The 57671-nt window shown below is 72.2% G+C and carries 40 protein-coding genes, 3 tRNA genes and 2 pseudogenes (1 of these 45 running past the window's edge); 20 read left to right on the plus strand and 25 right to left on the minus strand.

Annotation, left to right across the window (positions count from 1 at the left end):
• The 6 genes from ACFVWW_RS27530 to ACFVWW_RS27555 form a co-directional block, all read right to left on the minus strand.
• Positions 1 to 714, minus strand: a 714-nt coding sequence (locus ACFVWW_RS27530; protein ID WP_389680172.1) for a vancomycin high temperature exclusion protein, incomplete at its 3' end; no start/stop codon positions are given.
• Between the two features lie 63 nt (positions 715 to 777).
• Positions 778 to 2538 carry a hypothetical protein gene (locus ACFVWW_RS27535; RefSeq protein ID WP_386877497.1) on the minus strand — a complete coding sequence of 587 codons (1761 nt, stop codon included), beginning with the start codon at positions 2536 to 2538 and terminating at the stop codon, positions 778 to 780.
• Positions 2535 to 6203, minus strand: coding sequence for a DUF5682 family protein (locus ACFVWW_RS27540; RefSeq protein ID WP_386877496.1), 3669 nt, complete (start codon positions 6201 to 6203; stop codon positions 2535 to 2537). Before ACFVWW_RS27540 ends, ACFVWW_RS27535 begins: the two co-directional genes overlap by 4 nt.
• Positions 6190 to 7332 carry an AAA family ATPase gene (locus ACFVWW_RS27545; RefSeq protein WP_386877721.1) on the minus strand — a complete coding sequence of 381 codons (1143 nt, stop codon included), beginning with the start codon at positions 7330 to 7332 and terminating at the stop codon, positions 6190 to 6192. The genes ACFVWW_RS27540 and ACFVWW_RS27545 overlap by 14 nt, the downstream gene beginning before the upstream one ends.
• Before the next feature lie 47 nt (positions 7333 to 7379).
• A complete protein-coding gene (locus ACFVWW_RS27550; RefSeq protein WP_386877495.1) occupies positions 7380 to 12437 on the minus strand; it encodes a hypothetical protein in 5058 nt (1685 codons plus the stop codon).
• Positions 12434 to 13357, minus strand: coding sequence for a DUF4132 domain-containing protein (locus ACFVWW_RS27555; RefSeq protein ID WP_384189277.1), 924 nt, complete (start codon positions 13355 to 13357; stop codon positions 12434 to 12436). Before ACFVWW_RS27555 ends, ACFVWW_RS27550 begins: the two co-directional genes overlap by 4 nt.
• Positions 13358 to 13535: 178 nt before the next feature.
• Between ACFVWW_RS27555 and ACFVWW_RS27560 the strand changes: the two genes are divergently transcribed.
• From ACFVWW_RS27560 to ACFVWW_RS27575, 4 genes and pseudogenes are all read left to right on the plus strand, one after another.
• Positions 13536 to 14945 carry a deoxyguanosinetriphosphate triphosphohydrolase gene (locus ACFVWW_RS27560; RefSeq protein WP_386877494.1) on the plus strand — a complete coding sequence of 470 codons (1410 nt, stop codon included), beginning with the start codon at positions 13536 to 13538 and terminating at the stop codon, positions 14943 to 14945.
• Between the two features lie 232 nt (positions 14946 to 15177).
• Positions 15178 to 16455 (plus strand): NAD(P)/FAD-dependent oxidoreductase, encoded by a 1278-nt coding sequence (locus tag ACFVWW_RS27565; protein ID WP_386877493.1) that lies wholly within the window; start codon positions 15178 to 15180, stop codon positions 16453 to 16455.
• Between the two features lie 78 nt (positions 16456 to 16533).
• Complete coding sequence (gene dnaG, locus ACFVWW_RS27570) at positions 16534 to 18435, plus strand: DNA primase (RefSeq protein ID WP_386877492.1); 1902 nt, start codon at positions 16534 to 16536, stop codon at positions 18433 to 18435.
• A 211-nt stretch (positions 18436 to 18646) separates the two neighbouring features.
• Positions 18647 to 19837: pseudogene (locus tag ACFVWW_RS27575) on the plus strand (RNA polymerase sigma factor).
• Positions 19838 to 19924: 87 nt separating this feature from the next.
• Here ACFVWW_RS27575 and ACFVWW_RS27580 read toward each other — a convergent pair.
• The 4 genes from ACFVWW_RS27580 to ACFVWW_RS27595 all read right to left on the minus strand — a co-directional run bounded on the left by ACFVWW_RS27580 (position 19925) and on the right by ACFVWW_RS27595 (position 25608).
• On the minus strand, positions 19925 to 21850 hold the full coding sequence (locus tag ACFVWW_RS27580; RefSeq protein WP_384189271.1) for an ABC transporter ATP-binding protein: 1926 nt from the start codon (positions 21848 to 21850) through the stop codon (positions 19925 to 19927).
• Positions 21850 to 23583, minus strand: coding sequence for an ABC transporter ATP-binding protein (locus ACFVWW_RS27585; protein WP_386877491.1), 1734 nt, complete (start codon positions 23581 to 23583; stop codon positions 21850 to 21852). The genes ACFVWW_RS27580 and ACFVWW_RS27585 overlap by 1 nt, the downstream gene beginning before the upstream one ends.
• A 194-nt stretch (positions 23584 to 23777) precedes the next feature.
• Positions 23778 to 25223 carry an FGGY family carbohydrate kinase gene (locus tag ACFVWW_RS27590; RefSeq protein WP_384331612.1) on the minus strand — a complete coding sequence of 482 codons (1446 nt, stop codon included), beginning with the start codon at positions 25221 to 25223 and terminating at the stop codon, positions 23778 to 23780.
• Positions 25224 to 25296: 73 nt separating this feature from the next.
• Entirely contained in the window at positions 25297 to 25608 is a 312-nt protein-coding gene (locus tag ACFVWW_RS27595; RefSeq protein WP_384189266.1) for a YtxH domain-containing protein, read from the minus strand.
• A 218-nt stretch (positions 25609 to 25826) separates the two neighbouring features.
• On the opposite strand from ACFVWW_RS27595, the gene ACFVWW_RS27600 reads away from it, so the two are divergent.
• From ACFVWW_RS27600 to ACFVWW_RS27625, 6 genes and pseudogenes are all read left to right on the plus strand, one after another.
• Positions 25827 to 25899 (plus strand) — tRNA-Asn (locus tag ACFVWW_RS27600).
• A gap of 5 nt (positions 25900 to 25904) precedes the next feature.
• Positions 25905 to 25977: transfer RNA gene (locus ACFVWW_RS27605), tRNA-Asn, on the plus strand.
• A 222-nt stretch (positions 25978 to 26199) separates the two neighbouring features.
• Positions 26200 to 26273, plus strand: a tRNA-Ile gene (locus tag ACFVWW_RS27610).
• Between the two features lie 241 nt (positions 26274 to 26514).
• The gene (locus tag ACFVWW_RS27615; protein ID WP_384189250.1) at positions 26515 to 27339 is read left to right on the plus strand and encodes a hypothetical protein; all 825 of its coding nucleotides are present in this window, start codon (positions 26515 to 26517) and stop codon (positions 27337 to 27339) included.
• A gap of 431 nt (positions 27340 to 27770) precedes the next feature.
• Positions 27771 to 30224, plus strand: a complete 2454-nt coding sequence (locus ACFVWW_RS27620; protein WP_384189248.1) for a carbohydrate-binding protein — start codon at positions 27771 to 27773, stop codon at positions 30222 to 30224.
• Positions 30221 to 31411 (plus strand): annotated as a pseudogene (locus tag ACFVWW_RS27625) (ThuA domain-containing protein); the annotation flags it as partial. The gene ACFVWW_RS27620 and the pseudogene ACFVWW_RS27625, both read left to right, overlap by 4 nt.
• A 61-nt stretch (positions 31412 to 31472) precedes the next feature.
• On the opposite strand, the gene ACFVWW_RS27630 reads toward ACFVWW_RS27625, so the two are convergent.
• From ACFVWW_RS27630 to ACFVWW_RS27640, 3 genes are all read right to left on the minus strand, one after another.
• Entirely contained in the window at positions 31473 to 33110 is a 1638-nt protein-coding gene (locus ACFVWW_RS27630) for a GAF domain-containing protein (RefSeq protein ID WP_386877490.1), read from the minus strand.
• A gap of 19 nt (positions 33111 to 33129) precedes the next feature.
• Positions 33130 to 34173 (minus strand): rod shape-determining protein, encoded by a 1044-nt coding sequence (locus ACFVWW_RS27635; RefSeq protein ID WP_384183923.1) that lies wholly within the window; start codon positions 34171 to 34173, stop codon positions 33130 to 33132.
• Between the two features lie 126 nt (positions 34174 to 34299).
• On the minus strand, positions 34300 to 34896 hold the full coding sequence (locus ACFVWW_RS27640) for a hypothetical protein (protein WP_386877489.1): 597 nt from the start codon (positions 34894 to 34896) through the stop codon (positions 34300 to 34302).
• A 121-nt stretch (positions 34897 to 35017) separates the two neighbouring features.
• On the opposite strand from ACFVWW_RS27640, the gene ACFVWW_RS27645 reads away from it, so the two are divergent.
• Positions 35018 to 35815, plus strand: coding sequence for a hypothetical protein (locus ACFVWW_RS27645; RefSeq protein ID WP_386877488.1), 798 nt, complete (start codon positions 35018 to 35020; stop codon positions 35813 to 35815).
• 42 nt (positions 35816 to 35857) lie between these two features.
• Here the strand turns inward: ACFVWW_RS27645 and ACFVWW_RS27650 are convergent, their stop codons facing one another.
• Complete coding sequence (locus ACFVWW_RS27650; protein ID WP_384183915.1) at positions 35858 to 36292, minus strand: MarR family winged helix-turn-helix transcriptional regulator; 435 nt, start codon at positions 36290 to 36292, stop codon at positions 35858 to 35860.
• 119 nt (positions 36293 to 36411) lie between these two features.
• Between ACFVWW_RS27650 and ACFVWW_RS27655 the strand changes: the two genes are divergently transcribed.
• Together ACFVWW_RS27655 and ACFVWW_RS27660 are read left to right on the plus strand one after the other, a co-directional pair.
• Positions 36412 to 37431: an NADP-dependent oxidoreductase gene (locus ACFVWW_RS27655; protein WP_386877487.1), complete on the plus strand. Its 1020-nt coding sequence runs from the start codon at positions 36412 to 36414 to the stop codon at positions 37429 to 37431.
• A gap of 130 nt (positions 37432 to 37561) precedes the next feature.
• Positions 37562 to 37990 carry an organic hydroperoxide resistance protein gene (locus tag ACFVWW_RS27660; protein ID WP_384183911.1) on the plus strand — a complete coding sequence of 143 codons (429 nt, stop codon included), beginning with the start codon at positions 37562 to 37564 and terminating at the stop codon, positions 37988 to 37990.
• 103 nt (positions 37991 to 38093) lie between these two features.
• On the opposite strand, the gene ACFVWW_RS27665 is transcribed toward ACFVWW_RS27660, so the two are convergent.
• Positions 38094 to 40661: a M14 family zinc carboxypeptidase gene (locus ACFVWW_RS27665; RefSeq protein ID WP_386877486.1), complete on the minus strand. Its 2568-nt coding sequence runs from the start codon at positions 40659 to 40661 to the stop codon at positions 38094 to 38096.
• 143 nt (positions 40662 to 40804) lie between these two features.
• On the opposite strand from ACFVWW_RS27665, the gene ACFVWW_RS27670 reads away from it, so the two are divergent.
• Complete coding sequence (locus tag ACFVWW_RS27670; RefSeq protein ID WP_384183906.1) at positions 40805 to 41617, plus strand: EI24 domain-containing protein; 813 nt, start codon at positions 40805 to 40807, stop codon at positions 41615 to 41617.
• Between the two features lie 58 nt (positions 41618 to 41675).
• On the opposite strand, the gene ACFVWW_RS27675 is transcribed toward ACFVWW_RS27670, so the two are convergent.
• The gene (locus ACFVWW_RS27675) at positions 41676 to 42959 is read right to left on the minus strand and encodes a pyroglutamyl peptidase (RefSeq protein WP_386877720.1); all 1284 of its coding nucleotides are present in this window, start codon (positions 42957 to 42959) and stop codon (positions 41676 to 41678) included.
• Between the two features lie 83 nt (positions 42960 to 43042).
• On the opposite strand from ACFVWW_RS27675, the gene ACFVWW_RS27680 reads away from it, so the two are divergent.
• Positions 43043 to 45565 (plus strand): glycoside hydrolase family 3 protein, encoded by a 2523-nt coding sequence (locus ACFVWW_RS27680; protein ID WP_386877485.1) that lies wholly within the window; start codon positions 43043 to 43045, stop codon positions 45563 to 45565.
• 68 nt (positions 45566 to 45633) lie between these two features.
• Here the strand turns inward: ACFVWW_RS27680 and ACFVWW_RS27685 are convergent, their stop codons facing one another.
• Both ACFVWW_RS27685 and ACFVWW_RS27690 read right to left on the minus strand, forming a co-directional pair.
• A complete protein-coding gene (locus ACFVWW_RS27685) occupies positions 45634 to 46620 on the minus strand; it encodes an aldose epimerase family protein (protein ID WP_386877719.1) in 987 nt (328 codons plus the stop codon).
• Positions 46621 to 46649: 29 nt separating this feature from the next.
• Entirely contained in the window at positions 46650 to 47588 is a 939-nt protein-coding gene (locus ACFVWW_RS27690; protein WP_384331642.1) for an SGNH/GDSL hydrolase family protein, read from the minus strand.
• Positions 47589 to 47877: 289 nt separating this feature from the next.
• Between ACFVWW_RS27690 and ACFVWW_RS27695 the strand changes: the two genes are divergently transcribed.
• Positions 47878 to 48372: a DUF3145 domain-containing protein gene (locus tag ACFVWW_RS27695; RefSeq protein ID WP_384183898.1), complete on the plus strand. Its 495-nt coding sequence runs from the start codon at positions 47878 to 47880 to the stop codon at positions 48370 to 48372.
• 33 nt (positions 48373 to 48405) lie between these two features.
• Positions 48406 to 49278 (plus strand): NAD(P)-dependent oxidoreductase, encoded by an 873-nt coding sequence (locus tag ACFVWW_RS27700; RefSeq protein WP_384183895.1) that lies wholly within the window; start codon positions 48406 to 48408, stop codon positions 49276 to 49278.
• Between the two features lie 186 nt (positions 49279 to 49464).
• Here ACFVWW_RS27700 and fabF read toward each other — a convergent pair whose 3' ends face one another.
• The 5 genes from fabF to ACFVWW_RS27725 form a co-directional block, all read right to left on the minus strand.
• Positions 49465 to 50727 carry a beta-ketoacyl-ACP synthase II gene (gene fabF, locus ACFVWW_RS27705; RefSeq protein ID WP_384183893.1) on the minus strand — a complete coding sequence of 421 codons (1263 nt, stop codon included), beginning with the start codon at positions 50725 to 50727 and terminating at the stop codon, positions 49465 to 49467.
• A 78-nt stretch (positions 50728 to 50805) separates the two neighbouring features.
• Positions 50806 to 51054: an acyl carrier protein gene (locus tag ACFVWW_RS27710; RefSeq protein WP_384183890.1), complete on the minus strand. Its 249-nt coding sequence runs from the start codon at positions 51052 to 51054 to the stop codon at positions 50806 to 50808.
• Positions 51055 to 51120: 66 nt separating this feature from the next.
• Positions 51121 to 52122 carry a ketoacyl-ACP synthase III gene (locus ACFVWW_RS27715; protein ID WP_384183888.1) on the minus strand — a complete coding sequence of 334 codons (1002 nt, stop codon included), beginning with the start codon at positions 52120 to 52122 and terminating at the stop codon, positions 51121 to 51123.
• Between the two features lie 12 nt (positions 52123 to 52134).
• Positions 52135 to 53082 (minus strand): ACP S-malonyltransferase, encoded by a 948-nt coding sequence (locus tag ACFVWW_RS27720; protein ID WP_386877718.1) that lies wholly within the window; start codon positions 53080 to 53082, stop codon positions 52135 to 52137.
• A gap of 89 nt (positions 53083 to 53171) precedes the next feature.
• Entirely contained in the window at positions 53172 to 54353 is a 1182-nt protein-coding gene (locus ACFVWW_RS27725) for a PucR family transcriptional regulator (protein ID WP_384183885.1), read from the minus strand.
• A gap of 58 nt (positions 54354 to 54411) precedes the next feature.
• Between ACFVWW_RS27725 and ACFVWW_RS27730 the strand changes: the two genes are divergently transcribed.
• Positions 54412 to 55068 (plus strand): pirin family protein, encoded by a 657-nt coding sequence (locus ACFVWW_RS27730; RefSeq protein ID WP_386877484.1) that lies wholly within the window; start codon positions 54412 to 54414, stop codon positions 55066 to 55068.
• Positions 55069 to 55116: 48 nt separating this feature from the next.
• On the opposite strand, the gene ACFVWW_RS27735 is transcribed toward ACFVWW_RS27730, so the two are convergent.
• Positions 55117 to 55935, minus strand: a complete 819-nt coding sequence (locus ACFVWW_RS27735; protein WP_386877483.1) for a serine hydrolase domain-containing protein — start codon at positions 55933 to 55935, stop codon at positions 55117 to 55119.
• Positions 55936 to 56084: 149 nt separating this feature from the next.
• Here ACFVWW_RS27735 and ACFVWW_RS27740 point away from each other — a divergent pair, with 149 nt between their 5' ends.
• Together ACFVWW_RS27740 and ACFVWW_RS27745 are read left to right on the plus strand one after the other, a co-directional pair.
• On the plus strand, positions 56085 to 56549 hold the full coding sequence (locus ACFVWW_RS27740; protein WP_384183877.1) for a MerR family transcriptional regulator: 465 nt from the start codon (positions 56085 to 56087) through the stop codon (positions 56547 to 56549).
• A 4-nt stretch (positions 56550 to 56553) separates the two neighbouring features.
• Positions 56554 to 57570, plus strand: coding sequence for an aldo/keto reductase (locus ACFVWW_RS27745; RefSeq protein WP_384183875.1), 1017 nt, complete (start codon positions 56554 to 56556; stop codon positions 57568 to 57570).
• 28 nt (positions 57571 to 57598) lie between these two features.
• On the opposite strand, the gene ACFVWW_RS27750 is transcribed toward ACFVWW_RS27745, so the two are convergent.
• Positions 57599 to 57671, minus strand: the 3' end of a protein-coding gene (locus ACFVWW_RS27750) for an acyltransferase (RefSeq protein WP_386877482.1). 1136 nt of this gene lie beyond the right edge of the window; the window shows 73 of its 1209 coding nt (coding positions 1137-1209); the start codon falls outside the window, past its right edge — the gene reads right to left on this strand; it ends in the stop codon at positions 57599 to 57601.

A 57671-nucleotide genomic window follows, 5' to 3' on the forward strand; every position in this document is an offset into this window, starting at 1 on the left:
TGCCTCGGTCACCCCCGTCTCCACCGGACCCAGAAATCTGGGATCGGGGCGCAGCACGGCGTCGAGCGTCCCCTTGCCGGCGGCGAACATCTCCCGGATCCCGCCGTAGTACCAGGTCACGTCGTGCGGCTCGGCGACCCCGACGCCGTACGACTCGACCCCCGCCGCCCGGCAGAGCGCCACCGCGCGCCGGACATGGAACCCCTGCGTCACCAGAACCGCACGCTCGACCCCGAATATCTTCCTGGCCCGTACGCAGGAGTCCCACGTGTCGAACCCGGCGTAGTCGCTGACGATCCGTCCGTCCGGCACGCCGCGTTCGACGAGATACGTCCGCATCGCGTCCGGCTCGTCGTACTCCACCCGGCTGTTGTCCCCGGTGACCAGGACGACCGTCACCTTGCCCGCGCGATACAGCTCGGCGGCCGCGTCGAGGCGGTGCGCGAGATACGGCGTCGGCCGTCCTGACCGCAGTCCCGCGCCGAAGACCACGGCGACGTCCCCGGCCGGGACGTCGGCGACCGTACGGATACGGCTGTCGGCGACCGCGTGCATCCAGGTCGCGGGCGTCAGCGCGAGCACGCACCCCAGCACGACGGCCTGTACGGCGCGGCGCTGCCCGCGCCGGGTGCGCGGCAGTCGTGGCAGACGCAGACGCAGGCGCAGACCCGGGCTTAGACGCGGGCGCGACAGCTTCAACTTCGGTAGCGGCATGGTCCCCCCTGGCGGGATCGTGGTTCCCCGTTCATCTCCCTGTACGACGATCGGCGGGGCCGATCAGTTCACGGATATGTCCGGCGAGGACCAGGCCGCCAGCAGCAGCGATTCGGCCGCCGCCGACGCGTAGACCGCCGCGGCCAGCCAGGCCAGCGCGAAGCCCTCGGGATCGGCGGGCAGCAGTCGGCCCAGGACATCGTGGCGGCGGTCCGCGGCGGCCTCCGCCAGTGCCTGGACCCGCTGTGCGCCGGTGGTGAGGCCCACGGCCCGCAGCCGGCGCGGGAGTTCGCCGTCCGCCGACGCCGCGGACACCGGGCGGCCTCCCGCGACGGCGCGATCCACCGTCCGGCGCAGAAGATCCAGCTCGATGGGGAGCGCGGGCGGCGCGGCGGCCACCGGCAGGGCCGGCGCCCCCGCCGGAACGGCCGGTATGTGCGCGCGGTTGAGCCGCCGCAGGCCCAGATCCGCGCGGACCGGCTCGCCGTCATGGCCCGTCCAGGACGCGGCGAGCGCCTGGACACGGTCGGGACGGTCGGGGACGACCCGCGCGATCAGCCGCAGCGCGAGCCCGGGGCGGCCGGCGAGCAGCTGGAGGTTCTCGCTGTAGGGGAGTTCGGGCCGTTCGTCCGGCGCCGACAGCCGCAGTGTGGGGCCCGCGGTGACGGCGAAGCCCGCGCCGGTGACCGTGCCGTCGAGGAAGAGCAGATCGCCACCCGCCGTACGGGCGTCGGCCGGCTCGGCCAACCAGCTGAGCGCCGAGGCCAGTTGGGCGGCGGGTGGCCGCTCCCAGAGGGCGGCGAGCGGCGGTTCGTGCCACCCCGCGCCCGTGGCCCGTACGGACCGGACCTGACCGCCGCCACCGATCCGGCCGTCCGGCGAGACGGTCGGCGCGGTGAGGACGACCCCGCCGCCGTCGCCCAACTCACGCAGCGGAAGGGCGCAGCCGCCCGGCACCGGGGTGCCCGAAGCCTGGAGCGCGCGGTCCGGTCCACCGGGAGCGACATCCGACAGCGTGCGGAGCGTGTGGTCGGGGGCGAGGGCGTACGCGGTGGCTCCCGCGTATCCGGACGCGGTCACCACCGGTTCGGTGAACAGGCCGTACAGCCGGAGCGGCCCTTCCGGCCGGTAGGCGCGGCGGGCGGGGGAGAGGGCCTCGGCCGGGCGCCGTACCAGATCGAGCAGCTCCGCCAGCCCGGCCGAGAGGTCGGACAGCCGGAACCCCGGGTCGTCGGAACGGGCCTCGCCCAGCTGCCGGGCGATCCGCACGGCGGTGGCGGCGGGGCGGTGCAGCCCGGCCAGCCGCGCGGAGTGCGCGGCATGGAGCAGCTCCGCCCGGTGGACGGCCCCGGAACCGGAGACACCCGCTACCAGGACGGCCGTCACGGCGTCCCGCAGGGCGCCGAGGGCGAGGGACTGCGCGGGAGTGGGCTGTCCGGGGGCGACGGGTGCGGGGGACTCGTCCCCGCCCGACGGCGCCCCGGGCTCTTCTTCTTCTGCTTCTCCTTCTCGTTCGTCTTCCTGCTCCACCGCGAGTGGTGCGCTCGACAGAACGGCCGCGCGGTGCAGGCAGGCCGGTGCCAGCAGACAGCCGCACACGGCGTCGTCCGCGGTGGCGACGATCCCGGCCGTGACCTTCAAGGTCACCGCCGTGTCCTCCGCGACACGGACCAGGACCCCGTCCGCGGTGGCCTCCACCGGCCAGCCGGCGGCCTTCGCCACCGCCCCGTCCACGCGTTTGCGCAGCCGGGCGGGGAGCAGATCGAGCGCGGCGGCCGCCACCTCGGCGGTCACCGGCGGCAGTACCGGAGCGGAGTCCGTCATCGGTGTGCACCTCCTACGCGTTCGCCGACCCAACGGGCCAGCTCCAGAGGGCTCAGCGCCGCGACCGGCATGCCCGCCCCCACCAACTGGCCCGCCACGCCGACCGAATAGCGGGGCCGTCCCTCGTCGTCCAGCGAGGCGCAGCCCAGGACGTGACACCCCGCGTCGACCAGCGCCCGTACCTCCGTGAGCAACGGGGAGACCGGGCCGCCCTCCTCGAAGTCGCTGATCAGCACGACCAGCGTGCGGGACGGCACCGTCACCAGCTCACGGGCGTGGCGCAGCCCGCGCGCGATGTTCGTACCGCCGCCGACCCGGACCTCCAGCAGCAGGCTCAGCGGATCCTCGACCTGATCGGTGAGGTCGAGCACCTCGGTCGAGAACGCGACGAAGTGCGTGCTCACCGCCGGGACACCGGCCAGTACGGAGGCGGTGAGCGCCGCCCAGACCGTCGAGGCCTCCATCGAGCCCGAGACATCCACGACCAGGACCAGCCGCCAGTCGGCGGCCTTGCGAGCGCGCGTGCGGAAGACGGGCCGCTCGGGCAGGACCGTCACGGCGCCCGTGTCCGGATCGCGGCGGGCGGTCGCCAGATTCGCGCGCAGCGTACGGGCGAGATCCAGCGGGCCGCCGGGGCGGCGGGTCGGGCGCGGATGGGAGAGCCCGGTCAGCGCGGGGCGCATCCGGTTGGCGAGCGCCTCGGTCAACTCGGCCACCAGTCGTGCCACCAGGGGCCGCAGCCGGGCGAGTTGCTGCTCGGGGAGGCCGCCGGCGTACGACAGGACGGTACGGAGCAGCTCCACGGACGGCCGCGCCGACGCCGGGTCGAGCTCCAGGGCGGCGTCGAACCGGCCCGCGTCGGCGGCTGCGGCGAGCACCTCTTCGCGTACGCCGGGTCCGAAGAGGGCGGACAACTCCTCGGACCAGGAACGGACATCGGGATACGACGCGCCGTCCCCGCCCCGGGAACCTCCGCCGGCCCCCTCCTCGCCCCGGGCGCCCTCGCCCCGCCCGTATCCGTACAGCTCGTCGAGCGCGCCGGCGATCCGGGCGGCGCCTCCGGTGAGCCCCCGCCCCCGCCCGAGCAGCAGCCGCCACCGCTCGCCGGGTGTGAGATCCCGCCCTGCCACGGGCACGGCCGCCCGAACCGCGAGCCCACCGCCGGCCAGCGGTGCGTGTCCCTGCCCCGGCAGCCCGCCGGGCGGCGCCTCCAACTGGTCCCGCGGCTGCTCCCGCGACGCCGTCCCCCCGTCCAGTCCCCTCGCCGCCAGTGCCTCCCGGCCCGCCAGATCCGCCGCGGCCAGCAGGGCCAGGGCCGTGGGGTCGTTCAGCGGTCCCGGGAGGGTGCCCGTGGCGAGGCCCGTGCGGTCCTCGACCGTGGCGAGCAGCCGGGCACGGGCCGCGGGGGACAGCGTGTCGAAACCCCCTCGCAGCGTGGGCAGCCGGTCCAGGAAGTCGCGGTCGGACAGGGCCTCGATCCGCTCCAACAGCGGATCCAGCGCGTGGCCCGTCTCCAGCAGCGGGCCCGCCGCCAGCAGTGCCCCGCGCAGGAATCCGGCCAGATCGGCACGGAGCGCGGGCGTTGTCGCGCTGTCCACGCGGGACGCCAGGCGGGTGCCGAACTCCGTCGCGTCCCGCTGCCCCAGCAGCACCCGGGCCGCCCCCGCCGCGCCCCGGATCAGCGGGGTGGCCTCTGCATCCAGCCGGGCCAGCACGGCGTCGAGCCGCAGGCCGCCGCCGAGCGCCGCGGCCGCCCGGTCGGCCAGCGAGACCAGCGCACGCGCGTCGGCGGGGTCGGTGGACCCCGCCAGCCCGTCCAGCGCGCGGACCCCGGCGGCGGCCAGTGACTCGTACGCCGCGCCGAGCGCGTCCCGTTCCCACATCGCCGGGAGGCCCGGCAGATGACCGGATGCGAGCCGGTCCACCAGGGCGATCCCGCCCAGCAGTTCCGGCAGGGTGCCGGACGCGGGCAGCAGTTCTGCGGTCTCCGACAGCCGTTCCACGGCGAGCGCGGGCAGCCCGCAGCGCGCCGCCTCCTCCAGACCGGCGAGCACCTCGGCCGCGGTCGGCCCGCCGACCCGGAGCTCGGCCGCACGCCGCTGCCGCAGCATCCCGGCCGCCGCCTGATCGAGCGTCACCCCGTGCACGCCCGCCACATCGAGCATCGCGGTGGTCGAAGGGGACCAGGCCACGGCCCAGCGCGTGGTCAGCGGGGCGGCGTCGCCCAGGCCCGCCACGTCGCCCTCCTCCCCGTACGGAACACGGCAGACCGCGAGCCGACGCAGACACACCTCACGGCGCCGGTCCAGATCGCCGCGGTGCGCGTCGAGGCGGAGTTCCCGGCGGGCGGGAGCCGTCGGCGTGGGCAGCGACAGCTCGCCGAGCAGCGCCTCGACGGCCGGTCCCAGGCCCGAACGGGGCGTCCCGGGGGCGAGCCGCCCCTGCCGTACGCCGACGAGGACCTTCTCCATGGCGGCGGCCACGACCCGGCCCCGGCCGAACAACTGCCCCTGGGTGAGGACGGTCTGCGCCGCCTCCGCGAGCTCCCCGCGCCCTGCGGCGGGCAGCCCGCGCAGCGTCGCCAGATCCCGGGCGACCCGGACCACCTCACGGGCGTCGGCCGGCCCGCTGGGATGTCCGGCGTCCCGTACGGCGGCACAGATCCGGACGGCGGTCGCCGTCAGCAGATCGTCCAGCAGCGCGGGATCGCCGCCGGCCCGATGCACCCCGCGCTGCCACTCCGGATCCCTGATCCCGGCCGGGTAGCCGGACCGCTCGTCCAGCAGCGCGTACGAGTACGGCACGAGCGAGGTGACGACGGACGCGCCCGCGCGGGACGGCGTACCGCCCGGCGTGGCGGCCGTGGCACCGGCCGGCCCGCCCGCGACGCATGGCTCCGCCGCCCCCGGCAGCAGCGCGGGCGCGTGGAACGCGCCGATCACCGCCGCCGCACGCCGGCCCTCGTGCTCGGCCAGCCGGCGCCGCATGTTCGCCTCGCGCCGCAGGTCGTACGGGTCGATCGCGCCCGAATCCGACCGCAGGGCCCAGCCGACCAGCAGCGCCGCCCGCCGCAGCGCCTCGGCGCCGGAGCCGGGGGCCGTCGCCTCGACGAGCCGGTCCCACAGATCGTCCCCGGGCCGTCCCCCCGCGCGCGCCCGCAGCGCGGCGGTGAGCGTCCCGCCCGCCGTAGCCGTAGCCGTAGCCGGATCTGGATCTGGATCTGGATCCGCGCCCGGGATCGGAACCGGCTCAACAGCCGGTTCAGGGCCGTCGTCCCGCTCCCTCGCCGCCAGCGGCAGGTCGAACGGAACGACCTCCACCCCCGTGTCCCGCGCCCAGCGGATCGCCGCCAGCTCCGGGGAGAACTCCGCGAACGGCAGGAACACCAGGCCGCCCGACGCGTCGCCCCGGCTGCCCGCCAGAGCGACCGGAGGCACCGTCGCCGGGTCGGCGAGATACGGCAGCCAGCCGGCGAACTCCTCCGGCAGCTCGACGAACAGCACCTCCGGCGCCGCCTCCGCCAGCATCGCCGGTACGGCCGCGGCCAGCGCGGGGGAGTGATGCCGTACGCCGATCAGATACGGCTCCCGGCATCCGGCGAGTGCGGCCAGCGCGGCCGGCGGAGACCCCTCGCCCGGCCCGGCCCCCGGCTCATCCCAGCTCATCGCGCAGCTCCCACAGCGTCCGCCAGAGCGGCGCACCGGCCTCCGCCCGGCGGCGTACCGGACCGTCCCAGTACCCCAGCAGGCGTGCGTGGTCGGCCGGGTCGTCCTTGCGTACGGTGCCGAGCAGATGGCCCGGCAGCGTGCGGACGACATCACGGCCGTCGCCGAGATACGCCGCGCCGAGCCCCATCGAGGTGGCCACATGGACCGCTTCCGCCGTCGACATGACCGTCGAGGGGCGCTCGATCTCCCAGCCCTCCGCACTGCGCCCGGTCCGCAGATCCCGGAACGCGGTGACGAGGGCTTCGAGCACCGTGTCGTCGACCGAGAACGTCGCCCCGCCGCGCACCAGCGCCGCCGTCGCCTGAGCGCGCACCAGTTCCGTCTCCGCGTCGAGGTCGCCGATCGGGCCGACCGTCTCGAAGTTGAACCGCCGCTTCAGGGCGGCGGACATCTCGGAGACGCCCTTGTCCCGGAGGTTGGCGGTGGCGATCAGGGTGAAGCCGGGCACGGCGTGCACCGTGCCGTCACCGCTGTCCCCGCCCGCCAGTTCCGGCACGGACATCCGGCGCTCCGACAGGAGCGAGACCAGCGAGTCCTGCACCTCGGGCAGACAGCGGGTGACCTCCTCGACGCGGGCGACCGCGCCGCGCGTCATGGCCGTGAGGACGGGGGAGGGCACCAGGGCCTCCCGGCTCGGCCCCTTGGCCAGGAGCATCGCGTAGTTCCAGCCGTAGCGCAGCTGGTCCTCCGTGGTGCCCGCCGTGCCCTGCACGGTGAGGGTGCTGCTGCCGCACACCGCGGCCGACAGCAGCTCGGAGAGCATCGACTTGGCCGTGCCCGGCTCGCCGACGAGCAGCAGCCCGCGCTCCCCCGCCAGCGTCACCACGCACCGCTCCACCAGGGCGCGGTCGCCGACGAACTTCCGTGACACGACGAGCTGTCCGCCGTCCGCCGAGCGCAGCGGCTGACCGTCCGAGCCGCAGACGAACAGCACCACCGCACGCGGTGTCAGCCGCCAGCTCGGCGGCCGCGGTCCTTCGTCGTACGACGCCAGGAACGCCAGCTCCGCCGCATACCGGTCCTCCGGCAGCTCCATCTGCCGCCCGGACCCCGTCCGCGCTTCCATGCCGCTGCCCGTGTCCATGCCCGTCTCCGCGTCCGTCCCCGTCACCGTCATCGTCTGCCTCCCCGGCCGCCGCGGCGGCCCTGGAACTCCTCGAACCCCGGCGCGTCGCCGTCGACGACCCGCCGCCACGCGGCCTCGTACACCTCGGGCACCGGCCGGTCGGGCACCACGAAGCCCGGCAGCTCCCACGGCAGCAGCGCCGTCTTCCAGCTCTCCGACGGCAGCCGTGGTGTCGGCTGCTCCAGCCAGCCGCCGGGCAGGAAGAGCGACCGTCCCGCCCGCGCCCGCCTGGCCTCCACCACCAGGTCGGTGGCGGCCAGTTCCGTACGGGCCTTCTTCAGCCGGGCCGGCTTCCAGCCCGTCCACTCGGTCTGGTGACGGTCCGTCGGGTCGGGCAGCGCGAGCAGCATCAGATAGAGCGCCGCCGCGTCCTCGGAGAGCCCGAACCGCTCCACCGCCAGGCCCACCAGCTCCGGCACGCTGTGCTGCGGGTTCTGCTGCGCCCCCGGCGGGCCGTCGGCCGAGACCAGCTCCATGAACTCCTCGCTCAGCAGCGCCCGCAGCGCCGCCAGCGCGGGCGCCGCGCCCGCCGTCGCCGCCAGCAGCTTCAGGTCGGGATGATCGGGACCGCCCTCACCCCGGTCCCCGGTCCCCGCCCCGGCCCCGTCCTCGGCCCACGCCGCAGGCAGCACGGCCGCCGGCCGCACCCACACCTCGTCCCAGTCCCGTCCGTACCGCGTCGGGGCCAGCACCAGCGCCGCCGACAACTCGAACAACTCCTTCTCGTCGCCGCCGCGTCGGGGCGCCAGGCCATGGGCCTCGCGCAGCCGCGGGGACACGGCGTCGTAGCCGGAGTCCCGGTCCACGCCCAGGTCCAGCAGCAGACCGGGGTCGGCGAGCCGCTCCCGCAGCATCCGCGCGGTCACCGGCAGGACCGCCCGCAGCGGATCCCCGTACGGCAGCCGGTACGCGAGCCAGCGCAGCGCGTCGACCGTGGCCTGCAGCGAGGACCCGGTCAGCAGCAGACGCGGCTCGGCCGGTTCCAGCGTTCCGTCGGCCATCCGCTGTTCGGTACGGCCCCCGAGCCGCTCCTGCCACTCGGGGTTGAGGGCGTCGCTCACGGCGGTGCCGCCGCCTATTTCGGCCACCATCCTTCTGATCAGGGCGGGCGGTGTGGGCCGTCGCCTGCCGCGCGCCGCGATCCACGCGCCCGCCAACGGCTCCGAGGCGAAACCGGTGGTCCACAGATCCGCCACCCGCTCCGGCTCGGCGGGGAGCAGGAGGCCGGTGAACGTCCGCCGTTCCCCGATGCTCAGCGCGGCCATCGTTCCGACCGCCACCTGCGCCTCGGCGCTCTTCGCACCCAGCGGCTCCAGATACTCGGCGGGCAGCGCCTGCTGGCTCCGGTAGCTGTTCAGCCCGGGGGAACCGAGCTGGAGCAGCGCGCCCGCCGCCGGCGTGACTCCCACCCGCTCCGCGAAGTCCACAGCCTGCTCCGGGCGGTAGGGCAGTGGGCCGTGCTCGCGCACGAGCTCCAGCAGCCGCCGCACCGCGGGCGCCCGCACCGGGTCGTCCGCCGCGCCCAGCACCTCGGACGAGATGAGCGTGCAGCCGTCCCAGCCGCCGAAGGCCCCGGCCGGGTCGTACTCGACGCAGTGCCAGTACGCGTCCTTCTCCTCCGTCCGCAGTCGGCCGAGGAACAACAGCCGCCGGGCACCGGCGTGCCGCATCTCGCCGGCGTACTTGTCCTCGTTGGAGGCTCCGGGGATCCGCAGCTCCACGGCCCGCAGCCGGCCGCGCGGGTCGATCAGCGGCGCGTCACCGTCGCCCCCGCCGGCCGGTGCGGCGCCCCGCACGGCCAGCGCCGTGTCGAGGAACTCCAGCAGGGCCGCGCGATGCTCCTCCGAGGTCACGGGCGAGGCGGCGCGCAGAGCGAGCGCCACCATCCCGGCGCCGCACAGCGTCACCCACCCCTCGCTCGGTCCGCGCAGCGCCGTCCGCCCCGGGACCGCGGCGGGCGCCAGCAGCTGCGGCAGCACCCGGATCTGGTCGAGGACCGACGCGCTGCTCCGGGGCCGGTGCTGGTAGAAGTACCGGTACGTCGGCTCGGCGAAGCCCTGGAACGCCTCGCTCAGGACACCGTCGAAGGCGTACCGGACCTTCGGCTCCTCCGGATCGCCGGAGTCCTGTTCCTCCGTGGCCCGTTCGGCGAGGGTTTCGAGGCGCCTGCCGTGGCGAACCGCCTCGTCCAGCAGTCCGGCCACGCCCGCCACCAGAGCCGGGTGGGTGACCTCCGGCAGCAGCCGCCGCACAGCCGCCTCCGGCTTCGTGTCGCCGGCGACGGCCGCCAGCAGCGCCCGCGCGTCCGCCTCCGTCACCGCGCGCAGCGCCGCGGAGCCGCGTTCGTCACGCGGCAGCAGCGCGTGCCAGTACGCCACGGGCGGCACGATCACGGTGCCCGCGGCGTACACGCCGCCCCGCTCGCCCTCGGCCATCCGCGCGAGATGGACGCCGTCGGCGTCGTAGAGATCGATCCGCGCGTCGAATCCGTTCGACTCACGCGGATGCAGTACGGCCCCGCCGGGCAGCCGCAGCGGCGGCACGGGAATGCCGTGGGTCAGGTGCTGGACGCGGGAGCGGGGCGGCATGGGGACAGCGGGGCTGCGGCTGCCGTCCACCGAGCAGGCCGTCAGCGTCCGCTCCGCCGGGTCGTACGTGACCCACCAGCCCAGCAGGCCGTCCTTCGTGCCGAACGGCGAGGATTCCAGGCCGGGTTGTACGGGAAGCAGCCGGCAGGCCCGCTCCAGCAGCTGTCCGCCGCCCTCGGCCAGCGCGGAGTCGAAGAAGGCGGGCACCGACACCCGGCCCCTGCGGGCGGACTCGGGGTCGTACTCCCACCACTGGTTCTCGTGCAGGACCCATACGGAGATGCCGTCCGAGACGACCGGGCGGCGCTCCGCCGCGAAGGAGGTGTCGCCCGCGTGCACCGGCCGGCCGCCGTAGCAGCGACCGCCGTCGGGCAGGGCGAACGAGGGCGTCCGGGCCTCGGTCCAGTGGTCGTTCAGCTCGCCCGCGGGCTTGAACACCTCGGCGGGGCGGCCCGACCAGACGGCCCGCCGGTCGTCGCCGTAACCGTTGGCGATCAGCCACTGGCCTTCCACATGGCGGACCGTCACTGCGTCCCGGTGGGCCGGCGCGGTCGTCGGCAGGCTGAGGACACGCTGGTCGAGCACGCTCGTCGGCCCCACCGCCGCGACCTGGGTGCCGACCCGGACCAGCAGCGCGGGCCAGGCGTCGGTGAGTTGGTACCACTTGTCGGCGTTGTAGCCGTAGCGCGTCCCCGAGACCTTCGCGTCGACCGTGCCGAGCCCTGGCAGCGCCTCTTCCAGGGCGGGCCAGACCAGCTCGTCGAGGATGCCCGCCCGCAACGTCCTCGCCAGGGCCGAAGCGGGCGAGACCGCGGTGATCCGCCGCACCGCGTCCGGCGCCGTGGCCAGCACGGACCGCGAAGCGAACCGGGTCAGCCGCCGCAACTGGGCGTCCAGCTCGGGCAGTCCGAAGGGCCGCGACAGATCGTCCGCCCGCTCACCGAGCCAGCCCACGAGTACGGTACGCAGCGCGGGATGGCCGACGACCTTTTCGAGCCGTGCCGGGGCGTCGTCGTTCTCGCCCAGCTGCTCCACGCCCGCGCGCAGCAGCCGGGTGAACCGGGGGTCGGCCGTCAGCGCGGCCAGATCCCTGCGGCCCGCGCGCTCGTCGAACAGCCAGTCGGCCAGATCCAGCCTCCAGCCGTCCTCCGAGGGACCGGCGACCGGCACCCCCCAGGCCAGACAGGCGTCCAGCAGATCCAGGTCCACCGTGACGCGCCTGCCGTAGCCGCCGAGCAGCCGTACGGGCGTGCCGTCGGCCACCAGCCGGTCCACCAGCCGCTCGGTCAGGGCCAGTTCGGCGGCCAGCCGCTTGGTCGGCCGCCAGCCGCGCTGCCGGTGCCTGGCCCAGGACGACAGCCACTCCGCGGCCGGAACTGTCCCGTCCACCAGCAGGGCGACCGCCCCGCACCGGTCCAGCAGGGCGAGCCAGGAGGCGTCGAACTCCTCGGGGCTGTCACCACCCGTGGCGGGCAGCAGCGTCAGCAGCCGCTCACGCACCGCGCGGTCCTCGGCCGCCACGGCGGCCAGGGCCGGCAGCGCGGACTTCCAGAAGCTCGCCGCCGCGCGGTTCATCGGGCCGGTGTGGATGATCTCCGCGAGCAGCGACCGCTCCTCGGCGTCCGCGTCCAGGGCCGCGCCCTTCGCGAGGCGCCGCAGATCCTCCAGCATGCCCGCGTACGGGGCGAGTCCGGCCGCGCACCGCTCCAGCGAGACCGCCTTGAACTGGCCGTACGCCTCGGTCGCCGACAGCCGGACCGTCAGTGCCTTGGCGTGCTCGCGCAGGGCCTTGCCGCTCAGCGCACCGGCCCCGGCGAACTCCAGGAAGACCTCGCGCAGCCGCTCCTCGTCCACCTCCAGGGCATGGCGCTGCTCCGCCGCCCGCGCCTTGCCGAAGAACGTCGAGGCGTACTGGCGCGACTCGGCGGCCAGGAAGTGCCGTGCCACCTGCTCGTAGAAGGTGGGCAGGAAGTGCGGTACGGACCGGTCGAGCCGCTCGCCGATCTCGTCGAACCCCTCCTTCGCCAGCCCTGGCTTCGTGGCGACGAGCCGGGTGAGTCGCTCCATCTCCTTGACCACGGCGAGCGCGTGATGGCCGTTGCCCGGGTCGTGCACGAGCGCCCAGGCGGGGAAGCCCAGCGACTGCTGCTTGACCCGGCCGACCTCGCCGACCTCGGCCGCGCCGAATCCCAGGTACTCCAGGGCGAGATCCTCGGCGGCCCCGATCGCCCCGGGCACCAGCCGTACCACCGCGCGCCCGTCCAGTGCGGGATGGCCGTACGCCCGCGCGGTCAGCACATCGCCCTCGGCGCCGCCGAGCGGCAGCACCGCGCCGGCGTCCAGCAGGTCCTTCTCCGGCGATGTCCCGGCCGCTGTCTTCTTGTTGGCCGGCGTCTTCTTGTCCGCCGCCGTCTTCTGGTCGGCCGGCGTCCCGCCCGGCCCTCGCACGTCGCTCACAGCGCCCCCTCCTCGTCACTCACGACCACACGGCCCGCGTACACCAGCGCGGCCATCCGCTCACCCTCCGACCAGGCGACCGGCCCCACCTCCGCGAGCGGCAGCCGCCGCCCGGCCGCGTCACGCCACTCCAGCGAGCCGGTCAGCGTCTCCGTGTCGGGATAGTCGTCCCCCAGCCAGTACGCCGCCTCCAGCGGCCGCCCGTCCTCCACCAGGGGGCAGACCACCTGGCCGCCGCGCACCCGGTAGCCGAGCGAGACCGCACGCGCGGTGGCGTGCCGCAGCTGCTCGAACTTCCCGTTGGCGTACGCACGCCAGTCCTGCGCCGTACCAGCCGTGCCGGCCGTACTACCGGCGTCGGCGGGGTCGTCGGACGGCTCCGGCCGCCGCCACACCTCGCGGAACAGCTGCTCCGCGCCCTGCTCGACCCCCAGCTCCGCGGCGAACTCCCGCAGCTCCGCCAGCTCTTCGAGCAGCACCGGATGCGGAATCAGCACCGTCGCCACCCGCGCCGGGTCCAGTCGCACCGAGTCCCCGTCCAGATCGACGATCCCCAGCCCCCGCACCGGATCCGCGTCCCGCAGAAATCCCGCACGCGCCGTGTCGGCCGAGCCGTCCGCGGCCACCGGCGCCACCACGAGATCGCGCAGCGCCGACTGCCAGGCCGCATCCGGCCACACCCGCGCCAGCAGGGCCACCGGAACCGGCAGCGAACGCACCAGCCAGGCGTCCACCTGCTCCCGGCACTCCCGCTCGTGCCGCTCCAGCCACTCGGCCAGCTGCCGCAGCCGTACCACCTCGGCGTCATCCTTGAGCTTCGCCGGCACCTGTTTCAGTGCCCGGCCCGCGGCATTGCGGCACAGCACCCGTGTGCCGTCCAGCGTGACGGCATAGCCGCCCGACGTCTCGATCCAGCCCATGGCAGGACCCCTCCCCGACCTTCTGGTTCCGAACGATCTTCACAGTAGGTGAGGGGTCTGACAACGAGCCGACGGTGCCCGCCGAGGGTGCCCGCCGACCGTGCCCACGACGCCCCGCGCCACGGTCCGCCGCCACCTCGCCTCGGCCCGGGACAGCCGCTCCGGTTACCTTCGGTGCATGGCAGGCACCACCGGCATCACCACACCGCACCCCTCAGAACCGGCGGGCGCGTACGACGACGCGGCCACCGAGCGCTGGGCCACCGAGCCCGACAAGCGCCCGGGACGCACCGCTTTCCAGCGTGACCGCGCGCGCGTGCTGCACTCCAGCGCGCTGCGCCGGCTCGCCGGCAAGACCCAGGTGGTGACCCCGGGATCCCGCAGCCAGGAGTGGGACGCCAGCGCTCGCACCCGGCTGACCCACTCCCTGGAGTGCGCGCAGGTGGGGCGCGAACTGGGCGCGGCGCTCGGCTGCGACCCGGATCTCGTCGAGGCCGCGTGTCTCTCCCACGACATGGGCCACCCGCCCTTCGGCCACAACGGCGAGCAGGCGCTCAACGACTTCGCCCGGGACTGCGGCGGCTTCGAGGGCAACGCCCAGTCGCTGCGGCTGCTGACCAGGATCGAGCCGAAGCGCTTCGTACGGTCCCAGGAAGCCCAGGAAGCCCAGGCGTCTCCAGCATCCCGAGCCGCCCAGGAGTCCCGAGCCGCCCAGGAGTCCCGAGCCGCCCAGGAGTCCCAGGGCGGAGACGATCTGGTCAGCGTCGGCCTCAACCTCACCCGCGCCGCCCTGGACGCCGCCACCAAATACCCATGGCCGCGCGGCGCCCACCCCACCGAGCCCGGCTCGCCGAAGTTCGGGGTGTACGAGGACGACCTGCCGGTCTTCTCCTGGGTCCGCCGGGGCGCACCGGCGGACCGTACCTGCTTCGAGGCGCAGGTCATGGACTGGTCCGACGACGTGGCGTACTCCGTCCACGACTTCGAGGACGGTCTGCACGCCGGCCATGTCGACCCCGCCGCGCTCTCCTCCGAGACCGAGCGGCGCGGGATCTGGGCGGTGGCGATCGGCAGGTACGTACCGGCGGACACCGACCCGCAGGAGCTGTCGGCCGCACTCGACCGGCTCATGCGGCAGGAGTGGTGGCCGCACGGCTACGACGGCTCCGCCGTGGCGCAGGGCCGGCTCAAGGACGCGACCAGCGAGCTCATCGGACGCTTCTGCCTGGCCGCCGAGGGCGCCACCCGCCGGGCGTACGGCACGGGCCCGCTCACCCGGTACGCCGCCGAGCTGGTCGTCCCGCGCGCGGCCCGCCACGAATGCGCGGTGCTCAAGGCCGTCGCCGACCGCTATGTCATGCAGCGCGCCGAACAGGAGGCGCTCCGCGCCGACCAGCGGATCGTCCTGGCCGAGCTGGCCGAGGCGCTCACGGCCCGCGCCCCGGAGGGGCTGGATCCGCAGTTCCGCGCGCTGTTCGCCACGGCCCCCGACGACCGGGCGCGCAAGCGCGTCATCGTCGACCAGATCGCCTCGCTCACCGACGCGGCGGCCCGCTCCCTGCACGCAGGACTCACCAGCCGCCCCTGACACACGGACGCCACCGGCCGTGCCGCGCCGCCACGCGCGGCACGTTCAGATCGGCGGTGGTGAAATGGATGCGTAGCACGCGCCCCTCAAGCCTCACGGCTCCTGATGCACGCTGGGTACGAGAGTAGCCAGATCACTGCGGTGAGACACGTCCGTGGAGCGCTCCCTCTTTCGCCATCACGCTCCGTACGGGACGCTCGCAGATGGCGGCAGCGCGAAGAGGAGGCATCAAGTGGTCGACGCACATCGGACATTTGTCATCGTCGGGGGCGGGCTGGCCGGGGCGAAGGCCGCGGAAACCCTGCGCGCGGAGGGCTTCACCGGCCGAGTGATCCTCATCGGCGACGAGCGCGACCACCCCTATGAACGGCCGCCCCTGTCCAAGGGCTATCTGCTCGGCAAGGCGGAACGGGACAGCGTCTTCGTGCACGCGTCCGGCTGGTACGCCCAGGCCGAGATCGAGCTGCATCTCGGCCAGACCGTCACCTCCATCGACCGGGACGCCCGGTGCGTGCATCTCGGCGACGGCACCTCCGTGCGGTACGACAAACTCCTGCTGGCCACCGGCGCCGAACCGCGCCGCCTCGACATCCCCGGTACGGATCTGGTGGGCGTCCACCATCTGCGCCGGCTCGCCCACGCGGACCGGCTGCGCCAGGTACTGACCGCCCTCGGCCGCGACAACGGCCATCTGGTCATCGCCGGTGCGGGATGGATCGGCCTGGAGGTCGCGGCCGCCGCGCGTGGGTACGGCGCGGAGGTCACCGTCATCGAGTCCGCCCCGACCCCGCTCCACCACGTGCTCGGCCCCGAGCTGGGCCAGCTCTTCACCGACCTGCACCGCGAGCACGGCGTCCGCTTCCACTTCGGCGCGCGGCTCACCGGGATCACCGGACAGGACGGCATGGTCCTGGCGGCCCGTACGGACGACGGCGAGGAGCACCCGGCCCACGATGTGCTCGCCGCGATCGGTGCCGCCCCGCGCACGGCCCTCGCCGAGGCCGCCGGTCTGGAGCTCGCCGACCGGGACCAGGGCGGCGGCGTCGCCGTCGACGCCGGTCTGCGCACCTCCGACCCCGACATCTTCGCGACGGGCGATGTGGCCGCCTTCCCGCTGCCTGACTGGAGCGGCACGCTGCCCGCCGGCCGGGTACGCGTCGAGCACTGGGCCAACGCGCTCAACGGCGGCCCGGCCGCCGCCCGCGCCATGCTCGGCCAGGACGTCACCTACGACCGCGTCCCGTATTTCTTCTCCGACCAGTACGACCTGGGTCTTGAGTACTCGGGCTGGGCGCCGCCCGGCTCGTACGACCAGGTGGTCGTACGGGGCGACGCCGGAAAGCGGGAGTTCGTCGCCTTCTGGCTGAAGGACCGCAAGGTGCTCGCCGGGATGAACGTCAATGTGTGGGACGTCACCGAAGACATCCAGCGCCTGATCCGCTCCGCCGAGCCGCAGGATCTGGAGGCCCTCGCCGACCCGGGTGTCCCGCTGGGCGCCCTCCGCACCTGACGCGTACAGGACTCCCGGCACCGCACCGGATCCCCGGGGCCGGACAGGACTGTCCGCGCGTCCCCGTAGGATTCACGCGTGGCAGGCAGGATCAACGATGACGACGTGAAGGCGGTACGGGACGCGGTCCCGATCGACGCCGTCGTGTCCGAGTACCTCCAGCTGCGCAACGCGGGCGGCGGCAATCTGAAGGGGCTCTGTCCCTTCCACGACGAGAAGTCCCCCTCCTTCCAGGTCAGTCCGAGCAAGGGTCTCTTCCACTGCTTCGGCTGCCAGGAGGGCGGGGACACCATCGCCTTCGTGATGAAGATCGACCATCTCTCCTTCTCCGAGACGGTCGAGCGGCTCGCCGCCCAGGCGGGCATCACCCTGCGGTACGAAGAGGGCGGGTACAACCCGTCGAGCCAGCGCGGCGAGCGCACCCGGCTGGTCGAGGCGCACAAGATCGCCGCGCAGTTCTACGCCGAGCAGCTGTCAGGCGCCGAGGCCGAGACGGGCCGTACGTTCCTCGCCGAGCGCGGCTTCGACCAGGCAGCAGCCGAGCACTTCGGCGTCGGCTACAGCCCGGTCGGCTGGGACCACCTCACCCGCTATCTGCGCGGCCAAGGCTTCAGCGACAAGGAGCTGCTGCTCTCCGGGCTCTCCCAGGACGGCCGCCGCGGCCCGATCGACCGCTTCCGCGGCCGGCTGATGTGGCCCATCCGCGACATCTCCGGCGAGGTCGTCGGCTTCGGCGCGCGCAAGCTCCGGGACGACGACAACGGGCCGAAGTACCTCAACACCCCCGAGACCGCGATCTACAAGAAGTCCCAGGTGCTGTACGGCGTCGACCTGGCCAAGAAGGACATCGCCAAGGCCAGCCGGGCCGTCGTCGTCGAGGGCTACACCGATGTGATGGCCTGCCATCTGGCCGGGGTCACCACCGCCATCGCCACCTGCGGCACCGCCTTCGGCGGCGACCACATCAAGATCCTCCGGCGGCTGCTGATGGACAACGGCAGCGCGCGGGTGATCTTCACCTTCGACGGGGACGCGGCCGGTCAGAAGGCCGCGCTGCGCGCCTTCGAGGACGACCAGAAGTTCGCCGCCGAGACCTATATCGCCATCGCCCCCGACAATATGGACCCGTGCGAGCTGCGCCTCGCCAAGGGCGACGAAGCCGTCCAGGACCTGGTCGAACCCCGCACGCCGCTCTTCGAGTTCGCGATCCGCCAGATCGTCTCGCGGTACGCCCTGGAGACCCCGGCGGGCCGCGCCGCGGCGCTCGACGAGGCCGCCCCGATCGTCGCCCGGATCAAGAACGGCTCCTCGCAGCACGAGGTCGCGGTCCAGCTCGCCGGCATCCTCGGCATCCTCGACACCCAGTTCGTGGTCAAGCGCGTCGCGCAGGTGGCGCGCTGGGCCCGCGACCGCGGCGGCCGCGGCCCGGCGGAGGTGCCGGAGCGCCGCTCGCAGCAGTCGTACGAGACCCAGACGCAGGGCCCCTCAGGACCCGCGCTCAACCTCCGCAGCCCCGCCCACCGCACCGAGCGTGAGCTGCTCAAACTCGCCCTCCAGCGGCCCGAGCTGGTCTCCCCGGCCTTCGACGCCTACGGGACGGACGAGTTCACCGCCCCGCCGTACGCCGCCGTGCGCCGCGCCATAGAGGACGCGGGCGGCGCCGAGTCGGGCCTGCGCTCGGCCCCCGAGTATCTGGCCCGGGTCCGCGAGGCCGCGCCGAACGACGTGGTGCGCGCGCTGGTCACCGAGCTGGCGGTGGAGGTGTTCCACGGCAAGACCATCGACGAGACCTACGCCGGGGAGCAGCTCGTCCAGGTCAGGCTGCGCGCCGTCGACCGCCGGGTCCGCGATGTCACCGGCACCCTGACCCGGCTCGGCACCCAGGCGGAACCGGACCATTACGCGGCCGTACAGAACGAGCTGTGGGTGCTCCAGCAGTACGGCCGGTCCCTGCGCAACCGCGGCGCCGACGCCCTGTAGAGCGGCCCGCGCCTCTCCGTGGAGCGGTCCGCGCCCCGCCGTAGAGCGGCCCGCGCCTCTCCCTTCCGTAACAGCGGGGTTACGTACCGGACTCAGAAAGTCACCGCACGCCCCTCGTGGCGGCGATGTGTCGTACCCCACACTGGGGTGCGGTGCCTGAGTCCTCGGAGCGCGGCCTGCCCACCGGCGAGTGGGCGCCTCACCCCCGCGGATCCGCTCATCGTGTACGGGACGGAAAGCGGCCCGGCTGCCTCCGTCCCGCTGCCGCACGCCCCCGAACCGGCAGCGATCACCCTGGAGGTCGCCCCCCGTGCAGACCCGGACCCAGACGTTGACCCAGCCCTTGCCCCAGTCCTTGACCCGGACGCTGCCCCAGGCGTCGGCCGAGACGGTGACCGAGCCGGTCATGGAGACCCTCACCGAGAACCCCGTGGAGATCCCCATCGTTCCCGTGCCCCCGGGCCGGCGCGGCAGCCGTGCCGACAGCGACGGGCCCTCCTCCGATCTCTTCCGCCAGTACCTGCGGGAGATCGGCCGCGTCCCGCTGCTCACCGCCGTCGAGGAAGTGGACCTGGCCCGCCGCGTCGAAGCTGGCCTCTTCGCCGAGGAGAAGCTGAGCAGCGCCCCTGATCTGGACTCCCGGCTCGCCCTGGATCTCGACAGGCTCGTGGTCCTGGGCCGGATGGCCAAGCGCCGGCTGATCGAGGCCAATCTGCGGCTCGTCGTCTCCGTGGCCAAGCGCTACGTCGGCCGCGGACTGACCATGCTCGATCTCGTCCAGGAGGGAAACCTCGGCCTGATCAGGGCCGTTGAGAAGTTCGACTACGCCCGCGGCTACAAGTTCTCGACGTACGCGACCTGGTGGATCCGCCAGGCCATGTCCCGCGCGCTGGCCGACCAGGCCCGTACCATCCGCGTCCCGGTCCATGTGGTCGAGCTGATCAACCGCGTCGTACGGGTCCAGCGCAGAATGCTCCAGGAACGCGGGTACGAGCCCACCCCCGAGGAGGTCGGCGCCCAGCTGGAACTGCCCCCGGAGCGGGTCAGCGAGGTGCTGCGGCTCGCCCAGGAGCCGGTCTCCCTGCATGCCCCGGTGGGGGAGGAGGACGATGTCGCGCTCGGCGATCTGATCGAGGACCGCGACGCCGCGTCCCCCGTCGAGTCCGCGGCCTTCCTGCTGCTGCGCGAACATCTGGAGGCGGTGCTCTCCACCCTCGGCGAGCGCGAACGCAAGGTCGTCCAGCTGCGCTACGGGCTGGCCGACGGCCGGCCCAGGACGCTGGAGGAGATCGGCCGGATCTTCGGCGTGACCCGCGAGCGCATACGCCAGATCGAGTCCAAGACGCTGAACAAGCTGCGCGTCCACGCCTCCGCGGAGCAGCTGCGCGGCTACCTCGACTGACCCGGCGCCGCGCCCCCCGCCCGGCTGGGCGGTACGGGCGCGGCGCCGGGATCCGGTCAAGCCGCCGGGGTTCGAACGCCCCCCAGGTCAGTCCACTTCGGCGACCGCCTGCGCGAACTGGGCCGCGTACAGCCGTGCGTACGCGCCCTGCGCCGCCAGCAGCTCGTCGTGCGTGCCCTGTTCGACGATCGCGCCGTCCTCCATCACCAGGATCACGTCCGCGTCCCGGATCGTGGAGAGCCGGTGCGCGATCACAAAGCTCGTACGACCGTGGGCCAGCCGCGCCATCGCCTTCTGGATCAGCACCTCGGTCCTGGTGTCCACCGAGCTGGTCGCCTCGTCCAGCACCAGGATCACCGGCTCGGACAGGAACGCCCGAGCGATGGTGATCAGCTGCTTCTCGCCGGCGCTGACCCCCGAGCCCTCGTCGTCGATCACCGTGTCGTAGCCGTCGGGGAGCGTACGGACGAAACGGTCGGCGTGGGCCGCTCGGGCCGCCTCCTCTATCTCCTCCCGGGTGACCTCGCGCGAAGCGCCGTACGCGATGTTCTCCGCTATCGTCCCGCCGAAGAGCCAGGTGTCCTGGAGGACCATGCCTATCCCGGACCGCAGTTCCTCGCGCGAGATCTTCGCGACGTCCATGCCGTCCAGGGTGATCCGGCCGTCCGTCACCTCGTAGAACCGCATCAGCAGATTGACGAGCGTGGTCTTGCCCGCACCTGTCGGGCCGACGATCGCGACCGTCTGTCCCGGGTCCACCGAGAGCGACAGATTGTCGATCAGCGGCTTGTCGGGGGAGTACCGGAACGACACGTTCTCCAGCGCCACCCGTCCCTTCAGCTCCCGCAGCCGCTCCACCGAAGGCGCGTCGGGCTCCTGCTCCTCGGCGTCCAGCAGCTCGAAGATCCGCTCGGCGGAAGCGACCCCTGACTGCACCAGGTTGGCCATCGAGGCGACCTGGGTCAGCGGCATCGAGAACTGCCGTGAGTACTGGATGAACGCCTGCACATCACCGATCGACAGCGTGCCCGAGGCGACCCGGAGTCCGCCGACGACCGCGATCAGCACATAGTTGAGATTGGATATGAAGAGCATCAGCGGCTGCATGATCCCGCTGTTGAACTGCGCCTTGAAGCCCGCCTCGTAGAGGTCGTCGTTCTGCTCCCGGAACGCCTCCGCCGACTCGTGCTGCCGTCCGAAGACCTTCACCAGGGCGTGCCCGGTGTACATCTCCTCGACATGGGCGTTGAGCGTGCCGGTGACCTTCCACTGCTGCACGAACTGCGGCTGCGACCGCTTGCCGACCTTCGCCGCCACGAGCACCGACAGCGGCACCGTCACCAGGGCCACCAGCGCGAGCAGCGGCGAGATCCAGAACATCATCCCCAGCACACCGACGATCGTCAGCACCGAGTTGATCAGCTGCCCCATCGTCTGCTGCATGGTCTGCGAGATGTTGTCGACATCGTTCGTCGCCCGGCTGAGCACCTCGCCGCGCTGCTGCTGGTCGAAGTACGACAGCGGCAGCCGCGACAGCTTCGCCTCGACGTCCTCCCGCATCCGGAACACCGTGCGGTTGATGACCCGGATGGAGAGCCGCGTCGACACCAGCATCAGCAGGCCGGCGGCCAGATACACCACCAGTACCACCAGCAGGACATCGCCCACCGCGCCGAAGTCGATGCCGCTGCCCGGGGTGAAGTCCACCCCGGAGAGCAGGTCGGCGAGCTGATCGTCGCCCTTCTCCCGCAGACCGGCGAGGGTCTGCGCCTTGGTGACACCTTCCTGGGTCTGCCGGCCGATGACCCCCGCGAAGATCAGGTCCGTGGCCCGGCCGAGGATCTTCGGGCCCACCACCGACAGCGCCACGCTCAGCACACCGGCGCCGAGCATCCACCAGAGCGTGGACTTCTCCACGATCAGCAGCCGTAGCAGCCGCTTGCCCGACCCCTTGAAGTCCATCGACCGCTGCGTGGGGCCGGCCATCATCATGCGTCCGCCTGGACCGCTCATCAGGCAGCCTCCGCCTCGGTCAGCTGGGAGAGAACAATCTCCCGGTATGTCGCGTTCCCCGCCATCAGCTCCTGATGGCGGCCCGTCCCGACGACCCTGCCCTCGTCCAGCACCACGATCCGGTCGGCGTCACGGATGGTGGAGACCCGCTGGGCGACGATCACGACGGTCGCCTCCGCGGTCTCGGCCGCCAGCGCGCGCCGCAGCGCCGCGTCCGTGGCGTAGTCCAGTGCGGAGAACGAGTCGTCGAACAGATAGATCTCCGGCCGCTGCACCAGCGTCCGCGCGATGGCGAGCCGCTGCCGCTGCCCGCCGGAGACATTCGTGCCGCCCTGCGCGACGGGCGCGTTCAGCCCGCCCTCCAGGGTGGTGACGAACTCCTTCGCCTGCGCCACCTCCAGCGCGTGCCACAGCTCCTCGTCGGTCGCGTCGGGGTTGCCGTACCGCAGATTCGTCGCGACCGTCCCTGAGAAGAGATACGGCTTCTGCGGCACCAGGCTCACGGTCTTCGCCAGCAGCGTCGGATCGAGCCCGCGGACGTCCTGGCCGTCGACGAGCACCTCCCCGCCGGTCGCGTCGAACAGCCGCGGTACGAGCCCGAGCAGCGTCGACTTGCCGCTGCCCGTCGATCCGATGACCGCGGTCGTCTCACCGGGCCGTGCGATCAACGACACGTCCCGCAGCACCGGCTCCTCGGCCCCGGGGAAGCGGAATTCAGCATTCCGCACCTCCAGATGCCCGTGCCGCCGCAGCTCCCGCACCGGGTTCTCCGGCGGTACGACACTCGACCTGGTGTCCAGCACCTCTTCGATGCGCTCGGCGCACACCTCGGCGCGCGGCACCATCATGAACATGAAGGTGGCCATCATCACGGCCATCACGATCTGCATCAGATACGCGAGGAACGCGGTCAGCGCGCCGATCTGCATATGGCCGCTGTCGATGCGGTGCGCGCCGAACCAGACGACGGCGACCGAGGACACATTCACGACCGTCATCACGGTCGGGAACATCAGCGCCATCAGCCGGCCGGTGCCCAGCGCCACGTCGGTCAGCTCGGTGTTGGCTCCCCGGAAGCGCTCCTTCTCGTACTCGTCCCGGACGAACGCCCTGATCACGCGGTTGCCGGTGATCTGCTCGCGCAGGATCCGGTTCACCGTGTCCAGCCGCGTCTGCATGGTCCGGAACAGCGGCCGCATCTTCCTGACGATGAGGCTCACGGCGATGCCGAGCACCGGCACGACCGCCAGCAGCACCCCCGACAGCGGAATGTCCTGGCCGAGCGCCATCACGACGCCGCCGACACACATGATGGGCGCGGACACCATCAGCGTGAACGACATCAGGACCAGCATCTGCACCTGCTGGACGTCATTGGTGGTGCGGGTGATGAGCGAGGGGGCGCCGAAGTGGCCCATCTCGCGGGCGGAGAAACTCTGCACCCGCTCGAAGATCGCGGCCCGCACATCCCGGCCGAGGGCCGAGGCGGTCCGTGCGCCGTAGTACACGGCGCCGATGTTGCAGATCACCTGGACGACGCTGACGGCGATCATGATGCCGCCGAATTCCAGGATGTAGCCCGTGTCCCCCTTCACGACACCTTCGTCGATGATGTCGGCGTTGAGGGTGGGCAGATAGAGGGTGGCGGACGTCTGCAACAGCTGGAGCGCCACCAGCAGGGCTATCGGTCTCTTGTACGGAGCGAGATGGGCTCGCAGAAGACGTAGGAGCACGCGAAGTCTCTCGGAGTCGGCAAAGGTGGAGGGGTCGACCCCATCTTGCGGCACTCCGGCCGCTGAGCCCCAAGGGTTTATGTCCAAGGACGGGTCAAGAACCGCCCCCCGGGCGACACCCCGCGCAGGCCCCCGGGCGGAGCCGCGCTCAGCCCCCGGGCGGAGCCGCCCGCAGACCGCGGGCGGAGCCGCGCTCAGGCCCCCGTGCCGAATGCTCCCGGGTGGATCTCCTCCCGCGTCGCCATGTACTGCTGCCGCACCGCGGTCCCCACGGCCGCGTCCTCACCCGGCTCGAAGACCTGGGCGGCCGCGCCCTGCCAGGCCGGCGGGGAGTGCCGGGCGAGCGACCCCCGCGAGACCCCGAGCGCCCAGGCCGCCTGCCGCGCCGCGCCGAGCGCCGTGTAGTCCGCGGGCTGCGGTACGACCACCTGCGCCCCGAAGATCGCCGGCGCCAGCGCCTGCACGGCGGTCAGCTCGGCGGCCGCCCCCAGCAGGAACACCCGCCGCACCTCCACCCCGCGCCCGCGCAGCACGTCCATCGCGTCGGCTAGTGAGCAGAGCATCCCCTCGAACGCGGCCCGTGCCAGATGCTCCGGCTTCATCGACTCACGCCGCAGCCCGGTCAGCGTGCCCGCCGTGTGCGGCAGCTGCGGGGTCCGCTCGCCCTCCAGATAGGGCAGGAACACCAGACCCGAGGAGCCCGGCGTGGACTTGAGCGCCAGCGCGGACAGCTCGTCCAGATCCTCCGTACCCAGCAGTTCCGCCGTGCCGCGCAGCGCCCGTACGGCGTTCAGGGTGTGGACGACCGGCAGATGCATCCCGGTGGCGTCCGCGAAGGAGGTGATCATTCCGGTGGGATCGGCGAGCGCCTCGTGGTGCACGGCCATCACCGAGCCCGACGCTCCCAGCGACACCACGGCGTCCCCGACGGCCACGCCGAGCCCGAAGGCGGCGGCCATGGTCTCGCCGGTGCCGGCGGAGATCAGCAGCCCTTCGGGAGTGGTCCCCGCGGCGTCGGCGGGACCGAGCACCTCGGGCAGCGCGGCCTGGTGGCCGAGCGCCAGCTCCACCAGGTCCGGCCGGTACGTCCCCGTCCGCGCGGACCAGTAGCCGGTCCCGGACGCCGCGCCCCGGTCGGTGGTTCTGCGCGCCGGGCGGCCCAGCAGCTGCCAGACCAGCCAGTCGTGCGGCTGCATGATCAGTGCGGTGCGCCGCGCCGCCTCCGGCTCGGCCCGCGCCATCCAGCGCAGCTTGGCCACGAGCTGCGCCGACTGCGGTACGGATCCGACGGCCTCGGCCCACGCCTGTCGGCCGCCCAGCGCGTCCACCAGATCGGCGGCGGCGACCTGCGCCCGCTTGTCGTTGCCGAGCAGCGCGGGGCGTACGAGATTGCCCTGCCGGTCCAGCGCCACCATGCCGTGCTGCTGCGCGGCGACGCCGATGGCCTGCACGCCCTCCAGCAGACCGCCGCTCGCGGCCTCGCCGAGCGAGAGCAGCCAGACCTGCGGATCGACCTCGGTGGCCTTCGCCTCGACCGGATGCGGCGCGTACCCCTGCCGCAGCACGGCACCCGTGTCCGCGTCACAGACGACGATGCGTGTGAACCCGGACGAACTGTCCAACCCGGCGACTATTCCCATGCCACCCGATTCTGCCGCACGCGCGGCGCGGCGAGGGCTGCCGGGAGGGTCCGGGTCCGTGGGACCGGGTTTTTCAGGTGTTGCTGGTTCCCCAGTCGTCCCGGCCGTTCTGGCTGCGCTCCCGCAGCGAGCGCACGCGCTGGGCCACGGAGTGCGGCATCTTGTCCCCGACCTTGTCGCCGACCACGCCGCTCACCGAGTGGTACGCCTTGCCCGCGACCTCCCGGCCGGTCTGCGCGGCGGACTCGGCCGCGTTGCGCACCGCCGGATTCTGCGAGACCTGGCGTGCCGACTTCTTCAGCTGCTCGTAGCGCTCGCGTCCGGCGCGGGTTCCGAGAACGTATCCGCAAGCCAGTCCCGCGATGAACGTGAGGCGGTACCGCATGGCTGCCACCCTTCCCTAAGCGTCGGAGTCCCCAGCGTCAGCGTCGGACCGTCGGTCTGTGCTCTTCGCCTACCCCGTAGTGGCCCGGGATCACCCGACGTGACCGGGGTGGATACCGATTGGCGAAGCACCCCCCTGCTTGCGCTAATGTATGTGTCGCAGCGAACGTGCGCCGCCCGGGACGACCGGGGTAGGTACGTTCGGTGCACACGCAGCAATCCCCTGTAGCTCAATTGGCAGAGCAGCCGGCTGTTAACCGGCAGGTTACTGGTTCGAGTCCAGTCGGGGGAGCGCGGTCCCCTGTAGCTCAATTGGCAGAGCATTCGGCTGTTAACCGGAGGGTTGCTGGTTCGAGTCCAGCCGGGGGAGCACAAACGAGGAGGACCCTTCGGGGTCCTTTTTCGTATGCCCAGGACCCCTGGCGGGTACGCCTCCCGTCCCTCCAACGGCTGTAGTTGGAGGTTCCCGGAACCACGCACTGCACGGTGCGGTCCTCAAGGTCAAACGATGCCGCCCATCCGAGGCAGGAGATCGTATGAGCGGCTATGCTGCGGCAGACGGGCGCGCACAAATGTGCGCGACGCGCCGTTAGGGGCGGTAGCTCAGCCGGTTAGAGCAGCGGACTCATAATCCGTCGGCCGTGGGTTCGAGTCCCACCCGCCCCACCGGGCCCCCAGGGAAGAATCGTTCTGACCTGGGGCTTTTTCATGTCCGGGCGGAGCGGGGGAGCCGGCGGGGGCGGGCGGCGGTGCTAGATCTTTTCGCCCGTACGGCAGTACCCCCACTCGGCCCAGGGGGAGCCGGACGTGGAGCCCCCGCGGAGCGTCACCTCTCGGCGTGTTCGGCCGGGCGTTCGACGGTCCGTCCACTCCGCCGCACGAGCCGATACAGAGCGTCAGGAGCCTCATGTCCACCGTCCCGCCGCGCGTCCTCTATGTCACCGATCTCGCCTACGAGGCCAAGGGGCGCAGGTACTGCGACGAGGACATCCAGCTGTCGTCGCGGCTGCGGCGGGACTTCGCCGTCGCCCTGTGCCATCCTCTCGACGCCGAGGGGCTCATGGGGTCCTTCGACGCCGTCGTGGTGCGCAACAGCGGGCCCGTGCTGCACTACCAGGAGCAGTACGACGCCTTCCGCGACCGGGCGCGAGCGGCCGGGGTCCGGGTGTACAACCCGCTGACCGGGCGGGCCGACATGGTGGGCAAGCGGTATCTGGCGGAGCTGAGCGCCGCCGGGTATCCGGTCATCCCGACCGTCGACCGCGCCGAGGACCTGGGGCGGCTGCCGCGGGCCGACACGTATGTCGTCAAGCCCATGGTCGGCGCGGATTCGATAGGGATGGAGTTCGTCCCCGGGGACCGGCTCGCGGACCTCGCCCTCGGCGACGTACTGGTCCAGCCGCTGATCCCATTCCGCTACGAGGTCTCGTTCTACTTCGTCGACCGTGACTTCCAGTACGCCCTGTACGCGCCGGACCCGGCGCGGCGCTGGGAGCTGGTGCCGTACGAGGCCGGGGCCGCGGATCTGGCGTTCGCGCGGCGGTTCATCGACTGGAACGCGCTGGAGCACGGGATCCAGCGGGTGGACGCGTGCCGCGCCCCGGACGGGGAGCTGCTGCTCGTCGAGCTGGAGGACCTCAATCCGTATCTCTCCCTGGAGTCGGTGGACGCCAGGACCCGCGAGACCTTCGCCGCGCGGATGGCGGCGTCGCTCCACGATCTGCTGCGCTGAGACGCCCGGGCTCCTGCCGCGCTGAGACGCCCCGGCTCCTGCCACGCCGGGATGTCCCTGACTCGTATACGGGACTGTCGCGCGGAGACGGGACCGGGCCCGCGCAGCATTTGTTTTCTCACTCGACCATGTCCCGGGCGTGCCCGGTGGCCGTGCCGTTCCCGTGCGGGCCCGCCGGAAACCCTGCTGCTCAAGGGCCGTTCGGGCCATCTGTGGCATGGCTCACACCGCCCGACCGCCCCGGCGGAGACGTCCGTCGAGGATTTGAACATGACCTTGACAAATTAATTCTGTGTTGCCAGCATCACATCGCTCACCGCGGAAACCAGAGACTCCCACCCCATGCAGGGACCTCTGCCCCGACCGCAAAGCGCGACGGCGCGCGCCTTGCCTGACGTTCCCCCCACCGCAAGTCAGGAAGGAAGCTCTCGATGCCCCTACGCCCTCCAGCGTGGTCCAGACTCCTCACAGCGCTCGCGCTCGCGCTCACCGGCACGGTCGCCGTCGGTGCGGCGGCGACCGGAGCACCGGCCGAGATACCCGCCTCCGACTACCAGCAGGTACAACTCGCCTCCGGCGCGGCCGAGTTGGGTGAGGCGATGTCGCTCGCCGTACTGCCCGACCGGTCGGTGGTGCACACGGCCAGGGACGGCAGCGTGCGGCTGACCGATGCCGCGGGCAACACGAAGCTCGCGGGCAAGCTGAACACCTACACCCATGACGAGGAAGGTCTCCAGGGAGTCGCGGCGGACCCCGGGTTCGCGACCAACCGCTATCTGTACCTGTACTACTCGCCCGCACTGAACACCCCGCCGGGGGACGCCCCCGTCAGCGGCAGCGCCGCGGACTTCGAGCCGTTCAAGGGCCATCTGAATCTCTCGCGGTTCACCCTGAAGACCGACGGCACCCTCGACATGGCCAGCGAGAAGGTCGTCCTCGAAGTGGCGAACGACCGCGGCCAGTGCTGCCACGTCGGCGGGGACATCGACTTCGACGCGCAGGGCAATCTCTATCTGTCCACCGGTGACGACACGAACCCGTTCGAGTCGCAGGGGTACGCGCCGATCGACGAACGGACCGACCGCAACCCGCAGTTCGACGCCCAGCGCTCCTCCGGCAACACCAACGACCTGCGCGGCAAGGTCCTCAGGATCAAGCCGACCGCCGAGGGCGGCTACACCGTCCCGGGCGGCAATCTCTTCGCCCCGGGCACCGCGGACACCCGTCCCGAGATCTACGCGATGGGCTTCCGTAACCCCTTCCGTATCGCCGTCGACAAGCCGACCGGCGTCGTCTACGTGGGCGACTACGGCCCGGACGCCGGGGTCTCCGACCCGAACCGCGGCCCCAGCGGCCAGGTCGAGTTCGACCGGATCACCGCGCCGGGCAACTTCGGCTGGCCGTACTGCACGGGCACCAACACCGCCGCAGAGGCGTACAGCGAGTTCACCTTCCCCAGTGGTCCTTCGGGCGCGAAGTACGACTGCGCGGGCGGCCCCACCAACAACTCGCCGCACAACACCGGCCTCGACAAGCTGCCGGCCGCGCAGTCCAGCTGGATCAGGTACGGCGGCGACGCGGGCACTCCCCCCGAGTTCGGCGGCGGCTCCGAGTCGCCGATGGGCGGCCCCGTCTACCACTTCGACGCGAACCTCGACTCCGATGTGAAGTTCCCCGAGTCGCTCGACGGACTGTTCTTCGCCGCCGAGTACGGCCGTAAGTGGATCAAGCCCATCGAGGTGAAGGCCGACGGCAGCCCCGGCGTCATCGAGAGCTTCCCGTGGACCGGCACCCAGGTCATGGACCAGGCCTTCGGCCCCGACGGCGCGCTGTACGTCCTCGACTACGGCACCGGCTCCGACAACCAGGCGCTCTACCGCGTCGAATACGTCGCCGGCAGCAACCGCAACCCGGTGGCCCAGGCCGTCGCAGACAAGAGCTCGGGACAGGCACCCCTCGCGGTGGCCTTCTCCTCCGCGGGCAGCTCCGACCCCGAGGGCGGGGCGCTCAGCTACTCCTGGGACTTCGGTGACGGCGCCGGCTCCACCGACGCCAACCCGAGCCACACCTACACCGCGACGGGCACCTTCCAGCCCACCCTCACGGTCAAGGACCCGGAGGGGCTGACCGGCACCATCAGCCTGGTGGTGACGGTGGGCAACACCGCACCGACCGTGAAGCTGACCACGCCCGCCAACGGCGAGCTGTTCTCCTTCGGCGACACCGTGCCGTTCACCGTCGAGGGCAGCGACCCCGAGGACGGGCCCATCGACTGCGCCAAGGTCAAGGTCACCTATCTGCTGGGACATGACAGCCACGAGCACCAGATCACCTCGGCCGACGGCTGCGACGGGACTCTCACGGTCCCGGCCGACGGTGAGCACGACAGCGCCGCCAACCTCTACGGGGTCTTCGACGCGGAGTACACCGACGCCGGCGGTCTGACGTCGCACAGCAGCAGCGTCCTCCAGCCCCGCCACCGGCAGGCCGAGCACTTCTCGGACCAGTCCGGGATCGAGGTGGCGGGCCATGGCGCCGCCGAGGGCGGCAGCACGGTCGGCTTCACGGACGACGGCGACTGGATCTCCTTCACGCCGTACGCCGTGGACAACGCCACCCAGCTCTCGGCGCGGGTCTCGTCCGCGGGCCCCGGCGGCACCATCGAGGTACGGGCGGGTTCGGCCACCGGCACCCTGCTGGGCACGGCGACCGTGGCACCGACCGGTGACTGGGAGCAGTTCGCCGATGTGACGGCGGGCCTCTCCAACGCGCCGGCCGGCACCACCGAGCTGTTCCTCGTCTTCAAGGGACCGTCCGGCCAGGGCAACCTGTTCGACGTGGACGCCTTCACCTTCACCACGGCGGCGCAGGGGGCGAAGCGATGAAGCGTCACCTCACCCGTCGCGCACGGCAGCTGTCCTGCGTCCTCGCTGTCGCGCTCGGCGCCGCCTTCCTGGCGCCCGGCGGGACGGCGCAGGCCGCCGCCGACCCCTACCAGGTGCTCGTCTTCTCCAAGACCGCCGGTTTCCGGCACGACTCGATCCCGGCGGGCATCGCGGAGATCCAGGCGCTCGGCGCGGCGAACGACTTCACCGTCACGGCCACCGAGGACAGCGCGGCCTTCACCCCGGGGAATCTCGCCGGGTACGAGGCCGTGGTGTTCCTGAGCACCACCGGTGACATCCTCGACAACGCCCAGCAGGACGCCCTGCAGGCGTATGTCGACGGGGGCGGCGGCTATGTCGGGATCCACGCCGCCGCCGACACCGAGTACGAGTGGCCGGCGTACGAGCGGCTCGTCGGCACCTGGTTCAAGAGCCACCCGGCGATCCAGCAGGCCACGGTCGTCAACGAGGACCGGACCCATCCGGCGACCTCGCATCTGGGCGCGACCTGGTCCAGGACCGACGAGTGGTACAACTACCGCACCAATCCCCGGGCCGGCGTGCGGGTGCTCCAGAGCCTGGACGAGGGCAGCTACACCGGCGGCGAGATGAGCGGCGACCACCCCATCACCTGGTGCCATCCGCAGGGCGAGGGGCGGTCGTTCTACACCGGGCTCGGTCACACCGCCGAGTCGTACGCGGATCCCGCCTTCCAGCGGGAGCTGCTCGGCGGAATCCAGTACGCGGCCGGGGCGGCGACCGCGGACTGCACCCCCCAGGGTGACGGGGGCGATGACGGCGGCGGTGACGGACCGGGCGCCGTCGAAGCGGAGTCGTACAGCTCCTCCTCCGGCGTGGAAGCGGCGGGCCACGCCGGGGCCGGGGGCGGCAGGACGCTCGGCTACATCGACAACGGTGACTGGGCCGGATACGCGTCGGTGGACACCACGGGCGTCACGTCCTTCTCGGCCCGGGTGTCCTCGGCCGGCGCGGGCGGCACCATCGAGATCCGCTCGGGCTCGGCCACCGGCACGCTGCTCGGCTCGGTGGCTGTCGCGCCCACCGGCGGCTGGGAGACCTTCACCACGGTCTCCACGACGCTGACGGGCTCGGGCTCGGGACCGCTCTTCCTGAGCTTCACCGGCGGCTCGGGGTCGCTGTTCGACATCGACAGCTTCACCCTGACCAGCTGACCGCGCCGCGGTGGTGGTGCCCCTCACCCGGGGCACCGCCACCGCGGTGTTCCTCCTAGCGCGGCGACTCCCAGGTCACCGTCGTGCCCCGCTCGGCGTTCGCGTTCTGTGTGTCGTCCTGGGCGCCGCGCCGTCCGCCGCCCTCGGGCAGGCCGTCGTCCGTGACCACCAGCCGTACCCCGTCCTGTCCGTCCGGCAGCCGGGCCGCCGCGTCGACCTGCACCGCGATCGTCGTCACGCCCTCCCGCCGGTGCGCCGCCGCGAGGGCGCCGCGCAGCGCGGCCAGCAGCGCGCGGCCCGCCGGTTCGCCCACCAGCGTGTCCACCGGTCCGTTGAAGTGCACGGACGGCCGGAAGCCCAGCAGGACCGCCGCGCCGGCCGTCTCGCGCAGCACCTTTCCGCGCACGCTCGTCGGGGCGTCCGCCGGGGGCTGCTGGAGCGCGAAGATCGTGGTCCGCACCTCCTGGATCGTGGAGTCCAGTTCGTCGACGGCCCGGCCCAGCAGCTCGTCCAGGCCCGTCGCGGCCGCCCGTCGCCGGGTCGACTCCAGCATCATTTCCGTGGCGAACAGCCGCTGGACGACCAGATCGTGCAGATCGCGGGCGATCCGGTCGCGGTCCTCGTACACCGCGAGCTGCTCCCGGTCGTGCTGGGAGTCCGCCAGCACCAGCGCGAGCGCGGCCTGTGAGGCGAACTGCGTGGCCAGCAGCCGGTCCACCGCGCTGTACGGGCGGCCGCCGCGCCGCCGCGGCAGGGCGAGCGTACCGATCAGCTTGCCGCCGCTCTGGAGCGGCAGCATCATGCTCGGCCCGAAGCGCGCCCGTACATGCGTGGTCATCCGGGGATCGGTCGACGAGTCCTCGATGAAGACCGGTTCCCCGCCGAGCAGCTGGACGAGCACGGGGGAGCCGGGTTCGATGGTGGTGCCGACGATGTCGCCGGGATCGTCGACCGCGGACGCGGCGACGATCTCCATGCCGCCCTCCTCGGTGGGCTGGAGCACCACGCCCGCGTAGGCGTCGGCGAGGACCCGGGCCGACTCGGCCACGGTCATCAGCGCGTCGTGGGGGGTCTGCCCGGTCAGCAGGGCGGTGGTGACGGCGGCGGCCCCCTCGATCCACCGCTCACGCTGCAGCGCCGTCCCGTACAGCCGGGCGTTGGCGATGGAGATACCCGCCTGCGAGGCCAGCACGAGCAGCAGGGCCTGGTCCTGTTCGGTGAAGAGACCGGTCCGCTTGTCCGTCAGATAGACGCTGCCGAAGACGTCGGTGTCCACCTGGATCGGGACGCCGAGGAAGGAGCGCATCCCGGGGTGGCCGGGCGGCACGCCCGAGGACCTGGGGTCGGCCGTCAGATCGTCGAGCCGCAGTGGCCGGGGGTCCCGGACGAGGGCCCCGAGGATACCGGTGTGGCCGTCGGGCAGCCGTCCGATCCGCTGCCGGTCGGCGTCGCTCATGCCGGCGGTGAACAGCTCGGTGAGCCGGCCGCGTTCGGGGTCGATCACACCGAGCGCGCCGTACCGCGCGCCGATGAGTTCGGTGGCGGTGTCGACGATGTGCTGGAGCGTGGTGCGCAGTTCGAGGTCCGTGCCGATGCCGAGTACGGCCTCCAGCAGCATGGGCAGCCGGGGCGCCGGTGCCGCGTCGCCGGAGGCACCGGGGGTCTCGCCGGCCCCGCGGTCCTCGTCGCTCATCGCACCGCACGCCCCGCCCTCAGGTGGATTGGGAGAGCGGGTTCAGGACCATCGGCTGGACCTGTCCCTCCAGCATCGCGCCGAGGCCGAGCACGGCACAGACATCGGGACGCTCGGCGATGGTCACCGGCATGCCCGTCGCGTCGCGCAGCATCGTGTCGAGGCCGGGCAGCAGCGCGCTGCCGCCGACCATCATGATCCCGCGGTCGGCGAGGTCGGCCACCAGATCGGGCGGGCAGTCCCGGAGCACCTTGCCGATGCCGTCGAGGACAGCGGTCAGCGGGGTGTAGATCGCGTCCCGTACGGCCGCGGTGTTCACGAGCACCGAACGGGCGATGCCGGTGGCCACGTCCCGGCCGTGGATCTCGGTGGTGGCGGGACCGTGCGGGCTGAGGCCGTTGTTGCTGAGCGCGAGCTGCAGGGGGCGTACGGCATGGCTGGGCAGCAGCAGTTCGTGCTGGTGGCGCAGGTGCTGGATCACCGCGTGGTCGATGGCGTTGCCGCCGACCGGGATCCGCAGGGCGGTGACGATCGACCCGAGCGAGAGCACCGCGACCTGGGTGGTCGCCGCGCCGCACACCAGGATCATGGTTGCGGTGGGCTGCTCCACCGGCAGCCCGCAGCCGACGGCCGCCGCGATCAGCGTGTCGACCAGTTCGACCCGGCGCGCGCCGAGGCCGACCAGGGTCTCCACGGCGGCGCGCTGGGCGAGCGGGTCGCTGTCGTGCGGGGTGGTGGCGGCGGCGCGCAGCCGGGGTTTACGGCGCAGCTGACGGCGGAGCTTGTCGCCGAGGAGAAGGCGGAGCATCCGCTGAGCCATCTCGATGTCCACGACGGTGCCGCCGGTGACCGGACGGGCGACGCGGATGTAGTCGGGGGTACGGCCGGTCATCTGCTCGGCGAGGGAGCCGACGGCGATGAGCGCGCCGGTGCGGGTGTTCACGGCGGCGGCGCTCGGCTCGTCGACGACGAGTCCGGCGCCCTTCACAAAGACCCGGGTCCTGGCGGCCCCCAGGTCGACGGCGATATGGCAACGGCGCAATTGGTCAATGCTGACGGTCACGGCAGGTTCTCCCGAGAGCGCTGATGTGGTTCACCGGCGGCCGCCGGCCCTGTTCGCATCGTGCGCGGACGAGGCCCGCCGCGCGCGCTGGGCTACGCCGGTCGGGCGTATTGAGCTGACGGTGCGTCAGAAACCGTCCTCGCGGACCTGCGAACTCGGCTCCGGGCCGGACCAGCGCTGCAGCAGCCCCCAGGTGAACTCCGCGACGCGGGGCTCGCCGTCGGGGAGGGTGAACGCCAGCCCCATCCGGGTCGGGGCGGTGCCCTCCGTCGGCCGGGCGGGCGGGAAGGCCCGCGCGACCTCGTCCACGGTGTACGCCCACGGGCGCAGGTCCTCGGCCGTACGCAGCTCGGGGCTCGCCGCCCCCGGCGCGCGGACCAGCCATTCGTTCCATACGGCCCCGCCGGGCGCGGCCATCACCTCGAAGCGCAGATCGGGCCAGAGCGGTACGGGCCACAGCAGGGCGTCGCACTCCAGATCGCCGATCACCCGCCGGAACGTCAGCTCCGGGGCGCCGAGCACGGAGCGGTAGCGGGCCAGCGTGCCGCGGGCCCGTGGCGAGCGCGCCATCGCCTGCCAGCGGCGGTTGGCCTCGCGCATCTCGGCCAGGGACACGCCCAGTTCACGCCGCGCCTCATCGACCAGCTCCGGCTGGTGATCGGCCATCCGGCGCAGCAGTACGAGCTGGAAGTCGAGCGGCCCGAACGGCCCATTGGTGGTCATACCGCCATCCTGCCCGCCGCGCCCCGCGCGGGACGACACACACGGAAGCCAGCGTTCCACACACGATCCTCACAGTCTCGGCTATCCGCGTTGCGCCGCCGCCGCATACTCTGCGGGCGCCATGGACTACTGCTACCAGTGCCGACGGCACCTCAACGGCGCGCTGACCTGCGCCGGATGCGGAACCCCCGCCGAGGAGCTGCGGCAGCGAACCTCTGTCCCGCCCGGGTCGCACCACAGCCGCCACCCGGGCCAGGACAACCGGGGCGACCGCGATCACGACGAGTACGAGGGAGCGCCGGAGGGTGACTTCGGCCTGATCGGTCACCACCCGGAGCGCGACCCGTCCCAGGGGCGTGCGGCCGCGCGCCGTAAGAACGCGCGCCGTAAGTCGGCACGCCGTACCCGGCCGCGCCGGGCGCGCAGCAAGCGGGGCCGCCGGATACTCATCGGCACGCTCGGTGTGGTGCTCGCGGCGGCCGTGCTGAGCCTGGCCGAGCTGGCCCTGGAAGCGCCGCGCAAGAACCAGGCCACCTCCGTGAAGGAGGAGACGCCCGTCGACTTCGACGGCGGACCGCAGGACACGGAACGCCCCGTCGCCCCCGACGATCCCGGCCCCGTGGCGACGCCCAGCCCCGGTGCGAGCGGATCGGCGAGCCCGGCCGCCACCGGCGAGCCGGGTTCCGGCGGGTCGGGCCCCCCGGCGGCGTCCGCGTCGTCCTCCGCCGGCCCGAGCGCCAGTGCTACGGCGTCGGACTCGCCGGGGCCCGGCGACCCCAGCTCGGGGACGACCGGTCCCGCCGACCCGACGGGGCAGCCCACGCCGGGCGCCCCGACCCCGGCGGAGCCCCCGCCACCCCCGCCCCCGCCCGCGCCGGAGCCGACCGAGACCTGCACCTTCATCTTCTTCTGCTGGTGACCCGGGGCCCTGAGCCCCAGCCCCGTCGGTGTCGGCCGGGCGCTACGCCAGGCTCTCGCCCAGCATCCGCTTGAGCAGATCGCGCAGCACTTGGCGCTCTTCCACGGACAACTCGGCCAGTGGCTCGCGGGCGAAGCCCAGCGCGTCCCGCAGCAGCGCGGCGGTCGCGAGGCCCTTCTCGGTGGGCGCGGCCAGTTTCACCCGGCGGTCGGCCGGGTCGGGGCGCCGCTCCACCAGGTCGCGCGCTTCGAGCCGGTCCACGATGCCGGTGACATTGGACGGCTCGCACTTCAACTTCCGCGCGATCCGGCGCATGGGCATAGGTTCTACGGAGAGCAGCCCCAGCACGCGCGCCTGAGCGCCCGTGAGGGAGTGCTCCGCCGCGGCCTGCTCGTACTCCTCGTAATAGCGGGCCACGACGGTGCCGATGAGTTCGACGACCTCGAGGGTCAGGGGGTCCGTGCGCGAAGTGGCCATGGGCGCCAGCGTACCCAGTTACTTGACAACATGAAATATCTAGGAGCATGGTTGTTTCAGGCAGTGAAGCTTTTTCTCGTGGCTCACCGCCGAAGGACTATCTGAGGAGGCTCCGCACCATGACCGCACTTCCCGCGTCCGGCCGTGCCTGGCATCTCGCCGCCCGCCCGCACGGCTGGCCCGAGCCGGGAGACGTCGCTCTGCGCGAGGTCCCGGTGACCGAGCCGGGCGAGGGCCGGATCCTGGTCCGCAATCTGCACTTCTCGGTCGACCCCTATATGCGGGGCCGGATGAACGACGTGAAGTCGTACGCACCCCCCTACGTGCTGAACCAGCCCATGGACGGCGGCGCGGTCGGCGAGGTCATCGCCTCGCGCGCCGAGGGCTTCGAGGTCGGGGACCACGTCCTGCACGGGCTTGGCTGGCGTGAGTACGCCGAGTTCCCGGCCGGCCGTGGCACGAAGGTCGACGCCTCGCTCGCGCCGCTCTCCGCGTACCTCGGTGTGCTCGGTATGACCGGCCTCACCGCCTACGCGGGGCTCTTCGAGGTCGCCTCCTTCAAGGAGGGGGACGCGGTCTTCGTCTCCGGCGCGGCCGGAGCCGTCGGCAGCCAGGTCGGCCAGCTGGCCAGGATCAAGGGCGCCTCCCGGGTGATCGGCTCGGCCGGCTCCGACGAGAAGGTCAAGCTGCTCGTCGAGGAGTACGGCTTCGACGCCGCCTTCAACTACAAGAACGGGTCCGTCAAGGATCAGCTCAAGGAGGCGGCGCCCGACGGCATCGACGTCTACTTCGACAATGTCGGCGGTGACCATCTGGAGGCCGCGCTCTCTTCGTTCAACCTTTATGGCCGGGCCACCATCTGCGGCATGATCGCGCAGTACAACAGCACCGAGCCGTCCCCGGCCCCGCGCAATCTCGCCCTGGTCATAGGCAAGCGGCTGCGTCTGCAGGGCATGCTCGTCGGCGATCACTTCGCGCTCCAGCCGCAGTTCGTCAAGGACGTCGCGGGCTGGCTCGCCTCCGGCGAGCTCAAGTACCACGAGACCGTGGTCGAGGGCATCGAGAACGGCTTCGACGCCTTCCTCGGGGTCCTGCGCGGCGAGAACACCGGAAAGATGATCGTTACGCTCAACGGCTAGATCCGGACAACAGCCGGGTCCGGACAACAGCCGGACCCGGACAGGGCATTGGGATATCGCTTAGGCTCGACGCCAGGCCGCTGCGGTCCGTGGGCGCGAACCGCGGCGTACAACAGGAGGAATGCACCGCATGACCATCCAGAAGATCGATGTCATCTACACCGCCGTCGCCACCGCCGAGAACGGCCGTGACGGCCGCGTCTCCAGCGACGACGGCAAGCTCGACGTAGTCGTCAACCCGCCCAAGGAGATGGGTGGCAGCGGCGCCGGGACCAACCCGGAGCAGCTGTTCGCCGCCGGTTACAGCGCCTGCTTCCAGGGTGCGCTCGGTGTCGTCGCCCGCCAGGCGAAGGCCGACATCTCCGGCTCGACCGTGACCGCCAAGGTCGGCTTCGGCAAGTCCGAGGCCGGCGGCTTCGGACTGGAGGTCGAGCTCTCGGCCTCCATCCCGAACGTGGACGCGGCGACCGCCAAGGAGCTGCTGGAGAAGGCGCACCAGGTGTGCCCGTACTCCAACGCGACCCGCGGCAACATCAAGGTCGAGCTCTCCGTCGTCTGACCGCCCGCACCGCTGAGCATGACCGAGGGCCGGACCCCACGCGGGGTCCGGCCCTCGGGTTTTCGCTTCTACGGGCGATCAGTTACGTGGCTGAGCCGAGCAGCTACTTGGCGGAACCGAGCAGTGCGCGTCCCAGCTGCGCGAACGCCCCCTTGGGGTGGTCACGGAAGAGCGGCTCCGTGCCGAACAGCACCACCGGCGTGCCCTGCGCGGACGTACCGCTGACGATCGAGGGCTTGCCCGCGGCGTCCGCCGGGCCGCCCGAGCCGTTCTCGTTCGCCCGCCAGTGGCCCGAGACCAGCGGATTGCCGGTGCCGTACGACTGCTCCACCCGCACTCCGGTACCCAGACCGGTGAACCACAGCGGCGAGTAGACGAAGGTGTGCGCCGGGGCGCCACCCGTGATCCGGCCGCCGGCGTTGGCCACCCGCACCACGCCGTTGGCGTCGCCGTTGCCCGCCACCGGCGTGGCGGCGAGCAGTCCGGCGGCGGTGTTGAAGGCCGCTCCGGCGGAACCGAGCGCGACCAGTCCCGCGCCCCCGTCGAGGAATCCGTCCAGGGCCTCGCGGGCGGCCGGGTTCAGACCGCCGTACTGGAGACCGGAGGAGACGTACAGCACGTCCGCCGCCGACCAGTCGAAGCCCGCGTTCAGCGTCGCGGTCGACACCGGCAGCACCTCGAAGCCCATCTCGCGCAGCGCGAACTGCTCGCCCGCGGTCACCGCGGCCGCGACGCGCGTCCGGTGCAGCGACCCGGTCCCCTTCTCCTTCGTGGCGGCGAAGACGACGCCGTAACGGTCGGCGAGGACACGGGCCTGACGGCGGGCCGAGGACGGCACGATCGCCGCGCCGTCCGCCGCCCGGCGTACCTTCGCGCCCTGGCCGAGCAGGGAGTTGAGAGCGGCCAGCTCCTTGGGGTCGTCGAGGCGCAGACGCAGATCGCCGTGGCCCGCCACGGATCCGGTGGGCGAGGCCGCCTGGACCGTACGGCCCGCGATGTCCAGCCCGCCGGTGACCTTCTGCACCGTGTCGACGCTCGCGCCCCACAGCAGCCCCAGGCTCCAGCCCGAGATGTCGTACATCGTGGAGACGTCCGCGCTGATGTCACGGCCCGCGGCCAGGATCACGTTGGCCACACCGCGCTTGGGCTGGTGCATGTCGACGACGTACGAGCCCGCCGGGTACGAACGTCCCGCGAGCCGGAAGCCGCTGCGCGCCTGCTCCACCCGTACGTCATTGGCGATCAGATGGTCCACCAGCCGGGCCGCCGCCGGCGCCGAGCGCTGTCCGCCGCCGGCCGGGATCACATACGCCCGCGGGAATTCCGTGGTGTACACATCCTCGGGACCGATGCCCGGTACACCCGGCACGGTCTCCTCGGACACCGGGCGCTGGGCCTCGCCCGCCGCGCCGCGCCGGAACGTCTCGATCTGATCGGCGATCACCGACGCGCGGTGGTCCAGCGTGTAGCCGAGCGCCGCGCGCATCGCGGCGCCCGCGATGTCGGTGTTGATCGCCGACCTGCGGCGCAGCTCCTCGACCGGCAGATTGGTGTAGTCGGTGCCGTTGACCCTCAGCGGGATCTCGATGGTGTGCGTGGCCACCGCGCCCTGGAACGCCATGTACTGCGGGGTGAAGATCGGCGGCCAGTCGTCCCAGCCCTCCTGCTGGTCGCGGAAGGGGATGACGGGCGGCCGGACGCCGTCCTTCGCGGGCGTGTAGCCGAGATCGTTCACCGCCTTCTCCATGCCGAGGGCGTTGGCGTACGAGTTCTTGAGGAAGAGGTCGTACTCGTAGTTCTCGCCGTGCGGCGGGGTCGTCGGCTCGATCAGCGTGCCGTTGACATAGCCGTGCAGGTCGAGCATGACGGCAGGCTGCTTGTCGATGGCGATCTGCCGGACGGCGCGCGTCTCGGGCTGCGAGGCGGTGATGAAGTCGCGGTTGAGGTCGAAGCCACTGGCGTTGGGGCGGGTTCCGGCGATCCGGCCGTCCGGGTTGGACGTGACATTGAGATAGATCCGGTTCTTGGCCAGCAGGTCCTTTGTCCTGTTGTCCTTCGCCTTCGCCAGCTCCTCGATGAGCTTCAGCGCGGCGTCGGTGCCCTCCCACTCATTGCCGTGGATGTTGTTGTTGATGAACACCGGCGTCTTGTAGCCGGACTTGATACCGCGGTCCTTGGCGGCGGCCGCGGGGGAGTCCTCGATCCGCTCGCGCATCCGGTCCTGCTCGCGGGCCTCCCGCTCGGTCTCGGGCGCCGTGACGGTGACGAGATAGAGGTCATGCCCGCCGGCGGAGCGTCCCGCCACCTCCACGCTGACGCGGTTGCCCAGCTCCTGGAGGGCGTTGAGGCGCGGGGCGAGTGCGTGATACGGAGTCAGACCGAGCTTGATCGACTTGTCGGCGGGGTTCTCGGGCGGCGCTTCGAGGACCGTACGGCGGGGGTAGCCGCCGTCCTTGCGCAGCACGGGACCGGGTGTGCCGAGCGCGGCGAGGGGGGCGGCGGCGGACGCCTGGCCGGTCCTGCCGGCCGCGGAGTCCTGGGCCCCGCTGTCACGGACGTGATGCGGCCGGGGGTCGGCACGGCCGGGAACGGCGGACGCGGGGAGCGGGGCGAGCAGCAGCGCCCCCGCTGTGACGGCGGTGGTGAGCAGAACAGGTCTGGGTATCCCCATGCGTGGTACCTCCGGGATGGCGGAACTGATCAAAAATGATCGGTGGCGATCGACGGTGATCGGCGGAGATCGGTAAGCAGGGTCTACAGGTTGTGCTCCCCGACTTCAAGAGGCGTCGGCGATCGGCCGGTAGGGTGAACCCCATGCGTGATCTCGGAACGGGCTTCGGCTACTTGATGAAGGGCCAGCGCTGGGTCGTCGGCCGCGGCCGCTGGTTCGGATTCGGGCTGCTGCCCGGTCTGGTCACGCTGGTGCTGTACGCGGGCGCGCTGATCGGTCTCTTCTACGGCGCCGACGATCTGACGGCCTGGGCGACGCCGTTCGCCGACGACTGGTCCTCGCCCTGGCTCGGTCTGTTCCGCGGCTTCCTCACGGCGCTGCTCTTCGTCCTCGGGCTCTTTCTCGCGGTCATCACCTTCACCGCCGTGACCCTGCTGGTCGGCCAGCCCTTCTACGAGTCGCTCTCGGAGGAGGTCGACCGCTCCGAGGGCGGCGACGTCCCCGAGTCGGGACTGTCGTTCTGGCGGGAGCTGTGGATCTCCGCCCGGGACAGCCTGCGGATCCTCGCGCGGGTGGCGCTGTACGGCGTCCTGCTCTTCGCGCTCGGCTTCATACCGGTCGTCGGCCAGACCGTCGTCCCCGTGCTCGGCTTCTGCGTCTCCGGCTTCTTCCTGACGGAGGAGCTGACGGCGGTGGCGCTCCAGCGGCGCCGGATCGAACTGAAGGAGCGCCTCGTCCTGCTCAGGGGCCGCCGCATGCTCGCCCTCGGCTTCGGTGTCCCGCTGACCCTCGCCTTTCTCGTGCCGCTCGTGGCGGTCTTCCTGATGCCGGGCGCGGTGGCGGGCGCGACGCTGATGGCCCGCGATCTGGTGGCGCCGGAGGAGGACCGGGACGACGAGGACGGCCCCCGCCCGCCGGGAGCGACGCTCTCCCTGGGCAAGAGCGGGCAGCAGTAGGTCCAGGACATGACGCCGCCGCCGGAGCCGTATCGGATCCGGCGGCGGTGTCGTTTCCTCAGGAGGCTTCCGCCGCCACGGTGATGATCGACCGGAGCTGGGCGATGATGTCCAGCCGGTTCTGTACGAACGCCGGATCCGTCACGGTCCCGGTCGCCGGGTCGGTGTTCCCCGCCCCGAACTCCAGCACCGGCGTGTGCACATGGCCGCCCGGGATGTCCCGGCCCAGCCGGTCGCGGAGCAGGGTCGCCCGGTAGGCGATCTCATTGGAGAGATAGTCCCCGCCGCCGCCCGCACGGGCCGCCGAACCGGGCGTGGGGCCGTCCGGCCGTACCACCGGAGCGGTCGCGCCCGCCGGGACCTCGGTCACCGACGTGTTGTCGTACACCGGGAACCGGCCGGTGTCCGCCGCCACGATCGCGGGATACGGCAGGCTGGTCACCGTCCACTGCGGCTGCGACGCCGGATCACCGACCGGCACGAGCCCGGTCTCCGAGACATTGTCGTTGTCCCCGAACCCGCCGCGCCAGGCGCCGTTGAACCGCTCCACATCGATCCGGCCGACCCGGCCCTGGCTGACCGTCGTGAACAGGTCGGCCTGGGACAGCGGCCGGCGCAGGGCCTGTTCCACCGTGCCGTCGGCGAAGTCCTGCCAGCGGACCGGGAAGACGGCCGTCTCGATCCGGGCCGGCCCGTCGGCGGTCCTGATGACCGTGCCGTCCAGCGCCAGCGCCGTCGCCCCCGACGGATTGCTGATCCGGATGTCGCGGTCCAGCGTGAACGGGTCGAAGCCCGTCACCACGATCCGCTTGATGCCACGGTCGTGGCCGCCACCGCGCGCCGGGAAGGTCAGCGAGTCCTGGCCGCGCGACGAGCGCTCCAGCTTCCCGAGCAGACCCGCCCGCGCGGACTCGGACAGCCCGAACCCCGGCTCCCACGCACGCAGTTCACGGGTCATCGCGAGCCGCGCCCAGTACAGCGGCCGGTCGTCGTCCCGGCTCAGATCGCCGCCTGCGGGGCCCCGCCCCTGCGCCCGGTCCACCGCCCGCTGCCACAGCCGCCCGCCCTGCCGTACGACAGCCCGCTCGGCCTCGGCGTACGAGTCCGCGCTCCGCAGTGACCTGACGAAGTCCGGTGCCACCGCGTCGAAGCCGCTGCGCCGCAGGATCTCCTGCGGCACGGCCCGGTCGAGGCGCTGCTCCTCGACGGTGAACGCCGCGGCCGAGGGCCCCGGTTGGGCGGTGGCGAGCGGCGGTGGCGCCGCGAGGGTGAGAGCGGCGGAGGTGAGCAGGACGAGTCCGAGCAGGTCCGGGCGTACACGTATCCGGCCCTTGGTCCTCATGAGTCTCACGGGATTCCTTCCGTCGGGTGGCGGAAGTATCGCCTCCGGAGGGGGTGGATGACCATGGCGCCCAGATCCTGTCCATGTCACCATTCACCGGTACTCGACGAGGAGGTACGGCTGTGGCAGGCGCATCCGACACCCGGGCCGATCAGGCCCGCGACGCCGCTGTCGAGGCGGCGCTCGGCAAGCTGGACCTGGACGCCAAGGCCCGGCTGCTGGCCGGCCAGGACATGTGGTCCCTGCCTGAACTCCCCGAGATCGGGCTGGCGTCGCTGGTCATGTCCGACGGGCCGATCGGGGTCCGCGGAGTCCGCTGGACCGCCGACGACCCCTCCGTCGCCCTGCCGTCGCCGACCGCGCTCGCCGCCTCCTGGGATCCCGGTCTGGCCCGCCGGGCCGGCCGGCTGCTCGCGCAGGAGGCCCGCCGCAAGGGCGTGCACGTCCTGCTGGCGCCGACCGTGAATCTGCACCGCTCGCCGCTCGGCGGCCGTCACTTCGAGGCGTACAGCGAGGACCCGTACCTCACCGGCGAGATCGGCACCGGATATGTCCTGGGCGTCCAGGACGGCGGCGTCGGCACCACCGTCAAGCACTTCGTCGCCAACGACGCCGAGACCGACCGCTTCACCGTCGACAACATCGTCGCCCCGCGCCCGCTGCGCGAGCTGTATCTCGCCCCGTTCGAGACCATCGTCGCCAACGCCCACCCGTGGGGCATCATGGCCGCGTACAACCAGGTCAACGGCTCGACGATGACCGAACACCGCTATCTGCAGAACGACGTCCTGCGCGGCGAGTGGGGCTTCGACGGCTACATCGTCTCCGACTGGCTGGCCGCCCGCTCCACCGTCGGCGCCCTGCTCGGCGGCCTCGATGTCGCGATGCCGGGACCGCGGACCGTGTACGGCGAGGCGCTCGCCGCCGCCGTGCGGGCCGGCGAGGCGGCGGAGTCCGCCGTCGACGAGGCCGTACGCAATGTGCTGCGGCTCGCCGCCCGGGTGGGCATCCTGGACGGCGCCCCCGCCGCCGTCACCGAACCTCCCGCGCCCGTCGACGGCGAGGCCCTGGCCCGCGAGATCGCCCGCCGCTCCTTCGTCCTCGTACGCAACGAGGTACGCGACGGGCACCCCGCACTCCCGATCGACCCGGAGAGGACCGGCACGGTCGCGCTCATCGGCGCCGCGGCCCGCGACGCCCGGGTCCTCGGCGGCGGCTCCGCGGTGGTCTTCCCGGACCACATCGTCTCGCCGCTCGACGGCCTCACCGCGGCCCTGCCCGAGGGCGCCCTGACCTACTCCATCGGCGCCGACCCCAGCGGTGAGGTCGGCCCCGCGGAGAAGGGGTTCGAGCTCAGCGCCGTCTGCCGCGCCGCGGACGGACGGGTCCTCGGGACCGCCTCGGTCCCCGGCGGCAGGGTGCAGTGGGCCGGCAGCGACCTGCCCGACGGCGTCACCCACGACGAGCTGCACACCATCGAGCTGACGGGGAGCTTCACCCCGCGCGAGAGCGGCGAGCACACCTTCGGCACCCGGGGTCTGGGCGGCTTCGTCCTCACCGTCGGCGGCGAGGTCCTCTTCGACGGCTCCGAGGAGCCCCGCGCGGCCGGCGACCCGTTCGAGGCGTTCTTCGGCACCCCGGTGGAGCGCGCCCGCGCCGAACTCGTCGAGGGCGAGCGCGTCGAGGTCTCCCTCCTCCACACCGTCCACAAAATGCCGGACGCCCCGATCAAGGCCGTCGCCCTCTCCCTCCTCCACCTCGGCCCGCGGCACGACCCCGACGAGCTGATCGCGGAGGCCGTCGAGGCCGCCCGTACCGCGGGCACCGCGGTCGTCGTGGTGGCCACCACCGAGAGCGTCGAGTCCGAGGGCTTCGACCGCGAGAACCTGAAGCTTCCCGGCCGGCAGGACGATCTCGTACGGGCCGTCGCCGCGGTCAACCCGAACACGGTCGTGGTCGTCAACACCGGCTCCCCGGTGGAGCTGCCGTGGCGCGAGGACGTGGCCGCGGTGCTCCTCAGCTGGTTCCCCGGCCAGGAGGGCGGGGCCGCCCTCGCCGATGTCCTGCTCGGCGCGGCGGAGCCCGGCGGCCGGCTGCCCACCACCTGGCCGGTCGCCCTGGCGGACGTGCCGGTCTCGGCGACCACCCCGGCCGACGGTGAACTCCACTACGCCGAGGGCGTGTTCATCGGCTACCGGGCCTGGGAGCGGGCCGGCGCGAGCCCCGCGTACCCCTTCGGCCACGGCCTCGGCTACACCGACTGGGAGTACGAGACGATCGCGGCCACGACGTCCGACGCCCGGGTGCGGCTGCGGAACGCCGGTGTCCGTACGGGCCGCGAGGTCGTCCAGATCTATCTGGCGCCGGTGGACGACACGGTGGACGGCGCGGTGGAGCGCCCGGCCCGGTGGCTGGCCGGCTTCGCCTCGGTCGAGGCGGGCCCGGGGGAGACCGTCGAGGTGCGGATCCCGCTGCGGCGGCGGGCCTTCGAGATCTGGGACGAGGAGTCGGGCTCCTGGTCGTTCGTCCCCGGCGCGTACGAGGTCCAGGCCGGCCGCTCGGTCGCCGACCGCCGGCTGAGCGCCACGGTCGACGCGCGGGCGTAGCGAAACGTACGGCCCCGATGCGGACCTGACGCCGCGCCGGGGCCGTACGCACGTACCGCGCGTCCCTGTCAGCGCACGCCGAATCCGTACGTCGTGGTCGACACGTACACCTCACCGGGCCGCAGCACCGTGCTCGGGAAGGCGGGCCGGTTCGGGGAGTCCGGGAAGTGCTGGGTCTCCAGCGCGATGCCGGCGCCGGGGCCGTACGGCTTTCCGTCGAAGTGGTCGCCGGTGTAGAGCTGCATTCCCGGCTCCGTCGTCGTGACCGTCAGGACCCGGCCCGAGACCGGGTCGTACAGCTCGGCCGCCGGCGGCTCCCCGGCCCGTCCCGGCGCGTCCAGGACGAAGTTGTGGTCGTAGCCGAGGCCCACCGGACGCGGCTCGCGGAAGTCGAAGCGCGTGCCGTCGACCGGCGTCAGCTCACCGGTCGGCAGGGCGGCGCCGTCCACCGGGGTGATCCGGCCGGCCGCGATCCGCAGTTCGTGCCCGGTCGCGCTGCCACTGCCCGCGCCGCCCAGATTCCAGTACGTGTGGTTCGTCAGATTGACGGGCGTCGGGGTGTCCGTCACCGCGCGGTAGTCGATCCGCAGCGCGCCGTCCGCCTCCAGCGCGTACGTCGCCGAGACATCGAGGCGGCCCGGGAAGCCCTCCTCACCGTCCGGGCTGATCCGTGACAGGCGCACCCCGTGGTCGCCGTCCGGCTCCGCGTCCCACACCCGCCGGTCGAAGCCCCGCTCGCCGCCGTGCAGGCTGTTCGGCCCGTCGTTGCGCGCGAGCCGGTGGGTGGTGCCGTCCAGCGTGAAGGCGGCGCCCGCGATGCGATTGGCGTAACGGCCGACCAGCGCTCCGAAGTACGGCCCCCGGGAGCCGAGATAGCCCTCCACATCGGGGAAGCCGAGCGCGACATTGTCGACGGTCCCGTCCCGGTCGGGCACCTCGACCGACTGCACGACGCCGCCGTACGTCAGCAGACGTAGCCGGGTACCGGCCCGTTCGAGGGTCCATCGGTGGACGGGTGTACCCTCAGCGGTCACCCCAACGCGTTCCGTGTTCATGACAGTCACGGCAAGCACCTTACGCCCCGTCACGAAGGGGGCGCCGCCGCGGTGACATTGCGGTACGCGATCTCAGCCAGCCGGCCCTGCCCGTTCTTGCTGGGGTGGAACCAGTCCCAGTGGCTCAGCTGTTCGCCGGTGAACCGGAAGTCGAAGACCGCCCCGCCGTCGTACCGGCAGCGCGGGTCCTTCGCGCACACGTCCTTGAGCGCGTCGTTGTACGCCACGATCCGGTCATACACCATGTTCCGCCGCTTCTGCGCCCGCTCGCTCATGTTCTGCGCGTCCCCGAGCATCGTCGCGCAGATCCCCAGCTTCCAGATCTGCCGGCCCAGCGGATTGGCCCGCCCGGTCGACCAGAGCCGTTTGAGGTCCGGCACGCTCGACACGTACACCTGCGCCTTGGGCGCCCCGGCCCGCAGCTGACGCATCGACGCCACGAACGACGCCCGGAACGAGGCGACCGGCGTCATCTGCTCCGCGGTGTCTTGACAGGCGTCGTTGGCGCCCACCATCACCGTGACCAGCTCGGGGTCGCGCTGCGCGGCCTGCGCCATCTGGCCCGGCAGATCGGACATCTGCGCCCCGGACTCGGCGTGGTTCCAGCTGCGCTCCGCCACCGCGGGCGCGCCGAGGAGCCGGAGCGCGAGGCTGCGCACCGTGCTGTCCGTACCGGTCGACCAGGACACCTCCGGGCAGTCCGCGAGCACCGCGCAGGCGTCGAAGCCACGGGTGATCGAGTCACCCACCGCGGCCACCGAGGCCGGGCTGCGGTCCCAGTCGGGCGTGGGGCGCGGGGACGGGCCCGCCCGCTTCGCCGCCGAGTCCGCGGATCCGGCCGAGTCGCAGCCGGCCAGGGCGCCGGCCCCGGCGAGCACCACCGCCGTCACCGCCGCGACGCCGGCACGGGACCGGCGGCTCCGGTTCCGGCCAGGATTCCGGCTTCCGCTGCGGCGGCTCTCCCGCATCACGACCCTCCCCATTGGTGTCCTCTGACGAAGTGTGGCGTCTTCAGGCATCCGGCGGCGTCCTGGCGAGTGAAAGCTTCGCGCATATCGGCGCCGGGACCGACGGTACGTCACCCCGGGCCCCCCGGCGCACGGTAGCTTTTCCCACGTCGAACCAGAGGCGCCTGATCCCCTCGACTCCGGTAAATTACATCACGTCACATGCTGTCCCTTTTGCGGAGTTTCTCTCCCGATGCTGTTTACTGAGGCCGCTGGGAAAGGCGAACCTCGTCCCACACTGGAGGTCCCGGTGACGACACGTGGAGTTCTGTACGTTCACTCCGCACCCCGAGCGATGTGCCCGCACGTCGAATGGGCGGTGGCAGGCGTGCTCGGCCTGCGGGTCCAGCTCGACTGGATCCGGCAGCCCGCCGCGCCCGGCACCTGGCGGGCCGAGGTGTCCTGGAAGGCCCAGCCGGGCACCGCTTCCAAACTCGCCTCCGCCCTGCGCGGCTGGCAGATGCTGCGCTTCGAGGTGACCGCCGAGCCCTGCCCCACCGCCGAGGGCGAGCGGTACAGCGCCACGCCCGACCTGGGTATCTTTCACGCCGTCACCGGAATGCACGGCGACATCCTGATCCCCGAGGACCGGCTGCGCGCCGCTCTGGCGCGGTCCCAGCAGGGCGAGACCCAGTTGGAGGCGGAGGTCGCCAAGCTGCTCGGCAAGCCGTGGGACGACGAACTGGAGCCCTTCCGGTACGCGGGCGAGGGCGCCCCGGTCCGCTGGTTGCACCAAGTCGTCTGAGCGCACCGGGCCACGGCGTCCTACCGTGGTCCCATGGCTGATCAACTCACCGTAGCTGTCCTCGGCACCGGCATTATGGGCGCCGGGATGGCCCGTAACCTCTGCCGCGCCGGACACCACGTCCGCGTCTGGAACCGCACTCCCGCCAAGGCCGAACCCCTCGCCGCCGACGGCGCGCAGGTCGCCGGCACCCCCGCCGAGGCCGTGACCGGCGCCGATGTCGTCCTCACCATGCTGTACGACGGGCCGGCCGCCCTGGAGGTCATGGAGGCCGCAGGACCCGCCCTGCGCCCCGGTGCCTTCTGGCTCCAGTCGACGACCGCGGGCGTCGAGGCCGTCGCCTCCATGGCCGATCTCGCCCGTCAGCAGGGGCTGGTCTTCATCGACGCGCCCGTACTCGGCACGAGGGCCCCGGCCGAGAGCGGCGAGCTCATGGTGCTGGCCGCGGGCCCCGAGGAGGCGCATGCCCCGCTCGCCCCCGTACTCGACGCCATCGGCCGGCACACCGTCTGGCTCGGCGAGGACGCCGCCTCGGGCGCCGCCACCCGCCTCAAACTCGTCTGCAACAGCTGGGTCCTGGTCCTCAACCACGGCACGGCCGAGGCCCTCTCCCTGGCCAAGGGCCTGGGCGTGGACCCGCAGCACTTCCTGGAGGCCATCACCGGCCCCCTGGACTGCGGCTACATGCGCACCAAGTCCGCCGCCATCCTCAACGACGACTACGCCCCGAGCTTCTCGGTCACCACAGCGGGCAAGGACGCCCGCCTGATCGTGCAGGCCGGCGCGGACGCGGGCGTACGCATGGACCTCGCGGCCGCCGGCGCGGAACGCTTCCACCGCGCCGAGGCCCAGGGCCACGGCGACGAGGACATGGCGGCGTCCTACTTCGCGAGCTTCGACAGCTGACGGAGTGACCGCCGGTCCCGACCGGGCGTGTCGCCGCGGCACTTCGCGGCGCGGGAACGCGCCGTACGCCCGCCTACCCGCAGAACGCATGTCCACATCCGGTGGCGGGTCGTCCACGTACAACGCCCGGCCGGGGGAGACCCTGGCCGGGCGTTGTACGTGGTGGGACGAGCTGGTGGCGGTGGGTCAGATCGTGCGGAGTGCCAGGACCACGTTGTGGCCGCCGAAGCCGAACGAGTTGTTGATCGCCGAGATCGTGCCGCTCGGGAGCGCGCGCGGTTCGCCGCGTACGACATCCGCATCGACCTCGTCGTCGAGGTCGTCGAGGTTGATGGTCGGCGGGGCCGTGCGGTGGTACAGCGCGAGGGCCGAGGCCACGGTCTCGATACCGCCCGCGCCGCCCAGCAGATGACCGGTCATCGACTTCGTGGCGGAGACGGCGACATGGTCCAGATCGTCGCCCAGGACCCGGCGCAGCGCCTTGATCTCGGCGACGTCGCCCTGCGGGGTGGACGTGGCGTGCGCGTTGAGGTGCATGATCTCGGCGGGCTTGAGGTCCGTCGAGTCCAGCAGGTTCTGGAGCGCCTTGGCGATGCCGCGGCCGGTGGGCTCGGGCTGCGCGATGTGGTGGGCGTCGGACGACAGGCCCTGGCCCAGCACCTCGCAGTAGACCCGCGCGCCGCGCGCCGCCGCGTGCTCGGCCGACTCCAGGACGAGGATGCCCGCGCCCTCACCCATGACGAAGCCGTCGCGGCCCTTGTCGTACGGGCGGGAGGCCTTGGCGGGCTCGTCGTTGTTCTTGGACATCGCCATCATGTTGGCGAACGCCGCCATGGGCAGCGGATGGATGGCCGCTTCCGTACCGCCGGCGACGACCACATCGGCGCGGCCGGTACGGATCATCTCCACGGCGTAGCCGACGGCTTCGGCGCCCGACGCGCAGGCGGAGACCGGGGTGTGCACGCCCGCGCGGGCGCCCACCTCCAGGCTGACATTGGCCGCGGCGCTGTTCGGCATCAGCATCGGCACGGTGTGCGGGGAGACGCGGCGTTCGCCCCGCTCCTTCAGCACGTCGTACTGGTCGAGCAGGGTGGTCACGCCGCCGATGCCGGAGGCGATCACGGTCCCGAGCCGGTCGGCGTCGACAGAGGTGTCTTCGCCGGCCCTGGCGGTGTAACCCGCGTCCGCCCAGGCCTCCCGGGCCGCGATCAGCGCGAACTGCGCCGAGCGGTCCAGCCTGCGGGCGAGCGGACGAGGCAGTACATCGCCCGGGTCGACCGCCGCGACGGCAGCGATACGGACCGGCAGGCTGGCGAAGCGCTCGCCCTCCAGGGGCCGCACGCCGGAACGGCCCGCGAGCAGACCTTCCCAGGTCGATGCGCTGTCGCCACCCAGCGGTGTGGTTGCGCCGATACCGGTGACGACCACGGTGCGATTGGTCGAGCTCACTGGAATTCTTTCTCCACGTGTAGAGGGTGCTGAATTTTTACGGCGCCACCACCGGGTGGCGTCAGCCGCGCGATCCGGTCAGGCCTGGTGCTTGGCGATGTAGTCGGCGGCGTCGCCGACCGTCTTCAGGTTCTTGACGTCGTCGTCCGGGATCTTGACGTCGAAGCGCTCTTCGGCGGCGACGACGACCTCGACCATGGACAGCGAGTCGACGTCCAGGTCATCGGTGAAGGACTTGTCCAGCTTGACGTCCTCGACCGGGATACCGGCGATCTCGTTCACGATCTCGGCGAGACCGGTGACGATCTCTTCCTGGGTGGCGGCCATGTTGGCGCTCCTTCGATGGTGTGCAGAGGGATATATCGGAACACGCTCCGGAAAGATCCGGTGTGCCTAGGGGAGGGTAACGACCGTCGCGGCGTAGACGAGACCCGCCCCGAAGCCGATGACGAGCGCGGTGTCGCCGCTCTTCGCCTGTCCGGTCGCCAGAAGCCGCTCCATCGCGAGCGGGATCGAGGCGGCCGAGGTGTTGCCGGTGGTTTCGACGTCACGGGCGACCGTGACGCTGTCCGGCAGCTTCAGAGTCTTCACCATCGAGTCGATGATCCGCATATTGGCCTGGTGCGGAATGAAGACGTCCAGGTCCGCCGAACTGATCCCGGCCGCGTCCAGCGCCTGCTGGGCGACCTTCGCCATCTCGAAGACGGCCCAGCGGAAGACGGCCTGGCCCTCCTGCGTGATGGCCGGGAACTTGTCCACCGTGCCGTTACGGTAATCGTCCCACGGCACGGTCTGCTTGATGGTGTCCGACTTGTCGCCTTCCGAGCCCCAGACCGTCGGTCCGATCATCGGCTCCTTGGCGGGGCCGACGATGACCGCGCCCGCGCCGTCGCCGAACAGGAAGGCCGTCGCGCGGTCCTCCAGGTCGGTCAGGTCGGACAGCCGTTCCACGCCGATCACCAGTACGTACTCCGCCGAGCCCTCGACGATCATGCCCTTGGCCAGGGTCAGTGCGTAACCGAAGCCGGCGCAGCCCGCGGAGATGTCGAACGCGGCCGGCCTGCCCGCGCCGATCTTGTCCGCGATCTCGGTCGCGATGGCCGGGGTCTGCTTGAAGTGCGAGACGGTGGAGACGACCACGGCGCCGATCTGCGCCGGGGTGATCCCGGCGTCGGCGATGGCCTTGCCGGACGCCTCGATGGACATCGCGGCGACGGTCTCCTCGGGGGAGGCCCAGTGACGGGTCGCGATTCCGGAGCGGGAGCGGATCCACTCGTCCGACGAGTCGATCGTCTCGAGGATCACCTCGTTGGGCACGACACGGGTCGGGCGGTAACCGCCCACACCCATGATCCGTGCGTACGGGGCGCCCTTGCTGGGCTTGATCTTCGACATGCTCTCTGGCTCCTATTCAGCCGTGGAGGAGTGCTCGGCGATCAGCGTGCGGGCCGCGTCGAGGTCGTCGGGGGTCTTGAGCGCCAGCGTCTTCACGCCGGGCATCGCGCGCTTGGCGAGGCCGGTCAGGGTGCCACCGGGGCACAGCTCGATCAGCGCGGTCGCGCCCCGCTCCGTGAAGGTCTCCATGCACAGGTCCCAGCGGACCGGGTTGGCGACCTGGCCGACCAGCCGCGTCAGGATCCCGGAGCCGGTGGCGACCGTCCGGCCGTCCTTGTTCGAGACGTACGGTACGGCCGGGTCGGCTGCGTCGGTGCCGAGGGAGCCGGCTGCCGCTTCGAGTGTCGCGACCGCGGGCGCCATGTGGTGCGTGTGGAACGCCCCGGCGACCTTGAGTGCCACCACGCGGCGTACGCCCTCGGGCTTGTCCGCCTCCAGCGCCGCGAGCTGTTCGAGCGTGCCCGCGGCCACGATCTGGCCCGAGCCGTTCACATTCGCCGGCGTCAGACCGAGCTTCTCCAGGTGCGCGACGGTGGTCTCGTGGTCGCCGCCCAGCAGCGCGGCCATGCCGGTCTCGGTGATGGCCGCGGCCTCGGCCATGGCCAGACCACGGGCCCGTACGAGCCTCATGGCCGCGTCGTCGGTGACGACACCGGCCAGCGCCGTGGCGGCCAGTTCGCCGACGCTGTGCCCCGCCGTGGCGCCGACGTCACGGGCCACCGCCCCGGTGTCCGGGAAGAGCTGACGGGCCGACAGCAGCGCGGCCGCCACCAACAGGGGCTGGGCGACCGAGGTGTCACGGATCTCGTCCGCGTCGGCCTTCGTACCGTAGTGGACCAGATCCAGGTCGATGGCGGCCGACCAGCTCCGCAGCCGGTCTTCGGCGCCGGGCAGATCGAGCCAGGGAGTCAGGAAGCCGGGCGTCTGAGCGCCTTGGCCGGGAGCGACGAGTACGAGCACCCTCACACTCTCTCTTGCGGACGGGCCTCACCGCCCGTGGGGACAGGGACGAAGAACCGTCAGGGGAATTGTTGGAGTACGACAAAAGTCTAGGACTGCGGATCCCCGTCGGCCAGACGCCCCAGGATCAGGGCGATTCGCAGCGTGAACGCGGAGCGGACATCGGAGGGTGACCAGCCGGTGACGTCAGTCACACGTCGGAGCCGGTAGCGCACGGTGTTGGGGTGAACGAAAAGCATCCGGGCGGCGCCCTCCAGGCTGCTCGCCTGCTCCAGATAGACACTCAGAGTCTCCAGCAGCGCCGACCCGGCCTCTTCCAGCGGTCTGTAGATCTCCTCCACCAACTGCTCGCGCGCCGCAGGGTCGGAGGCAATCGCGCGCTCCGGCAGCAGATCGTCCGCGAGGACGGGGCGGGGCGCGTCCTGCCAGGCGGAGCAGGCCTTGAGCCCGGCGGCCGCGGCCTGCGCCGACTTCGTGGCGGCCTGCAGATCGGGTACGACAGGACCCGCGACGACGGGCCCCGCCGCGTACGGGCCGATCAGTGCCTTGGCGACCTGGAGGGGGTTGTCGCTGCCGCCGGCGATCACCACGAGCCGGTCGCCGAGCACCCCGGTGAGGACCTGGAGTTTGGCGTGCCTGGCGGCCCGGCGGATCGCCTCCACGGTCAGCTCGCTGTCCCCGTCGGGGGCGGTGCCGAGCAGCACACAGACATGCTCGGGGGAGTTCCAGCCGAGGGCGGCGGCCCGCGAGACGGCGCCCTCGTCGGCCTCCCCGGAGAGCACGGCGTTCACGACGAGGGACTCGAGGCGTGCGTCCCACGCGCCACGGGCCTCGGCGGCCTGCGCGTACACCTGCGCGGTCGCGAAGGCGATCTCGCGGGCGTAGACGAGCAGCGCCTCGCGGAGTATCGCCTCGTCGCCCGGCGCCGCGACCTCCTCGATCGCGCTCTCCATGACCTCGATCGTGGTCCGTACCATCTCGACGGTCTGGCGCAGGGTGATCGCCCGTGTCAGCTCGCGCGGGGCGGTGCCGAAGACATCGGTGGAGATGGCCTGCGGAGTCTCCGGGTGCCGGAACCACTCGGTGAACGCGGCGATGCCGGCCTGTGCGACCAGCCCGATCCAGGAACGGTTCTCCGGCGGCATCGCGCGGTACCACGACAGCGTCCCGTCCATACGGGCGATGGCGTTCGCGGCGAGCCGTCCCGAGGACTGCTCCAGCCGACGCAGCGTCGCGGGATGGGGGTGGGCTTCGTTCGTGGGTTCTGGCACGTGGACAAGACTGCCTTATCTGGGCGGGTGCTCCGAGGGCCGGGGCTACCGTGGACCTGTGATTCTCGTACGGCACGCGGCAGAGCGTTACCTCGGCGGCGATCCGGCCGCCGGCATCGAGTCCCTGCACGCCTTCTCCTTCGGGCGCTTCTACGATCCCGGCAACCTCCGCTTCGGCGCGGTCCTCGCCTGTAACGAGGAGCGGCTCGCGCCGGGCGCGGGCTTCGACGAACACCCGCACAGCCATACGGAGATCGTCACCTGGGTCGTCGAGGGCGAGCTGACGCACCGCGACTCGGCCGGGCACGCGACGGTCGTCAGGGCGGGGGACGTCCAGCGGCTCAGCTCGGCCGCCGGGGTGCGGCATGTGGAGCGCAACGACGGCGAGCGGCCGCTGATCTTCGTACAGATGTGGCTGGCGCCGCTGGAGCCGGGCGGTGAGCCCGGGTACGAGATCGTGCGGGGCATCGCCGACTCCACGCCGTACGCCCTGCCGCAGGCCGGGGCCATGCTGCACGTACGGCGCCTCCAGGACGGCGAACGCTCCGCCGTGCCGGACGCGCCGTCCGTGTATGTCCATGTGGTCCGCGGCGGGGTACGGCTGGACGGCGTGGAACTGGGCCCCGGCGACTCGGCGCGGATCACGGACGCCGAGGGACTGGAACTGGCCGCGGGCCCGGCGGCGGAGGTGCTGGTCTGGGAGATGCCGGGCTGAGAGCCCGACCGGCCCTGAGCGCGGTCCGCCCGCCGGGGCGGCATCGGTTCAGGCAGCGCGCAGCTCCGCCAGTACGGCGTCGGTGAAGGGCGGCCAGGACTCGACCGCCCAGGAGCCGAAGGGCCGGTCGGCCAGCGCCACACAGGCCGCCCGCGCGTCCGGGTCGACCCACAGGAACGTACCGGACTGGCCGAAGTGCCCGAAGGTGCGCGGCGAGGACGAAGCGCCCGTCCAGTGCGGGGACTTGGTGTCCCGGATCTCGAAGCCGAGGCCCCAGTCGTTGTTCTTCTGATGACCGTAGCCGGGCAGGACGCCCGACAGCCCGGGATGGACCACCGTCATCGCCTCCAGCACCGTGCGCGGGTCGAGCAGCTGGGGCGCCTGGAGCTCCGCGGCGAACCGCACCAGATCGTCGACGGTCGAGACCCCGTCCCTGGCCGGTGACCCTTCCAGGAAGGTCGACGCCATGCCCAGCGGTTCGAGCACCGCCTCGCGGAGATAGTCGGCGAACGGGATGTCGGTGGCCTTGGCGACATGGTCGCCGAGCACCTCGAAGCCCGCGTTGGAGTAGAGCCGGCGGGTGCCGGGCGCGCTGGTCGCGCGGTGTTCGTCGAAGGCCAGACCGCTCGTGTGCGCGAGCAGATGACGGACCGTGGAGCCCTCGGGTCCGGCCGGCTCGTCCAGCTCGATCGCGCCCTCCTCGTACGCCACGAGCACCGCGTACGCGGCGAGCGGCTTGGTCACGGAGGCGAGCGGAAAGGAGTGCGCCGTGGGCCCGTGCGACCCGACGACCGTCCCGTCCTCTCGTACGACGGCGGCCGCGGCGGTCGTCACCGGCCAGTTCTCGATCATCGCCAGGCTCTGCATGGCTACGACTCTAGAGCGTCGGCCGCAGCACGGGGCGGGAGGTACGGGGCCGGGGGTACGGGGGTGTGGGAGGCTCCTGCGCCGCGCCACCAAACTCGTATCCGTTTCCGCTTGCTTCGAGTGCACTCCAAGGATCTAGCGTTGAAGGTATGACGCTGATCGAGAGCAGGCCCGCACGGACGGATCGCGTAGATGTCTGCGCCGCGCCGCCCCGTGCGCATCCGCGGCCCGACGGCGACGACCGCTACACCATCAGTGAGGTCGCCGCCTTCACCGGGCTCACCGCGCACACCCTGCGCTGGTACGAGCGGATCGGCCTGATGCCGCACGTCGACCGGTCGCACACCGGCCAGCGCCGCTTCAGCAACCAGGACCTGGACTGGCTGGCCTTCGTCGGGAAGCTGCGGCTGACCGGGATGCCGGTCGCGGACATGGTCCGCTACGCCGAGCTGATCCGGGTAGGCGAGGAGACGTTCGAGGAGCGGCAGGAGCTGCTGGCGCGGACGCGCCGCGATGTGCTCAGCAGGATCGCGGAGCTCCAGGACACGATCGCCGTACTCGACCACAAGATCAGCTTTTACGCGGGCGCCCGTGGGGCGCCGGAGAGGGTCTGACCCGATGAGTGATAGCAAGATCACACAGATACGGCTCGGGACCGGCGGACCGGAGGTCGGCGCCCAGGGCCTCGGCTGCATGGGCATGAGTTTCGCGTACGGACCGACGGACGCCGACGAGGCGCGGGCCACCCTGGAGCGCGCCCTCGAGCTGGGCGTGACGCTGTACGACACGGCGGACGTGTACGGGAACGGGGAGAACGAGAAGTTCATCTCGCCGTTCGTCCGGGCGCACCGCGACGAGATCGTCGTCGCCACGAAGTTCGCGCTGGGGATCGACCCGGCCGAGCCCACCAAGCGGGTCATCCGCAATGACCGGGCCTATCTCCGCGACTGCGTCGAGGGAAGCCTGCGGCGCCTCGGCGTGGACGAGATCGACCTCTACTACATGCACCGGCGCGACGTGAACGTCCCCATCGAGGAGACGGTCGGCGCCATGGCCGAACTGGTGGCCGAGGGCAAGGTCAAGCACCTGGGGCTGAGCGAGGTCACCGCCGGTGAGCTGCGCGCCGCGCAGGCCGTCCACCCGATCGCCGCCCTGCAGTCCGAGTGGTCACTTTTCAGCCGCGACATCGAGGCCACCGTCGTACCGGCCGCCGCCGAGCTCGGCGTCGCGCTCGTGCCGTACTCGCCGCTCGGCCGTGGCTTCCTGACCGGCGCGTTCGTCAACGCCGAGCAGGAACTGAGCGCCGGTGACTTCCGCCGTCAGCAGCCCCGCTTCACCGGCGACAACGCCGCCGCGAACGCCGCGCTGCTCGGCCCGGTGCGCAAGATCGCCGAGGGGCGGAACGCCACGCCCGGGCAGGTCGCGCTCGCCTGGGTGCAGCAGCAGGCGGGGGTGCACGGACTGGCTGTCGTACCGATCCCGGGGACGCGCAAGCGCAGCCGGGTCGAGGAGAACACCGGGGCGACGCACCTCATCCTCACCGAGAGCGAGCTGGAGCTGCTGGAGCCGATCGCGGGCCAGGTGGCCGGGGCCCGGTACGCGGACATGACCTTCACCTCGGCCGGCCGCGCGTAGGGCCGGCCGCGCAAGCAGCGCACCCGGCTCACGCCAGCCCCAGCGCGAACACCGCGAAGCCCGCCGCGAGCAGCCCCGCTGCCGCGCGGCGGGCGTGTGCC

The sequence above is a fragment of the Streptomyces sp. NPDC058198 genome, from assembly GCF_042882605.1.
In the GTDB taxonomy this organism is placed as follows: Bacteria; Actinomycetota; Actinomycetes; order Streptomycetales; family Streptomycetaceae; genus Streptomyces.

Excerpts from the sequence above, each read along its gene's own strand:
- ACFVWW_RS27670 (WP_384183906.1), top strand. The coding sequence starts at position 40,805 with ATGCGTGATCTCGGAACGGGCTTCGGCTACTTGATGAAGGGCCAGCGC.
- ACFVWW_RS27535 (WP_386877497.1), bottom strand. The coding sequence starts at position 2,538 with ATGACGGACTCCGCTCCGGTACTGCCGCCGGTGACCGCCGAGGTGGCG.
- ACFVWW_RS27715 (WP_384183888.1), bottom strand. The coding sequence starts at position 52,122 with ATGTCGAAGATCAAGCCCAGCAAGGGCGCCCCGTACGCACGGATCATG.
- ACFVWW_RS27620 (WP_384189248.1), top strand. The coding sequence starts at position 27,771 with ATGCCCCTACGCCCTCCAGCGTGGTCCAGACTCCTCACAGCGCTCGCG.
- ACFVWW_RS27545 (WP_386877721.1), bottom strand. The coding sequence starts at position 7,332 with ATGGAAGCGCGGACGGGGTCCGGGCGGCAGATGGAGCTGCCGGAGGAC.
- ACFVWW_RS27655 (WP_386877487.1), top strand. The coding sequence starts at position 36,412 with ATGACCGCACTTCCCGCGTCCGGCCGTGCCTGGCATCTCGCCGCCCGC.
- ACFVWW_RS27675 (WP_386877720.1), bottom strand. The coding sequence starts at position 42,959 with ATGAGGACCAAGGGCCGGATACGTGTACGCCCGGACCTGCTCGGACTC.
- ACFVWW_RS27595 (WP_384189266.1), bottom strand. The coding sequence starts at position 25,608 with ATGCGGTACCGCCTCACGTTCATCGCGGGACTGGCTTGCGGATACGTT.
- ACFVWW_RS27650 (WP_384183915.1), bottom strand. The coding sequence starts at position 36,292 with ATGGCCACTTCGCGCACGGACCCCCTGACCCTCGAGGTCGTCGAACTC.
- ACFVWW_RS27665 (WP_386877486.1), bottom strand. The coding sequence starts at position 40,661 with ATGGGGATACCCAGACCTGTTCTGCTCACCACCGCCGTCACAGCGGGG.
- ACFVWW_RS27590 (WP_384331612.1), bottom strand. The coding sequence starts at position 25,223 with ATGGGAATAGTCGCCGGGTTGGACAGTTCGTCCGGGTTCACACGCATC.
- ACFVWW_RS27690 (WP_384331642.1), bottom strand. The coding sequence starts at position 47,588 with ATGCGGGAGAGCCGCCGCAGCGGAAGCCGGAATCCTGGCCGGAACCGG.
- ACFVWW_RS27540 (WP_386877496.1), bottom strand. The coding sequence starts at position 6,203 with ATGAGCTGGGATGAGCCGGGGGCCGGGCCGGGCGAGGGGTCTCCGCCG.
- ACFVWW_RS27645 (WP_386877488.1), top strand. The coding sequence starts at position 35,018 with ATGGACTACTGCTACCAGTGCCGACGGCACCTCAACGGCGCGCTGACC.
- ACFVWW_RS27555 (WP_384189277.1), bottom strand. The coding sequence starts at position 13,357 with ATGGGCTGGATCGAGACGTCGGGCGGCTATGCCGTCACGCTGGACGGC.
- ACFVWW_RS27630 (WP_386877490.1), bottom strand. The coding sequence starts at position 33,110 with ATGAGCGACGAGGACCGCGGGGCCGGCGAGACCCCCGGTGCCTCCGGC.
- ACFVWW_RS27745 (WP_384183875.1), top strand. The coding sequence starts at position 56,554 with ATGAGTGATAGCAAGATCACACAGATACGGCTCGGGACCGGCGGACCG.
- ACFVWW_RS27735 (WP_386877483.1), bottom strand. The coding sequence starts at position 55,935 with ATGCAGAGCCTGGCGATGATCGAGAACTGGCCGGTGACGACCGCCGCG.
- ACFVWW_RS27660 (WP_384183911.1), top strand. The coding sequence starts at position 37,562 with ATGACCATCCAGAAGATCGATGTCATCTACACCGCCGTCGCCACCGCC.
- ACFVWW_RS27685 (WP_386877719.1), bottom strand. The coding sequence starts at position 46,620 with ATGAACACGGAACGCGTTGGGGTGACCGCTGAGGGTACACCCGTCCAC.
- ACFVWW_RS27580 (WP_384189271.1), bottom strand. The coding sequence starts at position 21,850 with ATGAGCGGTCCAGGCGGACGCATGATGATGGCCGGCCCCACGCAGCGG.
- ACFVWW_RS27680 (WP_386877485.1), top strand. The coding sequence starts at position 43,043 with ATGTCACCATTCACCGGTACTCGACGAGGAGGTACGGCTGTGGCAGGC.
- ACFVWW_RS27640 (WP_386877489.1), bottom strand. The coding sequence starts at position 34,896 with ATGACCACCAATGGGCCGTTCGGGCCGCTCGACTTCCAGCTCGTACTG.
- ACFVWW_RS27700 (WP_384183895.1), top strand. The coding sequence starts at position 48,406 with ATGGCTGATCAACTCACCGTAGCTGTCCTCGGCACCGGCATTATGGGC.
- ACFVWW_RS27560 (WP_386877494.1), top strand. The coding sequence starts at position 13,536 with ATGGCAGGCACCACCGGCATCACCACACCGCACCCCTCAGAACCGGCG.
- ACFVWW_RS27740 (WP_384183877.1), top strand. The coding sequence starts at position 56,085 with ATGACGCTGATCGAGAGCAGGCCCGCACGGACGGATCGCGTAGATGTC.
- ACFVWW_RS27615 (WP_384189250.1), top strand. The coding sequence starts at position 26,515 with ATGTCCACCGTCCCGCCGCGCGTCCTCTATGTCACCGATCTCGCCTAC.
- ACFVWW_RS27710 (WP_384183890.1), bottom strand. The coding sequence starts at position 51,054 with ATGGCCGCCACCCAGGAAGAGATCGTCACCGGTCTCGCCGAGATCGTG.